The sequence below is a fragment of the Pseudomonas sp. LF-5 genome (assembly GCF_037626295.1).
Classification (GTDB): Bacteria; Pseudomonadota; Gammaproteobacteria; order Pseudomonadales; family Pseudomonadaceae; genus Aquipseudomonas; species Aquipseudomonas monsensis.
The window spans coordinates 55,259-112,929 of record NZ_JARKMT010000015.1 but is presented as its reverse complement, the minus strand read 5'-3'; the positions used below and the strand labels follow the sequence as shown (position 1 = coordinate 112,929).

The following is a 57,671-nucleotide window of genomic DNA, read 5'->3' as shown; positions in this document are numbered from 1 at the left end:
CGTCTTCGACCCGCTCCAGCAGATTGCGGTGCGTGGCGCTGATGATCCGCACGTTGACCGCTTCCGGTTCACCACCGATCGGCACCACTTGCCGGTCTTCCAGCACCCGCAACAAACGCGTCTGCAAGGCCAGCGGCATGTCGCCGATCTCATCGAGAAACAGCGTGCCGCCGTCGGCCTGCTGCAACTTGCCGCGCATGCCATCCTTGCGCGCGCCGGTGAAACTGCCGCCGCGATAGCCGAACAGTTCGCTCTCGATCAGGCTCTCGGGAATCGCCGCGCAGTTGAGGGCGACGAAGGCTTTGCCGGCGCGCTGACTGGCCTGATGCACAGCCTTGGCGAAGGCTTCCTTGCCGGAGCCGGTTTCACCATTGATCAGCAGCGGCACGTCGCGCTCGAACACCCGCAGCGCCTTGCGGAAATCGGCTTGCAGCGCCGCGTCACCGAGGCAAATACCCGCCAGGGGTTGAGCCTTGGCCACGACCGGGGTCGGGGTGATCGGCAGCGGTTTGCGCGATTCGCCACGCAGCAAGGCAAACAGATACCGCCCATCGCGAGTGCGCAGCGGCCAACTGGCGCTGGCATTGGCGCTGGCACGACCCAGCAGTTCATCCAGCGAACAATCGAAAAACGCTTCCACCGGTTTGCCCAGCAGACCACCGCGAATATGCCCCAGCAGGTTCAGCGCACTCTGGTTGACTGCACTGATCCGCCCTTCCCCGTCAAACGCCAGCAGACCTTCGCTGAACAATCCTACGGATTCGGCCTGCAAGTGAAAGCGCAGCAACCATTGGTTATCGAAACAGCGCAGGAAATAGCAGCTCTCGATCATCTTCGCTGACAGGTTGACCAGTGCCATGGTGTGGAACTGGCTCTGCCGCGAGACATCGTGGCGCGCCGAGGACACGTCGAGCACCGCCAGCAATTCGCCGTGTGGGTCGAATACCGGGCTCGCCGAGCAGGTCAGGCCGGTGTGGCGGCCGCGAAAGTGTTCGTCCTGGTGAATGGTCAGCGCCTGGCGCTCGACCAGGCAGGTGCCGATGCCGTTGGTGCCTTCGCAGGCTTCGCTCCAGTCGGCGCCAAGCCAGAGGCCGGCGCGTTCGAAAATCTTGCGTTCGGCAGGCGCAGTGACGCAGTTGAGGATCACCCCGCGCGCGTCGGTCAGCAGCACCGCGTGGCCGGCGCCGGACAGTTGTTGATGCAGGCTGCTCATTTCATTGCCGGCAATCTGCAACACCTGCTGCAGACGCTCGCGACTTTCGAGGACCCGGCCGTGTTCAAGCACGGTGGGCGCCATGGCCAGGGCCGGGTCGAGGTGATAGTCCTCAAGACAACGCAACCACGAGCGGGCAATCGACGGATCAGCACCGGGCCCGTGCAGGTGCGGTTTGCCCTGGGTCACGGTGAGCACCTGTTGGGCATGGCGACTCAAATGGTTGTCGTGCATTTCTTATTATTCTCCCCGAGATCAGTGCCGCCTGTTTATTGGCTGGCATCTGGGCGATTTGCAGTCAGCATCCTCCAGCCATCGGCGCATTGCAATGCTGGCGAGACTGCTCGGTCACCGGCTGTGCCAAAAGCGGTACACACTGTCACCCCCTCTGTACCGAAACCATCACAGGCACCGCCCGCCCGTCCGACATAAAACACGCAAGGCCTTGATTTGCCTGACCTGCACGGCAGTGGCCCGGCCTTTGCTCTACGCTTATAGCAAGCGCACTTGCGCGTTTCTCTAATAAGTACAAAGCCAAGGAGAACATCATCATGCGTTACGCTCACCCCGGTACTGAAGGCGCCAAAGTCTCGTTCAAGAGCAAGTACGGTAACTACATCGGCGGCGAGTTCGTCGCGCCCGTCAAAGGTCAGTACTTCACCAATACCTCGCCAGTGAATGGCCAACCGATTGCCGAATTCCCCCGCTCCACTGCCGAAGACATCGACAAGGCACTGGACGCCGCCCACGCCGCTGCCGATGCGTGGGGCGCGACCTCCGTGCAGGCGCGCTCGCTGATCCTGCTGAAAATCGCCGACCGCATCGAAGAAAACCTCGAGCTGCTGGCGATCACCGAAACCTGGGACAACGGCAAAGCCATCCGCGAAACCCTCAACGCCGATATCCCGCTGGCCGCCGACCATTTCCGCTACTTCGCCGGGTGCCTGCGCGCTCAGGAAGGCAGCGCTGCCGAAATCGACGGCAACACCGTGGCCTATCACATCCATGAACCGCTAGGCGTAGTCGGCCAGATCATCCCGTGGAACTTCCCGCTGCTGATGGCCGCGTGGAAACTCGCCCCGGCACTCGCCGCCGGCAACTGCGTGGTGCTCAAGCCTGCCGAGCAAACCCCGCTGGGCATCTGCGTGCTGATGGAGCTGATCGGTGATCTGCTGCCACCGGGCGTGCTCAACGTGGTGCAGGGTTTCGGCAAAGAAGCCGGCGAAGCCCTGGCCACCAGCAAACGCATCGCCAAGATCGCCTTCACCGGCTCGACCCCGGTCGGCTCACACATCATGAAGTGCGCAGCCGAGAACATCATTCCGTCCACCGTGGAACTGGGTGGCAAGTCGCCGAACATCTTCTTCGAAGACATCATGCAGGCCGAGCCGAGCTTCATCGAGAAGGCTGCCGAAGGTCTGGTGCTGGCGTTCTTCAACCAGGGCGAGGTGTGCACCTGCCCGTCGCGCGCACTGGTGCAGGAGTCGATCTACGACGAATTCATGCAGGCGGTGATGAAGAAAGTCAGCCAGATCAAGCGTGGCGACCCGCTGGACACCGACACCATGGTCGGCGCCCAGGCGTCCGAGCAGCAGTTCGACAAGATCCTGTCGTATCTGGAAATCGCCAAGGGTGAAGGCGCCGAGCTGCTGACCGGCGGCAAGGTGGAAAAACTCGAGGGCAGTCTGGCGACCGGCTATTACATCCAGCCGACCCTGCTCAAGGGCACCAACAAGATGCGCGTGTTCCAGGAAGAAATCTTCGGCCCGGTGGTGAGCATCACCACCTTCAAGGACGAAGCCGAAGCCCTGGCGATTGCCAACGACACCGAGTTCGGCCTCGGCGCCGGCCTGTGGACCCGCGACATCAACCGCGCCTACCGCATGGGCCGGGCGATCAAGGCCGGTCGCGTGTGGACCAACTGCTACCACCTGTACCCGGCGCACGCCGCGTTCGGCGGGTACAAGAAGTCCGGCGTCGGCCGTGAAACCCACAAGATGATGCTCGATCACTATCAGCAGACCAAAAACCTGCTGGTGAGCTACGACATCAATCCGCTGGGCTTCTTCTAAAAACCCGGGGCAACACTGATGTTTCAGTGTTGCCCTCCAAATAGCTATCGCTGGCAAGCCAGCTCCCACAGGGATCTCTGCAGATCTCGATAATGGGTACACCACAGAAACCTGTGGGAGCTGGCTTGCCAGCGATGGCGTCCTCAATGACACAACACAAGGCCTGGCCGCTCTGGCACGGCCCTTGCGTACCCGTCATTCAGGTTTTTCACGAAAACGGCCGCTGCGTGAACAGCATCCATCCACCCAACCACCGCACCCGAAAGTCCAACAGATCAAACAATAAAAAACAGAGAGGACTTATGACTTCCACCACACAGCTCAAACCCACACTCGGCACCCTGCATCTGTGGGGCATTGCCGTCGGCCTGGTGATTTCCGGCGAATACTTCGGCTGGAGTTACGGCTGGGGCACCGCCGGCACCCTCGGATTTCTGGTCACGGCGCTGATGGTCGCGACCATGTACACCTGCTTCATCTTCAGTTTCACCGAACTGACCACCGCGATTCCCCACGCCGGTGGGCCGTTTGCCTACAGCCGTCGGGCATTCGGCGAGAAAGGCGGGTTGATCGCCGGCATCGCCACGCTGATCGAGTTCGTCTTTGCACCACCGGCCATTGCCATGGCCATTGGCGCCTACCTCAATGTGCAGTACCCGGAGCTTGACCCGAAGATCGCCGCCGTCGGCGCGTACTTTGTGTTCATGACCCTGAACATCCTCGGCGTCAGCATCGCTGCGACCTTTGAACTGGTGGTCACCGTGCTGGCCGTCGCCGAGTTGCTGGTGTTCATGGGCGTGGTCGCGCCGGGCTTCAGCTTCAGCAACTTCGTACTCAACGGCTGGTCGGGTTCCAACGAGTTCACCCTGGGCTCGATCCCCGGGATCTTCGCGGCGATCCCGTTCGCGATCTGGTTTTTCCTCGCCATCGAAGGCGCAGCCATGGCGGCCGAGGAAGCCAAGGACCCGAAACGCACGATTCCCAGGGCTTACGTCAGCGGCATTCTGACCCTGGTGTTCCTCGCCATCGGTGTGATGGTGATGGCCGGCGGCGTTGGCGACTGGCGCCAGCTGTCGAACATCAACGATCCGCTGCCACAGGCGATGAAAGCCGTGGTCGGCAACAACTCGACGTGGATGCACATGCTGGTGTGGATCGGCCTGTTCGGCCTGGTGGCGAGTTTCCACGGGATCATCCTTGGCTACTCGCGACAGTTCTTCGCCCTCGCCCGCGCCGGTTACCTGCCGAAAAGCCTGGCCAAGCTGTCGCGCTTTCAGACCCCGCACCGGGCAATTCTGGCCGGCGGCGTGATCGGCATTGCGGCGATCTACAGCGATGGCCTGGTCAATCTGCAGGGCATGACCCTGACCGCCGCGATGATCACCATGTCGGTGTTCGGCGCGATCGTGATGTACATCATCAGCATGCTCAGCCTGTTCAAACTGCGCAAAACCGAACCGAACCTGGAGCGCACCTTCCGCGCCCCGGGCTATCCGGTAGTGCCGGCGATTGCGCTGTTCCTGGCCGTGGTGTGCCTGGTGGCGATGGCGTGGTTCAACACGCTGATCGGCTGTGTGTTCCTGGGCTTCATGGCCGCTGGCTATCTGTACTTCCAACTGACCGCCAAGCAACGCGCCGAAGCTCCGGCAGACGCTATGCTCGAAGGTATCTAGTTGCACCGGCACCGGGCTCATCGCCCGGTGCCCGCTTTATAGAAGTGCACACAATACCTGCAGGCCTTCGCCTGCTCGCAATGGCATCAGCGCGGTATGACTGTTGCACCGAGTTGCCAGCATCGCGAACAGGCGAAGGCCTACACAAAAGCAGATTGCAGTAATTACTGGAGGACACCGCACCATGGCCGCATTTGCCCATTCCGTCGGCGCCCAGACCTATCGCTTCGACAGCCTCAAGGACGTCATGGCCAAGGCCAGCCCGGCGCGTTCCGGAGACTTCCTGGCCGGCGTCGCCGCGCTCAATGACGGCGAACGCGTGGCCGCGCAAATGGCGCTGGCCGACATCCCGCTCACGCATTTCCTGCAGGAAGCACTGATCCCCTACGAGTCCGATGAAGTCACTCGGCTGATCATCGACACCCACGACAAACAAGCCTTCGCGGTGGTCAGCCACCTCACCGTCGGCGCTTTTCGCGACTGGCTGCTCAGCGATGCCGCCGACGAAACCAGCCTGCGCACTCTTGCCCCCGGCCTGACCCCGGAAATGGTCGCCGCCGTGTCGAAGATCATGCGCGTGCAGGATCTGGTGCTGGTGGCGCAGAAGATCCGCGTGGTCACCCGATTTCGCGGCACCCTTGGCCTGCGCGGGCGCCTGTCGACCCGCCTGCAACCCAACCATCCGACCGACGAGCCATCCGGCATCGCCGCGAGCATTCTCGACGGCCTGCTGTACGGCAACGGCGACGCGATGATCGGCATCAACCCGGCCACCGACAGCATCGCCTCGATCTGCGCGATGCTGGAAATGCTCGACGCGATCATCCAGCGCTACGACATCCCGACCCAGGCCTGCGTGCTGACCCACGTCACCACCTCGATCGAGGCGATCAACCGTGGCGTGCCGCTGGATCTGGTGTTCCAGTCAATCGCCGGCACCGAAGCGGCCAATGCCAGTTTCGGCATCAACCTCAACGTCTTGCAGGAAGGTTATGACGCGGGGCTGAGCCTCAATCGCGGCACTCTCGGGCAAAACCTGATGTATTTCGAGACCGGTCAGGGCAGCGCGCTGTCGGCCAACGCCCATCACGGTGTCGATCAGCAGACCTGCGAAACCCGGGCCTACGCCGTGGCGCGGCATTTCAAGCCATTTCTGGTGAACACCGTGGTCGGCTTCATCGGCCCGGAATACCTCTACAACGGCAAACAAATCATCCGCGCCGGCCTCGAAGACCACTTCTGCGGCAAGTTGCTCGGCGTGCCGATGGGCTGCGACATCTGCTACACCAACCATGCCGAAGCCGACCAGGATGACATGGACACCCTGCTGACGTTGCTCGGTGTAGCCGGGATCAACTTCATCATGGGCATCCCCGGCTCCGACGACATCATGCTCAACTACCAGACCACCTCGTTCCACGACGCGCTCTACGCGCGCCAGACCCTGGGCCTGAAACCGGCGCCGGAGTTCGAGCAATGGCTGGCGAACATGGGCATCTTCACCCAGGCGGACGGCAAGGTCCGCTTTGGCAACAACCTGCCGCCGGCCTTCCGCCAGGCGCTGGCGCAACTGGGATGAGTGTTATGGAAAAACCGCCTGTCGACCCGCAAAACCCCTGGCTGGAACTGCGCCGCCTGACCCCGGCGCGTATCGCCCTCGGCCGCACCGGCACCAGCCTGCCGACCAGCGCCCAACTGGATTTCCAGTTCGCCCACGCCCAGGCGCGGGATGCGGTGCATCTGCCGTTCGATCATGCCGGGCTGAGCGCGCAACTGAGCGAACGCGGGCGCGAGAGCCTGTTGCTGCACAGCGCGGCAACGGATCGCAACAGCTACCTGCAACGCCCGGATCTGGGGCGCAAGCTCAGCGAAGACTCGGCGCAACGCCTGCGTGACCATGCGCAAGCGCATCCGGGCGGCGTCGATCTGGTGATTGTGGTGGCGGACGGTCTGTCGGCGCTGGCGGTACATCGGCATACCCTGCCGTTTCTGACCCGACTGGAGGAGCAGATGAGCGCCGACGGCTGGTCGGCAGCCCCCGTGGTGCTGGTGGAACAGGGTCGGGTTGCCGTTGGTGATGAAATCGGCCAGTTGCTCGGGGCAAAAATGGTCGTGATGCTGATCGGAGAGCGTCCCGGCCTCAGTTCACCGGACAGCCTGGGGTTATATTTCACCTACAATCCAAAGGTCGGGCTGACCGATGCCTACCGTAACTGCATTTCCAACGTACGGCTGGAAGGCTTGAGTTACGGCATGGCGGCGCATCGCTTGCTGTATCTGATGCGCGAGGCCTGTCGGCGACAACTGTCGGGCGTGAACCTGAAGGACGAAGCACAGGTGCAGACGCTGGAGTCGGACACAGGTGCGGACATGAAGGGAAATTTCCTACTGAGCCCGCCCATAACCTGAACCGTTTCCGCATTGCCTTTCTGCGCTGCTTTCAGGCAGGATCGCTGCACGGCCGCAGGGTTTCCCATCGCCGTCAGAGCAGTTGAAGACAGCCACTTGAAGACGAGACCTATCATGCGGATTATTCAAGCGACCCTCGAACATCTGGATTTGTTGACCCCGTTGTTCGTCAAATATCGCGAGTTCTACGGTTCCCTGCCTTACCCGGATTCCTCCCGGGCGTTCCTCGAAAAGCGTCTGCGCCGCAAGGAGTCGGTGATTTACCTGGCCCTGGCCGACGATGATGACAAGAAGCTGATGGGCTTCTGCCAGCTCTATCCGAGTTTCTCTTCGCTGTCGCTCAAGCGCGTGTGGATCCTTAACGACATCTATGTCGCCGAAGATGCCCGCCGCCAGCTAGTGGCCGACAACCTGATCCGCACCGCAAAGAAAATGGCCAAGGAAACCCAGGCCGTGCGCATGCGTGTCTCCACCAGCAGCAACAACGAAGTGGCGCAGAAAACCTACGAATCCATCGGGTTCAAGGAAGACACCGAGTTCAAGAACTACGTGTTGCCGATCAGCGACGAACTCTAGGGCTCAGACGCTCACGTTGATCGAAGGCATGTTGTGGCGAGGGAGCCTGCTCCCTCCGGGCTGCCAAGCAGCCCTGTCTCAGTCACCTCAACGTGTCAGGCAAATCAAAGCCTGGGAGTGCTGCTCCCCCAGCGGGCGCAAGCTCCCTCGCCACAATCAATGCCTGCCTGACAATTGTTCACACCCCGACATCCCCCGCTACAAAACCAACGCGCTTTTCACCTCTCAGACCGTATAATCCCGAGCTTTCCGGCTTGTAAGAAAAACTACACCCGGCTGTAGGCTTACACCTAAATCATCCGCACAGGCCTGCAGAGTCGGGCCATCACCACAGGTGCCCCATGGATTTCAACCCGCTCGACCTTATCCTGCATCTCGACGTCTACCTCGATTTGCTGGTGACCAACTACGGGCCGTGGATCTACGCGATTCTGTTTGCCGTGATCTTCTGTGAAACCGGTCTGGTGGTCACGCCGTTCCTGCCGGGCGACTCGCTGTTGTTCATCGCCGGTGCCGTGGCGGCGGGCGGTGGCATGGATCCGGTCCTGCTGGGCGGCCTGCTGATGCTGGCGGCAATTCTGGGCGACAGCACCAACTACGTGATTGGACGAACGGCCGGCGAGAAGCTGTTCAGCAACCCGAACTCGAAAATCTTCCGCCGCGACTACTTGAAGCAAACCCACGACTTCTATGACAAGCACGGCGGCAAGACCGTGACCCTGGCGCGGTTCCTGCCGATTATCCGCACGTTCGCGCCGTTCGTCGCCGGCGTGGGGAAAATGCCCTACCCGCGTTTCTTCGGCTTCAGTGTATTCGGCACCATCCTCTGGGTGGGCGGTCTGGTGACCCTGGGCTACTTCTTCGGCAACGTACCGTTCATCAAGAAGAACCTGTCGCTGCTGGTCGTGGGCATCATCCTGCTGTCGCTGATACCGATGATCATCGGTGTCGTACGCAGCCGTTTCGGCGGTGCCAAAGCCGAAATCCGCTGAGCCATGTGGTCACTGAGCGCCTGGCGACGCCGGCGCATTCTGGCCAGACACCCGATTGCCGACGAGCTATGGCAACGGGTGCGCCAGCATCTGAGTTTTCTGGACGGTATCAGCGCCGCCGAAGATCAGTGGCTGCGTGAAGCCTGCGTGTTATTCCTCGAAGACAAACACCTGAGCGCCCTGCCCGGCGTCGAATTGCATCAGGAACAACGTCTGCTGCTCGCCGCCCAGGCACAATTGCCGCTGCTGCATCTCGGTGACTTGAACTGGTATCAGGGATTTCACGAGATCGTTCTGTATCCCGACGACTTCCTCAGCCCGCAACGTCATCGCGATGCCAGCGGCGTCGAGCATGAGTGGGATGGCGAACACAGCGGCGAAGCCTGGCAACAGGGGCCGATCATCCTGGCCTGGCCCGGGGTGATGGCCAGTGGTGGCTGGGAAGGCTACAACCTGGTGATCCATGAACTGGCGCACAAGCTCGACATGCTCAATGGCGACGCCAACGGCCTGCCCCCGCTGCACGCCGACATGCGCGTCAGCGATTGGGCCGAGGTCATGCAACACGCCTACGACGATCTCAACCGCCAGCTCGACCACGATCCTGACACCGAAACCGCCATCGACCCGTACGCCGCCGAGAACCCCGCCGAGTTCTTCGCGGTCACCAGCGAATACTTCTTCAGTGCCCCGGATCTGCTTCATGAGGCTTATCCACAGGTCTACTTGCAACTGAAGCTTTTCTACCGGCAGGATCCGTTGAGCCGGTTGCGGCAACTTCAGGCCACAGACCCGGTCTATCAGGCGCACGACTAAGGTCTGCACGACTTTCGGTACATGGCGTCGCCGGCAGAATATGCCTATAATCGCCGCCACTTTTTGGTCAATCCGGCCAAGTGTTTTTGGTCAACTACGGGGGCAACGCCCAATGAGCTACAGCAAGATTCCGGCTGGCAAAGACCTGCCAAACGACATCTACGTCGCGATCGAGATCCCGGCCAACCACGCGCCGATCAAATACGAAATCGACAAAGACAGCGATTGCCTGTTCGTTGACCGTTTCATGGCCACCCCAATGTTCTACCCGGCCAACTACGGTTTCATCCCGAACACCCTGGCTGACGACGGTGACCCCCTCGACGTGCTGGTTGTGACCCCTTACCCGGTTGCACCAGGCTCGGTGATCCGCGCGCGTCCAGTCGGCGTCCTGAACATGACCGACGACGGCGGCGGCGATGCCAAAGTCATCGCAGTCCCACACGACAAGCTGTCCCAGCTGTACGTCGATGTGAAGGAATACACCGACCTGCCGCCACTGCTGATCCAGCAGATCGAGCACTTCTTCGCGAACTACAAAGATCTCGAAAAAGGCAAATGGGTCAAGATCGAAGGCTGGGCTGGCGCTGACGCCGCTCGCGACGCGATCACCAAGTCGGTTGCTGCCTACAAAGGCTAAGCACCTGCACCCTGCGTGATGCTTGACGAAAACCCCGGTTGATCCGGGGTTTTTTGTAAGCGAAAAGTATCCACTTAAACGTTTCGTTTAAATCCCGAGCAGCACGGTTTTAACTTGTTTAATTTCCCACATTAACGTCTTACATCCCGTCGCAAAATTCAGCCCGTTTTTGAACGACCGGTTTATTCAAACCGCTCTGGCACGGCCGTAGACTCCGTGTTTATGAGAAAGAACACTAGCGGTCCACGATTCAAGGCACTCCTGGAAGCAGCGAACATCACCACCACGGGATTCGCAAAGTTCTGGGGCACGGAAGCCCAAAATGTCCACAACTGGTACACCCGGGGCGTCCCGGCGTATCGCATGGAAGAAGTCTCACGCCTGCTGTCCGTCAACAGCGAATGGCTCAAAACCGGCGAAGGCCCCAAGGAGTCGCCTGGCCTGACGCCGCCCGCCAGCAACGGCGACACCTTCGATGCCCACGCCATCCGCGGCGTCTACACGGTCGTCGACCCCAATGACATCGACCTGACCTTCTTCAAGGAAACCCCGCTCACCAACGGTTCCGGCAAAACCCACGTAATCCAGGACCCGGACCAGACCATCCGCCTGCTGCGTGCGCACCTCGACAACCTGGACATCCGTCACGCGGACGCCATCTGCGCGCACATGATCGGCAACAGCATGGCCGACCGCATCGAAGACGGCTCCGTCGTCGCCATCGACCGCGGTCTGACCCAAGTGGTTGACGGCGAGATCTACGCCATCGAACACGACGGCATGCTGCGCATCAAATACCTGCACCGCATGCCCGGCAACGGCCTGCGCCTGCGCAGCCACAACAGCGCCGAATACCCGGACGAAGTCTTCCACCCCGCACAGATCGAAGAGCAACGGATTCACATACTGGGCTGGGTGTTCTGGTGGTCGACCCTGAGCAAACGCCGGCCGGTGGTGCCGTTTCTCTGATCTCACGGCCTGCAAAGCCCACTGTAGGAGTGAGCCTGCTCGCGATGAGGCCCTGATAATCGGTACAAATCTCGAATTTGTTCGACTGCGGTCGCTCTAACCCGCACTTCAGGCTGGGAATCCCAAGCAAAACTCAGTATCCTGCGCCCCACATTTGCGCATCGACCCGCTCCCGCGGCCCAGATGACGCCTGACGCGGCAGACCAACGTCTGACCAAGTCCCACAGCCGGACGCAGATCCGGGTGTACGTTTTGAAGGCTGGCGCGGTTTACCAAAAATAAGCCAAGCCAGTCCCCGAGAAGCCGGCCACAAGCCGGCTTTTTAATGCCCGCAGAAAAACCAGGTCAGAGGCTTCTGACGATCAGAATCTGCTGGTGTGCTCCCCGATCTGGCGCATGGATAAATTAACGCGAAGTACAACCAGCACAGGTTTGGTACCTGGCTGACCGCGCTGAAACGAATCAGGCAACTTTCCATCGCGGGCAACTTTTAAAAAGTCACCGCCCATCCAGATTGCCCGACAACAAAAATAAGACTTATGAATAACTGAAACTAAAAAATCTAATTTATAAAGCCTCTTGGCTATTAGTCGAATACTGGCCCACTGACAACAGCGATTATAGTACCCACCACAAAATCCAATCCGACCACCAGTTAGTTTTGGAACCAGAATGTCTTTGAGCCAATACCCGTTGGGTACGATACCGATAGATGAGAAGCTACTGCAATTACTCCACGCGATAGAGAGTGCGCGCATCGCTTGGAAAACTACAACCAATCAAGTAAATGCAGCATGTGATGATGTGTGGCTAGCTCGAATGTGGGAAGTGGAAAAGCTCGAAAGCCAGTACAGAGCCTGTCAGGACCAACTGTTTTTTTACCTGAAGCAGCTGGTTCACATCTAAGCTTAGCAGTCCATACAGCAACTGATTCCGCAGGAAAGTCCGTGGATACGGGCTACCCAGATCACGACAACCCTGCCTATTCGACTAAAGAATGAGTCATGTTGTTTTATCTGCATTTGATGCCTTTGGCCAACCGCCAAAGAGCGCTCACAACTCAGGCGGGCTTTAAGCTGTAACCTTTCAGTTACCCGGCATTATATAGCAGCGACGCCGAATACTTTTCTGAGCAACAGACTGAAAATTACTCGCCCACCCCAATCAATAGCAGCCGCAAGGTTAAAGATTAACGACTCATGGTCGACATCAGAGCACCAAGATCAATCTAAACCCATTACTACCTGGAGTCCTTATGTTCGGCTGGATCAGCGATATCCGTGTCAGCGCTAAACTTAGTCTGGGGTTTGGACTGGTATTAGGACTTACTTTGTTAATCGCAGCCTCTGGCTGGTATGCGGTTAACGCACTGACCGAGCGCGGTATCAAGATTGAGAAGATTGCTCAAGTCAGTAATTACACGAAAGACTTGCGAATCATTCGTTTACGCATAGGTAGCAATCCTCAACCGGATGCCTATCAACCCTTGCAGCAAACGCTGGATAGCCTGTTGGCCCACCTGACCAGTGTCAAAGGAGAATTCATCATTGCGGTAGATCAAGAGCTGATTCAGCAACAGATCAGTGCAGCGACGGAATATGGACAACTGCTGCATGAACTGCTCAGGCCCAACATTGATCAGGCACCGATGTTCAAACGAATGGCGCAGTTGGGCGATCAGTTGCTCGACACCACGCAAAAACTCATTGATTCGCAAAACGCCAAGCGCGCTACCGATGCCGAATCCGCCAAAACCCTGCTGAGCCTTGTAGCCGCCCTGGCTTTGCTGCTCGGCACACTGGCGGCATGGGTTATTACTCGACAGATCGTCACCCCGCTACGAGGCACACTTGAGGCGGTCAATCGTATTGCCGAAGGTGATTTAAGCCAGCAGGTTCAGGTTGATCGGCGTGATGAGTTGGGCCTGTTGCAATCGGGTCTACACCGGATGACGCTGAACCTGCACGAACTGATCGATGGTATTCGCAGCGGTGTCATCCAGGTAGCAAGCGCTGCCGAACAGCTATCGGCCATTACCGAGCAAACGAATACAGGCGTGAACAATCAGAAAGTCGAGACTGATCATGTTGCCACTGCAATGAACGAAATGACCGCCACTGTGCAAAACGTCGCACGCAATGCCGAAGAAGCGTCGGCTGCCGCAACTGTCGCAGATCAGCAAGCCTGCGAGGGGGAGCAGATCGTCGGTGACGCCATCGCTCAGATCAAGCGTCTGGCGGAGGAACTCAACCGCTCGGCAGAGGCTGTACGCCACCTACAGGAACAAAGCGACAAAATTGGCGGTGTGCTGGATGTGATCAAGGCCGTAGCCCAGCAAACCAACTTGCTGGCGCTGAATGCCGCAATTGAAGCGGCTCGCGCAGGAGAGGCAGGTCGCGGTTTTGCAGTGGTTGCCGATGAGGTGCGTAATCTGGCCTTGCGCACCCAGCGCTCCACTGAAGAAATTGAAAGTCTGGTCGCCGGTGTGCAAAGCGGCACTCATGCCGTCGCGTCAGGCATGGACAGCAGCCTGCTCCTGAGCGAAAGCAGCGTGGACTTTACCCATCGCGCCGTCCACGCCTTGGAAAACATCACCGCCAAGGTATCCATTATCCAGTCCATGAATCAGCAGATCGCCACCGCAGCGGATCAGCAAAGTGCCGTAGCCGAGGAAATCAATCGCAGCGTGATCAACGTTCGCGACATTTCAGATCAGACGGCAAGTACCTGTGAAGAAACCGCGTCGTCGAGTATTGAACTGGCGCGGCTGGGGCATGAACTGGAAGGTCTGGTTGGTCGTTTCAAAGTGTGAACCCGAGGTAGGCGCTGCCCGCCCCTGGCGGCGCCTGGCCTCACACCGTCGAGAGTGAATTCACGGATAACTGAACGACTTCACCAACGTCAACTCCCCCACCGCCCGCATCGGCACCACAAACGTCTCCATCTTCTCGCTCGGCGTGCCTTCCTCGGTAATCACCGTCACCTGCGCCGTGGTCAACGCCTGCGCCGCCTCTTCTCCACCCTCATCATCCCCGCGATAGCCACCGCCGAAATAATTCACATACACCAGATACTGCCCCTTGATCGGCGCCGGCATGGCGAAGATTTCCGGGCCATAGCCGGTGGTGACGTCGACGTCGAGCGCTGCGCCGTTGGCGGCGCTGCGGTCGCCGTACCAGATGTGCGCGCCATCCGGGGTGACGAGGTGCAGGTCGAGGTCGGTGCCGTCGCTGTCCCACGACAGCAGTACGCGCAGTTTCGCCGGGGTGGCGCCGCCGCTGGTGTTGAGGAACTGGGTGCGGTGGCGTTGCTGGCCGTCGGGGCTGCGCACTTCGACGCTGTTGCTGCCGTTGGGGAAGGAAAACGGGCGGTCGAAGCGGCCGCTGTCGCCGATTTTCAGCGGCATGCTGACGCCGTTGACGATCAGGCGACCGGGTTCGTTGTTCTTCGGCGTGGCCTTGATCTGGCCGCTGATGCGGGCGGTGTTGGCCTGGCCGAGCGGGGTGTTGACCGACGAGGCCGGGTAGTTGACGGTTTGGCGGAAGCTTTCGCCCTCGCCTTCGGGGGCGCCACTGCGCCAGCCACCGATCGGGGTGTCGAGTTTGACGCCGTCGGCAGCCATCACCGGCGATAACGCGGTCAACGTGCAGAGCAACAGCAAGACCTGTGGATAACGGAGTGTCATGGTCTATTCCAGCAAGAGGTGACGGGCGAGCCCTTCGATGTAGGTTTCATCCTGGCCATTGGGATGTGCTTCAAAGGCCAGGTGCAGGTATTCGTGCGTCAGGTCGAGGCGATCCTGCAACGTCAGCACGCCACGCACGTAAATGCGCTGGCGCTCGCGATCGACAAACGGGCGGCCAAACGCCAGTTTGCACACCGCGAAGGTGCTGACTTCGTTGTAGCCGGTTTCGCTTTCCAGCGTCGGACGCCAGCCGCGTCGCTGTTTCTGCAGCCAGTCCTGCGCGGCGGGCAGTGCTTCACAGGAAGCGACCGGGTTGTCCCACCGGCTGAGGCTGGCGCGTGGATAGGCGTGCAGCAAAATGGCGTCGTAGCGCTGACCGGCGTTGGCTTGTTCGACGGCTTGTTGCCAGGCGAGCTTGTCCGGGCCGGGTTGATCGGAGTGATAGGTGACGGTGCTGCCGGCCAGTACCAGATCCGCCGTCCACGCCGCGATGTTGCGTGACTCGGCCGAAGCTGGACGCGGGGCGACGCGCTGGCGGTTACTGCTGTCGTCGATGCTCAGGCAATCGCCGTTGCGCGTGGCGTTTTGCAGCAGATAGGTACGGATCGCCACGGCCAGCGCCTTGGCCGCTTCTGCAGGTTCCGGTTTGGCTTCGCGCTCAAGGACGCGGGCGACGTATTCTTCGCGATCGAGCCGGGCGACCAGTTTGTCGTTGAGCAGAAACAGTTCACCGGCGCTGTGGATATCCAGCGCATTGCCATTGGCGAATTCGACGCGGTAGTCGCCTTGCAACGGGCCGGACGTCACCAACCGCTCGCCCGCCAGGACCCGCGCCAGCGGATAACGCGAGAACAGACCGACTTCGACACAACGCCCCGCCTCCGCCGGCCATGCCGCTGGCAACACCGTCGCCAATGCCTGCCCGTAATGCCGCAGAACCATCTGACTGGTGCCGCGCCCGCCAGCCCAGACCGGCGCACCGTCCGCCGTCCAACCGGCGAAACCACCCTGGCGCGATTGCGGATCCTGATCACCGAGCCAGCTCCAGGTCTTCACCCGCAAGCGCCCGCCCAGCTCACCGACGACATTGCCGTCCGCCGCGTTCAGTACCACGTCGAGTAATACGCGGCGCATCTGATCCTGCGCCGGCAGCACCGCCAACACCTTCAGCAACTCAGCCACGGAAACCCGCGTAGCCGGTTGCACCGACGGTAAGTCGAGCAACCACGACGGCGCCTGCCGCGCCTGCCAATACGTGCGCCAATCGGCAGAAGCGATGCCCAGCCGCGCCGGCTCAAAGTACAACCCGCAGGATTTCACCAACGCCTGATCACGTTCGATCTTGCCGCCCGCCGAGCAGCAATAAACCTCTTCCTTCGACTGCCCGCGACATTCATATGCGGGCTCGCGCGCACCGGTATCCACCAGCCACGCATAGACGAACAATTTCCACAGACTGCCCAGCGGCGTATCCAGCGTCGCCGGCAAGGGCTCGCGGGCGATCAGTTGCGTGTGATTCAACGACAACAACTCGCCCTTGTACGCCAGCCGCAGCGGTTCCTCCTGCGCCGTCGCCAGCGCAGGCATCACACACATCAGCAGCCACAGCAGCGGCCGGTTCATGTCAGTTGACCGTGACCTGACCGAGGGCGGCTTTCGCTTCCTGGGCCTGATGCTGCGGCGCGTAGACCTGAGTGAAACGCACCGGCGGCAGGTTGAACTGGCCCTTCTGTGAGAAGCGCACGAGATGACGCAGGCGCAATTCGCCGCTCAGCGCATCCACCGGCACCGCGTAGGCCAGTTGCCCCGGTTCGAAGCGCGCCTTTTCCAGCGCGGTCGGCTCGGTGCCATCCTTACCCTGCAACTTGATGCCCCACGTCGTGCGCTCGACATCGGCGCCGGGTGGCAGCGGCACTTCGAGCATGCCGTAACGCAGCGGTTTCGCAGCCTTGCTGGTGAGGATCACTTCGTCCAGGTACAGGCTGTCGCTGGACAGCGGTTTGCTGCCGACCGGCTCCAGCTTGAAGGTGAACGCCTCGTCGCCCGGCACCAGTCGCGACAGGCGCCGGGTGATGGACACGGCCATTGGATCGACCGCCGGTTGCCGGGTCTGGAAACTCAGCGCCGCGCGCAGTGGGCGCTCCTGCGTGCCGGACACCGTCAACACGCTCGGCACCGGTGTCGCACCCTGCCACGTCCAGAACATCTCACCGGTTGCGCCATAGTTTTTCTTCCAGCCGTCACCCGGCGTCAGTGCGATGGTCGGCGAGGCCTGGGTGATGCTGCGTTGCAACCAGCTCAGCGCCAGGGCGCGTTCGAGGGTCGATTGTTGTGGTAGCAGACGTTGCAGCAACGTCGTCGCTCGCGCCTGATCGAACGGCTGCAGCGACAGGTTCAGCGCTTCGGCAAACGGCTGCGAACTGACCGCCAGACGCTGTTGCGCCGCGCCGACCTGACGATTGAACGCCTCCGGCAGCGCCACTTTCGCCTGGGTCGCCAGCGACGCGGTCAACACCCGCGCCGCCGCCAGACCGAGCGCCGAATCCGGGTCGTTCATCACCAGGCTGTTTTCGCCGTCGTCCATCAGGGTTTCGGCGTTACCTTCACCGGCCTTGGCCAGATCCTCCATCAACCCGCTGAGCAAGGTCTTCACCGGCAAATGCATCTGCTTGGCAAACGACAGAATCAGCGCCCGTTGCAGCAATGGCGTGTTCGGCGCGTGCTTGGCGTACACCTCCAGCACGCGCTGCCAGTGCTCCGGCGGCAGGGTCAGCTCCAGCACCTGACTGGCGTTCCAGTCGGCGTAGTAGGCATAGGCAGTAAGGAACGCATCCGGCTCGCCGTCATAACCCCACCAGGTGAAGCTCGCGGACGGCCCGGCCATTTGCACCAGACGCAGCCGGCTGTTCTGCATGATCAGACGCAGGCGATCACGGATCTGCGGGCTCGACGCCAGCGATGGATAAGCGATGCTCAGCGGCAGCAAACGGCTGGCGGTCTGCTCAACGCCGCCGTACGGATAGCTCAGCAGATCATCGAGGGCCGAGCGGAACAACGCTTGCGGACTGTCATCCAGACGCAGGCGAATATCGGTGGCGTCCGCCGGCAGGCTCAACGGGGTATCGCCGCTGGCGACGTCGAGGCTTTGGGTTTGCGTGACTTGCCAGCCATCACCGGTGGCGCTCAGGCGCACGGCCAAAGCGTCAGCGGTTTTGCCGTCCTGCACCAGTTCGGCAGTCCACTCCCCCGCGGCCAGGGCGAACGCTGGCAGCGGCAGGTAGTTGATGCCGTTGTTCAGAGTTACCGGCAGGCGTTGTTCGGCGCCCGCGTAGTGCGTGACCAGTTCAGCCTTGACCGGTTTCTCGGCTTGGCTGAAGGCGAACACGCCGAGTTGCGGCTGATCGCCCTTACGGAATGTGCTCGGCCCGCTCCACTTCAGGTACAGCGGTTTTTCCGAACGGACGAACTGCTTCTTCTGCCCGACCTGACCGTCATCGGCAATGGCCCGCGCGGTGATGCGCCAACGAGTCAGTGAGTCCGGCATCTTGAAGGTGAAACGGGTTTTGCCGTCGGCACCGGTGAGCAACTCTGGCTGCCAGGCGGCGGTGTCGACGTCTTCACGACGCGGACGCTCCAACACTTTCACTCCGCGTTCACTGCGGTTGGCCTTGCCCGGCGCGCCAGGGCTGCCCGGCAACGCGACGTCGTAACTGATGAACGACAGGCTGGCGCTGGTGCGTACGTTGTTGCGACGCGGGTGATAGAAGAACTGGTCAATGGTCGGCGCGACTTCCGGTTGCAGCGCATAGACCATTTCATCGACCACGCTGACGGTCAGGTGCGCCGGCACCGCTTTGCCGGCGAACTGGGTGGTCAGGTCAACCGTGACGGTTTCGCCCGGCTGATACACCGCTTTGTCGGTGCTGATTGCCACGTCGATTTGCGGCGCGACCACCTTGATCCCGGCGTTCTGGAAGCTGTACTGACCGCCCTTGGTGTACAGCACCGAGAAGGTCAGGTTCGGCGCGAAGTTGTCCTTCACCGGAATGCGTGCGCGGTATTGGGTGTCACTGAGCTTTTCCAGTTTCAGCCAGTCGCCGCCCTTGGCCAGCAGCGCGGTGGCTTCGACCTTGTCGCGTTCCAGCGACAGCAGGGCATCGCTGACCGGCTCCGGGAAGGTGATCAGCGCCAGCGCTTCATCGCCGGCCTTGTACTCGGGCTTGTCGAGGACGATTTCCACAGTGCCCGGCACTGCTTTGACGCCCTCACCCGTGACCGAATGGCCGGTGGCGCCGAGGACGCGACCGTGCTGATCTTTCAGCGTCAGGTTGTAAGTGCCCGGACGTTCGAAGGTGATGCTGAAACCCTTGTCAGTCGCTGCGAGTTTGCCTTCACCGGTGCTCTGGTCTTCCAGACGCACCCAGCCGTAACTGCTCGGGGTCACTGCTTTGCTCTGCTCGCTGCCGCCCTCGTTGGCGTAGCTGAACGCGACTTTGTCGTTGACCGCGCTGAAACGTTGCGGCGCGTTCAAACGGAAGCTCGCGGCGCCACGATCAATGAGGATTTCCTTGGTGGTCTTGACCCGATACGCCGCACCATCGCTGGCGAACACGGTCAGCATGTAGCGGCTCGGTTTGTCGGCGGCCGGCAAGTCGAGGGTCGCATTGCCCTTGCTGTCGGTGGTCAGTTCAGTGCTGGTCAGTTCCACCGGGAATTGCCCGAGGTATTGCAGCTCGTTGTCGACCATCGACAATTGCTGGGCACGCAGGCTCAGGGTCAGTTTGGCGTTGGCCACCGGTTTGCCGTCCGGGTAGAGCAGCACCAGGCTGCCTTTGACCGGCTCGCCGGTGCGGTAATCCTGTTTGGCCAGGTTCAGCGAGATCTCGAAGTGCGGCTTGATGTACTCGGCGACACGGAAAGCACTGCTGTAAGCCTGATCCTTATAGTTGAAACGGATCTCGTAACCACCGGCCACGGCGTTGTCCGGCAGCTGGAAACGGCCCTGGGTGCCGGCCTTCGAATCGAGTTTCAGGTCAAGGTGTTGCAGCTCGGTGCCAGTAGCGTCGAGCACGCTGACGGTGACATCCGCCGCGCCAGGCAACACCGAATCCCGCGCATTCTTGAACTCGCGACCAACGATTTTCAGCGACACCCAGTCTCCCGGGCGATACAGCGGCCGGTCGGTGAAGGCATAGAGTTTGGTGTCGTAGATTTCGCTGTCGTAATAGAAGTTCTCGGAGACGAACACCCCGCCCTCTTCGTCTTCGCCGATGACGAACGAACGCTCGGGGCTGACGTGTTTCAGGCGCAGCAAACCATCGGCATCGGTGGCGCCGCTGCTCATCACACCGAGGCCGTCGGTCCACAGCACGTTGACCTTCGGCACCGAACTGCCTTCGTGTTTGCGCGCCGCCCAGACCAGCAATTCATCGCCGGCAATCTTGCTCACCGCCACGGTGTTGGAGACGAAGACCATGGTGGTCGCGCGGTACTTGCCGATCAGCGCTTCAACCAGATACAGGCCCGGCTTCAACTGGCCCAACGGGATGTAGACGTTACCCGGTGCGACGCTGACGAAGTCGCTGGAAGAACCGGCCAGATTGACCCCGGCCGGCGGCTGGATCGGTTTGGCCTGCCACAGCGGATAGCGGAACTGGCTGACCACCGGCAGACCTGGAATCAAGGCGAATTGCGGCTGCGCGTCGTACGGCGTCGGCGCGACCATGGCGTTGCCCATCTTCAGTTCCGGCACTTCCTCGGTGACTTGCTTGCGCGACTCGTAGGAGAACGCGCGCTGCATCACCCGGCGGGATTTGCGGTACCAGTTGTCCCACAGGTACGCGAGGGTGTTGGACAGGCCTTCGCCCTTGAACTGGCCGTCGCTGACCACACGGTGCAGGTTCTTCTGGCGCTTGAGGAAATCCAGCGGCTTGTCGATGCGGTACACGCGAATGTCGGCGCCGCCATAAGGTTCCATGCGGAAGCGGCGATAGTCGCGGCCCGGTGCTTCGAGGCGCACCATCGCCTGTTCGTCCGCCGCGAAACTGCTGTCGGCGAGCAGGAAGAAGCTTTCACCGGAGACCGGCGTGTAGCCGCTCGGCTCCACCGAATCTTCAGCGTTGACAGTCGCCAGTGGCAGCAACAGCGCCAGCAGCAGAGGAATTCGAGCGCAGAGTCGCAACATGCGGGCACCGGTCATTGGGAGAGAAAGTTCAGTCGATAGACGCCGATGAAGTTGGGGTTGGCTGCGTCGGGTATCCATCGGGTGTCCTTCCATGTCATGAGTTGCTGCAGGCTTGCCGAACGCATGCCGTTGTCAGTCGGGGTGGTCGTGCCGGTGTGATAGGCGATGTAGCGGCCCATCCAGATCATCAGGTGCTGGTCGTCGCCCTGATCGAAAAACATCAGGTCGCCGGGGCGCGCCTGAGACACGTCGCGGCTGACCAGATGGCTGTTGAACTGAATCAGTTTGATCGCGTTGACGTACGGCCCGACCTTGCCGCCGCCCTGCTGCCATTGCTGGGCGAGCTTGCGCTGCTCATCGCTCAGCGACAGCTCCGGCGGCAGATAGCGATTGGACAGGCCGTTGCTGCGCAGCCACTTGTCGTCATGGACTTTCAGCGCTTCGTTGGCGGCGAAACGCACCAGTCCGGCGCAGTCCTGCTGATACCAGCGCGGGCTCGGGCCCTGACTCAGTTGCTCCTGAGCGATGCGCACGAACCAGGCGCGGAACACCTGGGATTGCGCCGGATCGAGCGCCGGCGGTTCGATGGCACGAGCGCCCGCACTGAGCAACAGCGCGAGCAGGCCGAGGCTGCGGATCAATGCCGTCACAGCGCTTTCCATTCCAGCGGCAGCCATTGCCAGTGGCCGTCAGGCTCGCTGCCTTGCGGCAGGGTCAGGGCGTATTTGCCGTAGCCGCCGAGGGTGCGCAGTTTCGGGATCAGGTAGGTTTGCGCGGCGTTGTAGAACACCGGCTCCATGTCCTGCGGCAGGCTGTCGAGGGTTTCCTGTTGCATCAGCTGCGCCATCGCGTCCGGGCCGAAGTAGATCGGCATCAGCACGTCTTTGGGCAGCACGTCGGCCATCGGCGGGAAGCGCTTGTCGAGGGTGCCGAGGGCCTTGTCGACCAGTTTGTCGTCGAGGGAAAACAGCAGCGTCGAACCATGACGGGCGAGGCTGACTTTCATGAAGGCGCGGCCGCTGATCGCGTCCGGGTTTTCGGCAGTTTTTGCCGCGTAAGGGCCGAAGTTCGAGCTGACCTGACGCTGCCAGACGTGGTTCTGGCCTTGCTGTTTCTCGACCACCGGGAACACGCTTTCTGCAACGTTGGGTTCGAAAGCGCCGACCATCGAGCCGAACAACTTGCCGAGATCGCCATCGAGCTTGCTGCTGTCTTCGTCCTTCAGGCTCGCCACCAGCAAAGGTGTGTACAGCCGCGAATCGGCGTACCAGCACAGGCCCGCCGCGCCGGCCACGTGCTCGGTAAGGGTCTGCGCCACGGCCTCTTCGGCGCCCAGTTTCACCAGCAATGGTTTCTGCGGTTCGGCGGCCACCGGCAGGGTCACGCAGGCACTGGCACCGAGCGGCATGGCTTGCCACACCGGTTTGAAATCGAAGTCCGGCTGGTTATCCAGCTCATCCATGGCGAGGTAGCTGTGCCAGCCCTTGTCGTCCATGTCGAAACGCAGGCCGGCGAAGTTCGGAATAAAGCGCTGATAGCCCATGGCAAGGACGCTGGCGTTGACCGACAGACGCTGTTTGGTTTCCGGGGTTTTCGCCGGCAGACCGAACGCTTCAGGGAACAGTTTTTCGCCATTGAGCAGCGCCGCCAGCGCTTGTGGCGAGACGTGGCCCGACTCTTCAGACGCACCGCTTTGCGGGTCGTAGTACTTGGCCGGGTTGGACACCACCACCAGTTTGTCGCCGTGGGAAGCGAACAGCAGGGCTTTGCTGGCGTTGTAGGTCAGTTGGTACAGCGGCACCGTATCGCCACCGACCTTGAGTTCGCCCATCTGACTGAGCTGCGTGTCATCCAGCGCAACTTTCGCCAGCGGCTCCAGCAGTTTTGCCAGCCCGCCACGATCCATTACCAGCAGGAAATCCTTGAGCCGGCCATCAGCACCACGCCACAGCGCCACATCGGCCGGTTGATCGAAAAGCTGTTCGATCAGGCTGTCCTGCAGTTTCAGATCATGCTCGTAGATGATCCGGCGCAGACTGCCGATCAGGCCGAGGCGGTCAGCGTGAGTTTCGTAATAGAAGACGAAATCCTCGGTGAGCGTGGCCTTGAGGAACGGCACCGTCAGCAGGTCCTTGGGCAACTGGCTCAGGGAGCGGGTTTCCAGCAGCGCATCGGGGCGGCTCAGGCCAAGTTTGTCGCTGGCCAGTGCAGCGGGCGGCAACTTGGGTTTGTGCAGCAGCCAGCCGAGCCCACCGGCCACGCCGGCCACCAGGGCCAGGCCGATCAGCAGCGCCGGCCAGCGCCGGGAAGGTTGGCCGGCAGGTGTCGGGACGGCCGGAGAAGCAGCGTTATCACTCATGTTCACAAAACCCGAAGTTCATCCGTGGTGCGGGATGCTTAATAGTTGAAAGTCTTGACCAGCAGCAGATCACCGATCGCCCGCAGGGGCACGATGAATGTTTCGCGTTTTTCGTCGACCGTGTTTTCGTTGAGCACCAGCGTGATCTGCGAGGTGATGACCTCGTTCTGATTGCTCGCCTCCTCGAAGTTATAGCCGCCGTCGCCGAAGTTGCCCCAATAGTTGACGTAAACCAGATAAGTGCCATGCAGCGGCGCGGTCATGGTGAACATTTCCGGGCCGGGGCCATCGACGCCGTCCGGATCGAGCCCGCCGCCGTTGGTCAGCGCCGTGTGGGCGAAGAACGCATGCTGGCCGTCCGGCGTGATGATGTGCAGATCGAGTTCGGCCTTGGGATCGTCCCAGCCCAGCACCACGCGGATCTTCGCCGGGGTGCGCAGGTTGTTCGCTTCATAGAACTGCACGCGCTTGAGCGACTGGCCCTCGGCGCTGCGCACTTCGACACTGTTGGAGCCGGCGCCGAACGCATACGGCCGGGCGAAACGCCCGTCATCGTCGGTGTACAGATTCAATGGATTGCCGTTCACCGCCAGCGTGTGCGGCCCGCGCTGATTGCCGATGGCCTTGAGCTGGCCCTGAATCATCGTGCGATTGCGCTGAATGCCACGGTCGATCGGCGGCGTGGGGTAAGCGACTTGCGGGTTTTCACTGCGATCGAGCAGGCCGTGGTAACGCCAGCCACCGGACGGTTCCGACAGTTCAGCATTCGGCGCCGCGAGCAGCGCAGGCGCGCAGGCCAGGCCAATCAGCAGCCAAAGAAATGAACGCATGTAATGCCTCCTGCCATGCCTGAACGAAACCTTGCACCCGATCCTCGGTACTTCACAGCGGTGGAAACTGCGTTTCGTCTGAAAGACCCGTGACTGCCGGGTCGTAGAAGGCGCGAAGATTAGCGATTCGGCAGTTTTTTAACAATCGGATACATCTGCATTTGCGGTGGGAATCACGCAGTTTTGTTGAGCGTGAGCCGAATAGCGCGGTTATTCGGCTCACAAAATGAGCCGAATACGCCTCAGCCCCGACATTTCACATTAACTTTGTGGCGAGGGGATTTATCCCCGCTCGGCTGCGCAGCAGTCGTAAAACCGGCGACTTCGATTTTCCTGAGAGTATCGGTTGTCTGATTCCAGGGTTGCTGCGCAACCCAACGGGGATAAATCCCCTCGCCACAGGGTTATGTGCGCGGCTTTGGACGGGGCACCTCATTTGCCCATAAACCCCCTATCTGCTAGTGTCGCGCCGGTTTAACGTCAACCGGAAACTGCCGCCATGGCCCGCAAAAAAGCTGCACTGGATTTCGAACAGTCCCTCGCCGACCTGCAAACACTGGTCGAGCGTCTGGAGAACGGTGAATTGTCGCTGGAAGACTCGCTGACCGCTTTCGAGCAGGGCATCGGCCTGACCCGTGACTGCCAGGCAGCGCTGGCCCAGGCCGAGCAGAAAGTGCAGGTGCTGCTGGAGCGCGATGGCGAACTCGCCGAGGAACCCTTCGACGCGGAACAGCCAGAATGATTGCGGCGTATTCGGCGACCAGCCAGGCCAGGGTCAATGCGGCACTGGAAACCCTGTTCAACGCCCCGTTGCCGCAATTGGCACGCCTCTACGAAGCCATGCGCTACAGCGTGATGAACGGCGGCAAACGCGTGCGGCCGCTGCTGGCCTATGCGGCGTGCGAAGCGCTCGGCGGCAAGGCTGAGCAGGCCAATGGCGCAGCCTGCGCGGTTGAGTTGATTCACGCCTATTCGCTGGTGCACGACGACTTGCCGGCGATGGACGACGACGATCTGCGTCGCGGCCAGCCCACCACCCACAAGAAATTCGACGAAGCCTGCGCGATTCTCGCCGGTGACGGCTTGCAGAGCCTGGCCTTCAGCGCCCTGCTCGACCCGCGCCTGAGCGACCTCGACGCCGACATCCGTCTGCAACAGGTCACGGCGCTGGCGCACGCGGCAGGCCCGGCGGGCATGGTCGGCGGTCAGGCCATCGACCTCGGTTCGGTCGGTCTGAAACTCGACCAGCAAGCCCTTGAACAGATGCATCGGCACAAAACCGGGGCGCTGATCGAAGTCAGCGTCAAGCTCGGCGCCCTCGCCAGCGGCCGTGCCGAACCGGATGAACTCAAGGCCCTGCAGACTTATGCACAGGCCATCGGTCTGGCCTTCCAGGTGCAGGACGACATCCTCGACGTCGAAAGCGATACCGAAACCCTCGGCAAACGCCAGGGCGCCGACATCGCGCGCGACAAGCCGACCTACCCGGCCCTGCTCGGTCTCGACGCGGCCAAGGCCTACGCCCTGGAACTGCGCGACCAGGCCCTGCACGCCCTGCGACCGTTTGACGCGGCAGCCGAGCCCTTGCGCGAGCTGGCCCGGTATATCGTCGAGCGGCGCAACTGACGGCGAATCAGCCAAAAAAGACCAACGCGTGGGCAGGGGGCGATGCATCAGGTAAACTGCCGCATCTTTTATACCTATAACGATTCGCCTGATGCCCACGACGTTTCATGAGATTCCCCGCAAGCGCCCGACCACGCCCCTGCTCGACCGCGCGAACACGCCGGACGGCCTGCGCCGGTTAGGCGAAGCCGAGCTGGAAACCCTGGCCGATGAGTTGCGCCTGGAATTGCTCTACACGGTCGGCCAGACCGGTGGGCATTTCGGTGCCGGCCTGGGCGTCATCGAGCTGACCATCGCGTTGCATTACGTGTTCGACACCCCGGATGACCGGCTGGTGTGGGACGTGGGTCATCAGGCGTATCCGCACAAGATCCTCACCGGTCGTCGCCAGCGCATGGAAACCTTGCGCCAGAAGGACGGCATCGCTGCCTTCCCGCGTCGCGCCGAGAGCGAGTACGACACCTTTGGCGTCGGCCACTCCAGCACCTCGATCAGTGCCGCGCTGGGCATGGCGATTGCCGCCCGCCTGCAAAACAGCGATCGCAAGGCGATCGCGGTGATCGGCGACGGCGCGTTGACCGCCGGCATGGCCTTCGAGGCGCTGAACCACGCGCCGGAAGTGAACGCCAACATGCTGGTGATCCTCAACGACAACGACATGTCGATCTCGCGCAACGTTGGCGGGCTGTCGAATTATCTGGCGAAGATTCTTTCCAGCCGCACCTACGCGAGCATGCGTGAGGGCAGCAAGAAAGTCCTGTCGCGCCTGCCCGGTGCCTGGGAAATCGCCCGTCGCACCGAAGAATACGCCAAGGGCATGCTGGTTCCCGGCACCCTGTTCGAAGAGCTGGGCTGGAACTACATCGGCCCGATCGACGGCCACGACCTGCCGACCCTGATCGCCACCCTGCGCAACATGCGCGATCTGAAAGGCCCGCAGTTCCTGCACATCGTCACCAAGAAAGGCAAAGGCTTCGCCCCGGCGGAAGTCGATCCGATCGGTTACCACGCGATCACCAAACTCGAACCTCTGGATGCTCCGGCCGCTGCGCCGAAAAAGGCCAGCGGGCCGAAGTATTCGGCGGTGTTCGGCGAATGGCTGTGTGACATGGCGGCGGCTGACCCGCGCCTGGTCGGGATCACCCCGGCGATGAAGGAAGGCTCGGACCTGGTGGCGTTCAGCGAACGCTTCCCGCTGCGCTACTTCGACGTGGCCATTGCCGAACAGCACGCCGTGACGTTCGCCGCCGGTATGGCCTGCGAAGGCGCCAAACCGGTGGTGGCGATCTACTCGACGTTCCTGCAACGCGGCTACGACCAGTTGGTGCATGACGTCGCGGTGCAGAACCTCGACGTGCTGTTCGCCATCGACCGCGCCGGTCTGGTGGGCGAAGACGGCCCGACTCACGCCGGCAGCTTTGACCTGTCGTACCTGCGCTGCATCCCGGGTATGGTCATCATGACCCCGAGCGATGAAAACGAACTGCGCAAGATGCTCACCACCGGCCACCTGTACAACGGCCCGGCGGCAGTGCGTTACCCGCGCGGCACCGGCCCGAATGCGGCCATCGACAAGGATCTCGAGCCGATCGAAATCGGCAAGGGCATCGTCCGTCGTCAGGGCAGTAAAGTCGCTCTGCTGGTGTTCGGCGTGCAACTGACCGAAGCCCTGAAAGTCGCCGAGAAGCTGGATGCGACCGTGGTCGACATGCGCTTCGTCAAGCCGCTGGATGAGGCACTGGTGCGCGAGATCGCCGCTGGCCACGAGCTGCTGGTGACGATCGAAGAGAACGCGATCATGGGCGGCGCCGGTGGCGCGGTCAGCGAGTTCCTGGCGCGGGAAAACATCCTCAAGTCGATCCTGCACCTGGGCTTGCCGGACATCTACGTCGAGCACGCGAAGCCTGCGCAAATGCTGGCAGAGTGCGGGCTGGACGAGGCCGGCATCGAGGCCGCGATCCGCGAGCGTCTGCAACTGCTTAACCGCTAATCCGCTAATCCGCTAACACACCGTCCCTGTGGGAGCGGGCTTGCCCGCGAAGAGGTTGGCACATCCAGCATCCATGTTGATTGTGCCGACGCTTTCGCGGGCAAGCCCGCTCCCACAGTGTTTTGTGCCGCTACGAAATCTGTGTACACCTGAAAGACCTACGGATCACCGATGAACCGCTCGTGCCTCGCCCTGCCCCTCCTCTTGCTGACGACCGCCAGCGCTTTCGCCGAGACCTTCGAACGCGACGAAGCCCTGAAACTGCCGGACACACTGATCTCCGCCAACCGCCAGGTCGAAGCGCGCAACGACAGCAGCGCGGCCAATACCGTGTTCACTCGCGAAGACATCGACCGCCTGCAACCGGGCAGCGTCACCGACCTGCTGCAACGGGTGCCGGGCGTGCAAGTGGCGCAGGCGGGAGGGCGCGGCAGTCTGCCGGGGATCTACATTCGTGGTACGCAGTCGGCGCAGAGTCTGGTGCTGGTCGACGGCCAGCGCATCGGCAGTTCGACTTCCGGCGACAGTAACCTGCAGCACCTGAACATCGACCAGATCGAGCGTGTTGAAGTGCTGCGTGGTTCGCGCTCAGTGATTTACGGCAGCGATGCGATTGGCGGGGTGATCCAGATCTTCACCCGACGCGGCACCGAGCAAAGTCTGCAACCGCGTCTGCACCTGGGCTTCGGCAGCCATCAGACCAGGGAACGCAGTCTGGGGCTTGCCGGCGGTGACGAGAAAACCCGTTTCAATCTTGGCGCCAGTCTCGATGAGACCGCAGGCCTCGACCGCACTCACGAGTCCTATCCCAGCGATAGCGATCACGACGCCTACCGCAACAAGGCCATCAGCCTGAGTCTCAGCCATGCGCTGACCGATGACATTGAAGTCGGCGTCAATCTGCTGGATAACCGTGGAAAGAGCGAGTTCGACAATCCATTCGGCCGCTTCGACACAAGCACCTTCGCGTCGGTGCAGCAGCAGCCCTACAGCGACTTCAATGTCAGCAGTGTCAGCAGCTACGTCGATGCGCGAGTCAACGAAGCCTGGAAAACCCGCGTCGAGTTCGGCCACACCGAGAACCGCGAGAAAACCCTCGACAAGCTCAGCGACGAGCGCACGGTGTTCAACACCTACCGCGATTCGGTGAACTGGCAGAACGACCTGACCCTGGATGCACGCAACAGCCTGATCCTCGGCGGCGACTGGTACGAAGACCGGATCAACAGCAGCACCGCGTTCGAGGAGAACAGCCGCTGGAACCGCGCCGCGTTCATCCAGCATCGGTACCAAGCCGACAGTTTTTCCACGGAACTCGGCCTGCGCCACGATGACAACCAGCAGTTCGGCGGCCAGAACACCTGGAGCGGCACCTTTACCCTGCCGCTGAACCCGGACAACGACCTGCTGTTGAGCTACAGCGAAGGCTTCCGCGCGCCGACCTTCAATGACCTGTATTACCCGGACTTCAGCAACCCGGCCCTGAAACCGGAAACCTCGAAAAGCTATGAGCTGCAATGGCGCAGCCAGTTGAGCGATAGCAGCCGCCTCGAAGCGTCGATTTACCGCACGGACCTGGAAGACGCGATTATCTTCGGCAGCAACTCACGCCCGGAAAACGTCGCTTCGGCCCGGATAAACGGCTTTGAAGCCGCGCTCAAGCAGGAGCTGTTCGGCTGGCAGAGCAACCTTGGCGTGGCGATCATCGACCCGCGTGATCGCGACACCGGGCACACCCTGGCTCGTCGCGCGCGGCGCACGATGAGTTGGGATCTGGATCGCCAGTTCGATCGACTGAGTCTGGGTGCCAGTTGGCAGACGGTGAGCAGCAGCTACGACGACAAGGACAACACCCAGTCATTGGGCGGCTACGGCTTGATCGGCTTGCGGAGCAGTTGGGCGCTGAACCGCGAGATCACACTGGATTTGAAGGTCGATAACCTGCTGGACAAGGGTTACAGCCGTGCACTGTACAGCTATGACGGCAGCCAGTATGGCTATCGCGAGGAAGGTCGGGCCTGGGTGTTTGGGGTGACCTGGACGCCGGGGCTCTAAACCTCGCCACAAAAATCAGCGTTGTGGCTGAAGGAGATGGCAAAGCTTGGCGGTCGCCTCGATCATCTGCCCGCTCGGGCGCTCCAGCCCCTTATCCGTGACCAACAGCAACTGCCCACGCGCCACCGCATCCACCTGCGACCAGGCTTTCCAGGCATCAAGCTGGGCCTGATCGCCGGCCAGAATCACCTCGGGATTGCGCTGCAACACCGCCTCGATACTGATCTGCGGCGCCGGCAGGCTCAGGTCGGCGAACACGTTGCGCGCGCCACACACCTCAAACGCATCGCTGATGATCTGCCCGCCACCGACGGTGTATAGCGGCTTGTCCCAGACTTGGTAGAACACCTTCAGCGGCGCGTCCCGGCGATAGTGTTGGCGCAGACCTTCGAGTTTGGCGCGCAACTGCGCCGCCAGTTTCACCCCTCGCTCAGGTCGCCCCAGTTGAGCGGCAATCGCTTCAATTTGCGCGGACAGCTGTTCAAGAGTGTGCGGTTCGGCGACATAAGTCGGAATATTCAGGCGTTTGAGCTGATCGCGTTGCGCCGGGCCGACACTGCCGGGCCACAACAGCAGCAAATCGGGCTTCAAACTGAGCAGGCGCTCCATGTCGAGCTGACCGTAGCGGCCCACTGACGGGACATCCTTGAGCGCCGCAGGACGCTCGCCGGCATCGAGCACGCCGACCAGCAGATCAGCCGAATCCAGCTCAACGACGATTTCAGACAGGGAAGGCGCGAGGCTGACCACCCGCAGGCTCGCCAGCACCGGGCCGGCGCAGGCCAGCAGCAGAACCGCCAGCCACAGACGGCGCATCAGCCGAGTTGACGCGGGATGCGATAGAGGTAGAACAGTACGGCGGTGGACAATGCCAGCAGCATCAACGGCACCGCTTCGAGGCCGACGAACACCGCCAGTGCACCGATCCACGCCGGCAGTGCGGCCACAAGAAACGCCGCACGACGGCGGGCCGCGAGGGCAATCCATGCAGCAGGCTCTTCGGCAGTGTCGAGGGCTTTTTGCGTGGCGATCAGCGCATGTTTGTAGCGGCCAAAAAACTTCAGGCTGACAAACATCGAAGCGACGCCTGCGATAAAGAACGGCATCGCCAACACCGGCAGAAGGCCCTCACCCTGACCGAACAGCAGGTTGAGTACGAACAGCGGCAGCAACGCCAGCGCCAGGTATTTCCACCAGTCGACCGCCAATCGGCGTCGTACCTGCCCCCTCGTCACGCGCGATCGACCTCGCCCTGATGCTCGTTGCCCATCATGTGGTCGAGTTTGCTGGCCTTGGTTGCCAGGTACAGCTTGTTGTGCGGGTTGTGCCCAGTGTGCAGCGGCACGCGCTCGGCAACGGTGATGCCCATGTCGGTCAAGGCTTTGACCTTGCGCGGGTTGTTGGTCATCAGGCGCAGCGACTTCACGCCCAGATGCTCGAGCATCGGCAGGCACATGGCGTAGTCGCGCTGGTCGGCAGCAAAGCCCAGGCGCTCGTTGGCTTCAACGGTGTCGGCGCCGCCGTCCTGCAATTCATAGGCGCGAATCTTGTTTAGCAGCCCGATGCCACGGCCTTCCTGACGCAGGTACAACAACACGCCACGACCTTCACGGGCGATGGCCTTGAGCGCGCCTTCCAGTTGCGAGCCGCAGTCGCAACGCTGGCTGAACAAGGCGTCGCCGGTCAGGCATTCGGAGTGCAAACGGCCGAGTACCGGGGCACCGTCGGCAATGTCACCCAGGCTCAGCACAACGTGCTCGCGCCCGGTGCTTTCATCGAGAAAACCGTGCATGGTGAATTGCGCAAAAGGCGTGGGCAGCTTGGAAGCGGCGACAAAGACGACAGGCACCGGTGTGCTCCTGATCTAAAGAGTCTGAAAATTCGCAGGCGGGCATTGTAACAGCAGGTTCCTGCAGACGCTTAGGCTGAATTATCGGGCATAACGATCAAAAAGGTTGATAACACCGCCCCCAACATTTCTTTACCTGTGGGAGCTGGCTTGCCAGCGATGGCGTAATATCTGCCGCCATTGTGGTTACTGACCCAACGCTATCGCTGGCAAGCCAGCTCCGACAAAACTCTTTAGCAGCCGGTCAATCGCGTTCAATTTGCCTCGAACGGATACGGCTGCTTCCACTTCTCGAAAATCGGTTTCAGCTCACCACTGTTCACCAACTGCTCCATGCGCCTGTCGAACAGTGCCAGCAACGTGCGCGCCTGCGGCGTGTCGGCGAAACACAGGTACAGCGGCAACTCGGCGATGTGGGTCTTGCGAAACTGCGCCGGATCCCTGGCCCGGCCGAGCACGTAATCAATTTCGGTCAGTGCGTCGATGTAGTAGTCGGCGCGGTTGTGGGTGAGCATCGACAGGATGCCGGTACGCCGGATGACTTCATTGTAGTTGCGCACATTGGGCAGGTATTTCTGATAGTCATAACCACGCACCCAGGCCAGTCGATAGCTGCCGAGTGTCTCGGGGGTCGGCGGCGGGTTGCTCGCAAGCCCCAGGGCATAGATGTGGTCGGTATCAAAATTCCAGCGCGGGTACAGCAGGTCGCTGGCCTCGTCATGATAGGAGCCGACGCACGCGTCGACTTCACCGCGCTCTGCCAGACCGACCGAGCGGGTGTAGGGCTCGCTGCGAATGTCGAGTTTCACCCCGGCGGGTTCGAACACCTTGCGCAGCACGTCCCAGCCCAGGCCATGACCGTCGGCGGCGGTGTAGTCTTCCCAGTCTTCGCTGGCCAGGTGGATGACCGACGGCGCGTGCGCAGCTTCCTGAGCACTGGCGACAGTGCCCAGCAAGATCAGAAAAACCAGCGCCAGCCAGCGTCGCGCCATCCTTAGTCTCCTCACTGAACCCGGACTCTCCGGATCAGGCGAAAATCCATACCAGTCCTTGCATCGCAAGCCAGGCAAACACGCCGGCCAGCACGTCGTCGAGCATGATCCCGACGCCACCGTGGACATGCCGGTCGATCCAGCGAATCGGCCACGGCTTGAGAATGTCGAAGAAACGGAACATCAGGAAACCGGCCAGCAACCAGTACCAGCCTTCCGGCACCAGCCACAGGGTGATCCACATCCCGACCATCTCGTCCCAGACGATACCTTCGTGATCGTGTACCCGCAGATCGTCGGCGACCTTGCCGCACAGCCAGAAGCCGAACAGCATGGTGATCCCGAGCATCAGCCAGTAACCCCAGTCGGGCAACATCTGCCACAACGGGATAAAGGGTAGCGCAACTAACGAGCCCCACGTGCCCGGTGCTTTCGGCAAAGTGCCCGAACCGAAGCCGAACGCGAGGAAATGCCAGGGATTGCGCCAGACCGATGGCGGCACGAATTCGGCCGGAACCTGCTTCGGGTGATCTGTCACGGTGTCTCCTGAAAATGTTGATAGCCCCGGATTTGCGGGGTGATGTCGTGTCCTTCGCGATCCAGCAACGCCACGCCCTGCCCTTCACTGACACGGCCGATCACATGGATCGGCCAGCCGTCGGCCAGCAACGCCGGCAACTCGACGGACGGCAGGGTGAAGGCCAGCACATAATCATCGCCACCACTCAACGCCGCACGCTCGGCGCCGCGCTGGCCGAGAAATGCCACTAGAGCATCCGACAACGGTACGCGCTCGCGTTCAATCTCGAGCCGCACCTTCGAGGCCAGGGCAATGTGGCCACAGTCGGCGAGCAAGCCATCGGAGATGTCCAGCGCTGAACGGGCCTTGCCGCGCAGGGCCTGTCCGAGGGCGAGTTGCGGCTGCGGCGACCAGTAGTGATCGAGCAGCGGCTGGGCGATGTGCGGTTCGGCTTCACGCTGGCCCAGCACCAACGGCAAGGCGCCGGCGGCATTGCCCAGCTCACCGCCGACACACAACAGGTCTCCCGGCTGCGCACCGCTGCGGGTCAACGCCTGACCGGCCGGAACACGCCCGAACACAGTGACCGTCAGACTCAACGGCCCGCGCGTGGTATCGCCGCCCACCAGCGCGACGCCGCAGCTTTGCGCCATGCGGTTCAAACCGCCGGCATAGGCTTGCAGCCAATCGGCGGTCACCGTCGGTACAGTCAGGGCAAGGGTAAAGGCAACGGGCGTGGCGCCCATGGCGGCCAGATCGCTGACCGCAACGGCCAGCGAGCGCTGACCGAGCAGAAACGGATCGCAGGGGTCGGCGAAATGCACACCGGCCACCAGCGTATCGGTGGAAATCGCCAGCTGCTCCCCGGAAGGAACAGCGAGCAAGGCGCAGTCATCGCCGATCCCCAGCGCAACGCCTTCGCCGCCCTGCGCACAAGGCGCGGCGGCGAAGAAATTGCGGATCAGCTCAAACTCGCCCATGGCTGAGACAAAGTGTTCAAGCGCGGGTTAGCGCTTGAACGCCTTCACTTCAGCTTCACGCAGGCGCGGGGCCAGCTTGTCGAGCACGCCGTTGACGAACTTGTGGCCGTCGGTCGAACCGAAGACTTTCGCCAGCTCGATACCTTCGTTGATCACCACGCGATACGGCACGTCGACGCGCTTGAGCAGTTCCCAGGTCGACAGGCGCAACACGGCCAGTTCAACCGGGTCCAGCTCTTCGATCGCCAGATCCAGGCACGGCGTCAGGGCGTTGTCGATTTCGGTCTTGAACTGCGGAACCCCGTGGAGGATTTCGCGGAAGTAAGCACCGTCGACATCGGTGAAATCGTTATCAACGCGAAACTGCGCTTCGATCTCGTTCAGCGATTGCTTGGCCATGTGCCACTGGTACAGCGCCTGGGTCGCGAGCTGACGGGCTTCGCGACGCTTGACGCTTTTCGAGGGCTTGCCGGCATCCGCAGGTTTCGGATCGCGCGGGTTGAAACGATCGCTTTCGTCGCTAATCACTTGGCCTCCAACTGCGCCAGCAGGCTGACCATTTCCAGAGCGGACAGGGCAGCTTCGGCACCTTTGTTACCGGCCTTGGTGCCGGAACGTTCGATGGCTTGCTCGATGGAATCCACGGTCAGGACGCCGAACGCAACCGGAACGCCGAACTCCATGGACACCTGGGCCAGGCCCTTGGTGCACTCGCCTGCCACGTATTCGAAGTGCGGGGTGCCGCCACGAATGACCGCGCCGAGGGCGATGATGGCTGCGAACTCACCTTTCTGGGCGACTTTCTGCGCAACCAGCGGGATTTCGAAGGCGCCAGGTGCGCGGATGATGGTGATGTCGCTTTCGCTCACGCCATGGCGAACCAGGGCATCAACTGCACCGCTGACCAGGCTTTCAACGACGAAGCTGTTGAAACGGCCCACTACCAGAGCGTAGCGGCCTTTAGGGGCGATGAAGGTACCTTCGATGGTCTTCAGGGTCATTCGTCAGTTCTCTTAAAGAGCCGGGACGCGTCTGCTACGCGTCCCTCAGTGATTTATTTGCCGCGAATCGGAGACCGGAAACAACCGGTCATTATTCGGAGGGCACGTATTCTACAACTTCCAGATCGAAACCGGATATCGCATTAAATTTCATTGGCGCAGACATCAGGCGCATTTTGCGCACACCGAGGTCACGCAGGATCTGCGAACCGGCACCGACGATGCTGTAAGTGGTCGGTTTTTTCGGCGCTGCCTGCTCACCGGTTTCACGGATATGTGCCAGCAGCACGTCGCCATCGAGCGGGTGACCAAGCAACAACACTACACCGCTGCCCGCCTCGGCAACCGCAGCCATCGCGGCGCGCAGGCTCCAGCGGCCCGGTTGCTTGACCATCAGCAGGTCACGCAGCGGATCCATGTTGTGCACGCGAACCAGGGTCGGCTCTTCGGCGCAGACATTGCCCAGGGTGAGGGCCATGTGCACGTCGCCTTCCACCGAATCACGATAGGTCACCAGGTTGAATTGGCCCAGTTCGCTGTCCAGTGGCTGCTCGGCAATCCGCTGAACGGTACGTTCGTGGATCATCCGGTAGTGAATCAGGTCGGCGATGGTGCCGATCTTGATGTTGTGTTCGGCGGCGAACGCTTCCAGCTCGGCACGACGGGACATGGTGCCATCGTCATTCATCACTTCACAGATCACGCCGCTCGGCTCGAAACCGGCCATGCGGGCCAGGTCGCACGCTGCTTCGGTGTGGCCGGCGCGGGCCAGGGTGCCACCGGCCTGAGCCATCAGCGGGAAGATGTGGCCCGGGCTGACGATGTCTTCGGCCTTGGCGTCCTTGGCGGCAGCCGCTTGCACGGTGCGTGCACGGTCAGCGGCGGAGATACCGGTGGTGACGCCTTCGGCGGCTTCGATCGACACGGTGAACTTGGTGCCGAACCCGGAACCGTTGCGCGGCGCCATCAGCGGCAGCTTCAACAGTTCGCAGCGCTCGCGGCTCATCGGCATGCAGATCAGGCCACGGGCGTGCTTGGCCATGAAGTTGATGTGCTCGGCCTTGCAGCACTCGGCGGCCATGATCAGGTCGCCTTCGTTCTCGCGGTCTTCGTCATCCATGAGAATGACCATCTTGCCTTGGCGGATGTCTTCAACCAGTTCTTCGATGCTATTGAGCGCCACAAGGCACCCCCTTCAGTCAGGATTTGAGATAGCCGTTGGCGGCCAGAAAGCTTTCAGTGATCGTGCCACCCGATGCAGGCTCAGCGGCCTTGTCACCCAGCAACAGGCGCTCCAGATAACGCGCCAGCAAGTCGACTTCCAGGTTCACCCGGCGACCTGGCTTGTAGGACGCCATGATGGTTTCGCTCAGGGTGTGCGGAATGATCGTCAGCAGAAATTCGGCGCCATCGACCGCGTTCACGGTCAGGCTGGTGCCGTCGACGGTGATCGAGCCTTTATGGGCGATGTACTTGGCCAGTTCTTTCGGCGCACGGATACGAAATTCCACGGCGCGGGCATTGTCGCTGCGCGAGACCACTTCGCCGACACCGTCGACGTGACCGCTGACCAGATGCCCACCGAGACGGGTGGTCGGGGTCAGGGCTTTCTCCAGATTGACCGGGCTGCCGCTTTTCAGGTCGTTCATGGCGGTGCAGTCCAGCGTTTCACGGCTGACGTCGGCGGCAAAGCCGTTGCCCGGCAGTTCAACCGCCGTCAGGCACACGCCGTTGACCGCGATGCTGTCGCCGAGTTTGACGTCGCTCAGGTCGAGCTTGCCGGTTTCGACGTGCACCCGTACATCACCGCCCTTGGGGGTCAGTGCACGGATACTGCCGATGGATTCGATGATGCCGGTAAACATGGGGTTCTCCTTGAGAACGAAGCCAGCGCTAAGGCGATGGCCGGGAATTATACGCTCGCCGAACGGACCGGCGTCGCAGTGACTCGCCAGTCATCGCCAACCGCGCGAATCTCGGTGATTTTCAGTTCGGGAGCGTCCTTCATATAGGCCAGCGGCCAGTCCAGTAGCGGACGCGCCGTGGAGCCGAGGAACTTGCCGGCGATGAAGATCACGAATTCGTCGACCAGACCGAGCTGGGCAAACGCCCCCGCCAGACGCGGGCCGGCCTCGACCAGCACCTCGTTGACGCCACGATTGGCCAGTTCGATGAGCAGTTGATGCAGATCGACCTGACCGTCATCACCCGGCACGATCAGGCATTCCGGGCCGTTGGCGTGCTGCTCTTCCACCGCCATACACGTGGCGACCAGCGCCGGACCGGCCTTGAAGAACGGCGCATCGAGCGGCACCCGCAGGCGCCCGTCGATCAGCACCCGCAGTGGCGGACGGCTCATGGCCAACGCGGTTTGCCCGGCATCCAGGCCCAACTCGTCGGCGCGCACGGTCAGGCGAGCGCCGTCAGCCAGTACGGTGTCGGCGCCGGTCAGCACCACGCTGGCCTGAGCGCGCAGACGCTGCACCGCCGAACGGGCGGCCGGGCCGGTGATCCATTGGCTCTCGCCGCTGTCCATCGCCGTGCGACCGTCCAGACTCATCGCCAGCTTGACCCGCACGAACGGCAAGCCGTGCTCCATGCGTTTCAGGAAACCTTGATTGAGCAGGCGCGCCTCGGCTTCCAGCACACCGCTTTCGGTGGCAATGCCGGCATCGGCCAGACGCTGCAAGCCACGCCCGGCAACTTGCGGGTTCGGATCACGCATCGCTGCGACCACCCGGCCCACCCCGGCATTCACCAGTGCGTCGGCGCACGGCGGCGTGCGGCCGTGATGGCTGCACGGTTCAAGGGTGACGTAAGCCGTCGCGCCGCGGGCCAGTTCACCGGCGGCGCGCAGGGCGTGGACTTCGGCATGGGGTTCGCCGGCGCGCTCGTGGAAGCCTTCGCCGACAATTTGCCCGTCACGCACGATCACGCAGCCAACCCGTGGATTGGGATGGGTGGTGTAGTGGCCCTTGCGCGCCAGTTCCAGCGCGCGAGCCATGAAGTGCGCGTCGAGGATGGCCTGCTCGGCGGCGTGGGTCATTCTTTCACCGGTTCGCGGGCGAGGCGGTCGATTTCTTCGCGGAACTCGTTGAGGTCCTGAAAGCGCCGGTACACCGAAGCGAAACGGATGTAGGCGACTTCATCGAGTTTTTGCAGTTCGGCCATCACCAGTTCGCCGACCACGAGGGATTTGACCTCGCGCTCACCGGTGGCGCGCAGCTTGTGCTTGATGTGGACCAGAGAAGATTCGAGGCGCTCGACGCTCACCGGACGTTTCTCCAGGGCGCGTTGCATGCCGGCGCGCAGCTTTTCTTCGTCGAACGGTTGGCGGCTGCCGTCGGTTTTGATCAGGCGCGGCAACACCAGTTCGGCCGTCTCGAACGTTGTGAAACGTTCGCCGCAGGCCAGGCATTCACGCCGGCGGCGCACCTGTTCGCCCTCGGCGACCAGACGGGAGTCAATGACCTTGGTGTCGTTGGCACCGCAGAAGGGACAGTGCATGGTGGCTGGCAACAAAAAAAGGGAGGGCCATGGTAGCGCATCCCGGTGGCAAGACAAGCCATAGGCTTTGCGGTATACAGAACGGCATGATCGTTTGATCCATGGATTTCATTTTGCTGGAGCATCCAATGCCGTTACGTCCGCTCGTTTTGCTCAGTCTTTTCAGCCTGCTGGTGGCCTGTGGCAGCGATGCACCCAAGCCTCAGCCGCCAACGCCAGGCCCGGCGCCGCAGCAAGCGCAGAAAAAAGCCAAAGAGGCTGCCGAACTTGGCCCGCTGCCGGCCTATCAACGGGAACTGAGCGGCACCCTTCAGGGTGTTCCGGCCGGTGCCGAAGTCGAGCTGGCGCTGCTGGTGATCGATGCAAAGGATCGCCCGCAACAACTGCTCGCCAGTTCCAGCCTGATCGGCAACAACCAGATCCTGCCGTTCCGCCTGCGCTTCAACCCGGACGCCTTCCCTGCCGGTGCGCGGGTTGAACTGCGTGGCCGCGCCAGCCAGTCCGGCCAATTGATCCTGCATCTGCCGTCGCAGACCATTACCCAGCCGACCACCCAAGCGTTGGGCCAGCTGCAATTTGTCAAAGCACCATGAATCCACCGCTTGACCTGCAACAGGCGTTAGGTGGATTGCTCGGCGACGCCAGACTCAAGGTCTGTGCGTTGCCGGGCACCGATTTGCAGTTGTGGCTGATTGACGGCGACAACATGGATCGCGAATTCAGTCAGGAAGAAATCCAGCGAATTCTGCACGAGCCACCCTATTGGGGGTTCTGCTGGGCCAGCGGTCTGGCAGTGGCGCGTTATCTGGCGGAGTTTCCACAGTGGGTGCGCGGCAAGCGCGTGCTGGATTTCGGCGCCGGTTCCGGGATTGCCGGGATCGCGGCGGTCAAGGCCGGAGCGCTGGAAGTGGTGGCCTGCGATCTCGATCCGCTGGCGATTTCTGCGTGCCGGGCGAATGCCGCGCTGAATAATGTCGAGATGAGTTATTCGACAGATTTCTTTGCCGAGGCCGATCGGTTTGATCTGATTCTGGTGGCGGACGTGTTGTACGACCGGGCGAATCTGCCGCTGCTCGATGCGTTTTTAAGTCGTGGTCGGGAAGCGTTGGTGGCGGATTCGCGGGTTCGGGATTTTCGGCATCCGTTGTATGAGCGGATTGAAATGCTAGAGGCGATGACGTTGCCGGACCTGGCGGAGCCGGAAGAATTCAGACATGTCAGCCTCTACCATGCGCGACGCTAGCTAAAAGCTTCGCGAGCAGGCTCGCTCCCACAGTTCATAAATCCCCTGCTCGCGAAAGCGTCCTGTCAGGCAACACACCTCTCAAAGGCTGACCGCTTCCGGCCACACCCCGCCAAGCCGTATAGTTGCCCCATTCACGTTTTTACGAGATCCCCCATGAGTCAGCAAACGCCGTACATCTTCGACGCCACGACTGCCGATTTCGACCAGTCGGTGATCGAAGCTTCCTTCAATAAACCGGTGCTGGTGGATTTCTGGGCCGAGTGGTGTGCGCCGTGCAAGGCATTGATGCCGATGCTGCAAGGCATCGCCGAGAGCTATCAGGGCGAACTGCTGCTGGCCAAGGTCAACTGCGACATCGAACAGGACATCGTTGCCCGTTTCGGTATTCGCAGCCTGCCGACCGTGGTGCTGTTCAAGGACGGTCAACCGGTGGACGGCTTTGCCGGCGCGCAGCCGGAATCCGCCGTGCGCGCCCTGCTCGAACCGCACGTGCAGATGCCGCCGCCGGCCGCCGCCGATCCGTTCGAACAGGCTCAGGCGTTGTTCGATGACGGTCGTTATGCCGATGCCGAAGCGGCGCTGGTGGTCCTGCTCACTGAAGACAACACTAACGCCAAGGCGCTGATTCTCTACGCGCGCTGCCTGACCGAACGCGGCGAGCTGGACGAAGCGCAAACCGTGCTCGACGCCGTCAAGAGTGACGAGCACAAGGCGGCGCTGGCCGGGGCCAAGGCGCAGATCAAGTTTCTTGGGCTGGCTCGCGATCTACCGGACGCTGCCGACCTCAAGGCGCGCCTTGCACAGAACCCGCAAGACGACGAAGCGGTGTATCAACTGGCGATCCAGCAACTGGCGCGCCAGCAATATGAGGCAGCGCTGGAGGCCTTGCTGAAGTTGTTTATCCGCAACCGCAGCTATGGCGAAGGGTTGCCGCACAAGACGTTGCTGCAGGTGTTCGAGTTGCTGGGCAACGATCACCCGCTGGTGACTGCGTACCGTCGCAAGGTGTTTGCGGCGCTTTATTGAGATCAAAAGACCGCAGCCTGCGGCAGCTCCTGCATGGGATTGGCATTCACCCTGCAGGAGCTGCCACAGGCTGCGATCCTTTGCGGTCTACTCTGTCCAGCTGTAGAGCGGCGTATCCCCGCCACTGACCACTTTCACCTGCGAACTATGGCGCAGGCGCACCAGCAAGCGCTTGCCCGCCGCTGCGCTACCGGTCAGCCCTTCCAGTTGATCAAGCAAATCCGGACCGCTGAGTTGCCCGGCCTTGCGCAACAAATCTTTCGCCACCTGCCACAGCGCCTCGTCCTGGTTCAGCGGTTTCGCTGCTGGCGCTGCCGCCATTTCCGGCTGAGCCGGCGCCGGCACATTCAGGGCTGAACCGAGCCGCGCCCAATCGCTGTCATCCAGTTCCACCGTCAAGTCCACCGGCACCTCGCCGACAGTTCCGCGTATCCGCACCATTGAGTTCTCTCCCGCACATTTCTGAGCTGCATGCTCCCACGGGACTTGTGCAACGCCAAGCGCACGGGCAAACTCTGCGGACTTTCGTTATAAGATTACATAACAAACTCTTCACTTTACTTCCTGGAGACCGCCATGCGTCGTCTGCTGCTCGCTTTGCCGTTTGCCCTGTTGCCGCTGGCCATTGCCCACGCGGCTGATGAGCATGACCACGATCATGAACACGGCAGCCTCGGTGCGCATGAACATGGCGTCGGCCGTCTGAATGCCGCACTCGACGGCCAGACCCTGGAGCTGGAACTGGAAAGCCCGGCGATGAACCTGGTCGGTTTCGAACACGCCGCCACCAGCGACGCCGACAAGGCCAAAGTCGCTGCCGCTCGCACGAAACTGGAAAACCCGCTGGCTCTGTTCAACCTGCCCGCCGCTGCCGGTTGCAAAGTCGTCAGTCAGGAACTGGAAAGCCCGCTGTTCGGCGACAAGCCGGATGCCGACGATCACGACGACGATGAAGCGGACAAGGACGGGCATGAACATCACCACGACCACAGCGAAATCCACGCGCACTATCAGTTCAGTTGCGCCACGCCGGGGGCACTGAAGACCCTGGACCTGGCGAACATTTTCAATACCTTCCCGGCCACCCAGAAAATTCAGGTACAACTGATCAGCGCCAGCGGCCAGCAAGGTACTGAAGTGACCGCCAAGGCTGCCGCGCTGAAATTCTAAGCCTCACCGAAACACCCTTGTGGGAGCGAGCTTGCTCGCGAATGCGATTCGTCAGGCGCCTCTGGATTGACTGATCTACCGCTTTCGCGAGCAAGCTCGCTCCCACAGGGGTTATGCGTTCACCTCATGAAACTGGTGCCATGACCCAAGCACTTATCGAACTGTCCGACCTGGGCTTCAACTGGCCCGGTCACCCGCCATTGCTGGACATTCCGGCGTTTCGTCTGGAAGCCGGTGAAACCCTGTTCCTCAAAGGCCCCAGCGGCAGCGGCAAGACCACCCTGCTCGGCCTGCTCGGTGGCGTGCAAAAGCCCGGTCGCGGCAGCATTCGTCTGCTCGGCCAGGAGCTGACCGAGCTCTCCGCCGGCGCCCGCGATACGTTTCGCGTCGACCACACCGGCTACATCTTCCAGCAGTTCAACCTGCTGCCGTTTCTCTCGGTGCGCGAGAACGTCGAGTTGCCCTGCCACTTCTCCAAGCTGCGTGCGCAGCGGGCGAAGCAACGTCACGGCAGCGTCGATCAAGCCGCTGCCACGTTGCTCGCGCACCTGGGTCTGAAAGACGAAAGCATCCTCGGCCGCCGCGCCGACTCGCTGTCGATCGGCCAACAGCAACGGGTCGCTGCGGCCCGCGCCTTGATCGGTCAACCGGAACTGGTGATCGCCGATGAACCGACCTCGGCACTGGATTACGACGCCCGGGAAAACTTCATTCGTCTGTTGTTCGCCGAATGCCGCGAGGCCGGCTCGAGCCTGTTGTTCGTCAGCCACGACCAGAGCCTGGCGCCGCTGTTCGACCGTCACCTGTCCCTGGCCGAACTCAATCGCGCCGCCACGTCTGCCGAGGTCTGAGATGTATCTGTTTCGTCTGGCCATGGCCAGCCTGGCCAACCGCCGCTTCACCGCCCTGCTCACCGCGTTCGCCATTGCCCTGTCGGTGTGCCTGTTGCTCGCCGTCGAGCGCGTGCGCACCGAAGCGAAAGCCAGTTTCGCCAGCACCATCAGCGGCACCGATCTGATCGTCGGCGCCCGCTCCGGCTCGGTGAACCTGTTGCTGTACTCGGTATTCCGCATCGGCAACGCGACCAACAATATCCGCTGGGACAGCTTCGAACACTTCGCCAGCAACCCGAAAGTGAAATGGGCGATCCCGATGTCCCTCGGCGACTCGCATCGCGGTTATCGGGTGATGGGCACCACCGAAGCGTATTTCGAGCATTACCAGTACGGCCGCCAGCAACACCTGGCCCTGGCCGACGGTCGTGCATTTGCGACCGATCCTTTTGAAGTGGTGCTCGGTGCCGAAGTCGCCGAAGCGTTGCATTACAAGCTCGGCGACAAACTGGTGCTGGCCCACGGCGTGGCGGCAATCAGCCTGGTCAAGCACGACGATAAACCATTCACCGTGGTCGGCATTCTCAAGCGCACCGGCACCCCGGTCGATCGCACACTGCACATCAGCCTCGGCGGTATGGAGGCGATTCACATCGACTGGCACAACGGTGTGCCGGCGCGCGGCGACGGGCGCATCACGGCAGATCAGGCGCGCAACATGGACCTGACGCCACAGGCGATCACTGCGTTCATGCTCGGCCTCAACAGCAAGATTTCCACCTTCGCCCTGCAACGCGAGATCAACGAATACCGTGGCGAGCCGATGCTGGCGATCCTCCCGGGCGTGGCCTTGCAGGAGTTGTGGAGCCTGATGAGCACCGCTGAAAAAGCGCTGTTCGTGGTCTCGTTGTTCGTCGTGCTGACCGGGTTGATCGGCATGCTCACGGCGATTCTCACCAGCCTCAACGAACGTCGCCGGGAGATGGCGATTCTGCGCTCGGTCGGTGCACGACCGTGGCACATCGCAAGCCTGCTGGTGCTGGAAGCCTTCGCCCTGGCGCTGACCGGGGTAATCGCCGGACTCGCGCTGCTATACATCGGCATCGCTGCGGCACAGGGTTATGTGCAGGCCAATTACGGACTGTATCTGCCGCTGGCGTGGCCGAGCGAGTATGAATGGACCCTGCTCGGTGGCATTCTGGCGGCTGCGCTGCTGATGGGCAGCGTGCCGGCCTGGCGCGCCTATCGCCAATCCCTGGCTGATGGCCTGTCGATCCGTTTATGAGGATGTTCACCATGCCCCGCGCCGTGCTTGCGCTGCTGTTGCTGGTTGCCCTGCCCGTGTGGGCAGCGGCGCCGAAAGACCTGACCTGGTCGGAGATGATTCCGCCGGACGCCGCGCCGGAAGTGCCGAACATGACGCCTCTGCACGACCTGTCGAAGATGAGTGATGCGCTGTCCGCCGAGTCGGCGCCAGCAGCGAAGCAGGACATGCCGAATGCGCCGGTGGTGCAGGCACTCGACGGGCAGAACATTCGTTTGCCGGGTTATATCGTGCCACTGGAAGTCAATGAAGAAGGACGCACCACGGACTTTTTGCTGGTGCCGTATTTCGGCGCGTGCATCCATGTGCCGCCACCGCCGTCGAACCAGATTGTGCATGTGAAAAGCGAGTTGGGCGTGAAGCTCGATGAGCTGTATCAGCCGTATTGGGTCGAGGGACCGTTGCAAGTCAAGGCCTCGAGCAGTGAACTGGCGGATGCCGGGTATCAGATGGATGCCGACAAGATTTATGTGTATGAGCTGCCGGAGTAATTCCCGGTAGTTTTGTGCTGTTGCAATGACCCCTTCGCGAGCAAGCTCGCTCCCACAGGTTTCGGTGGTGACCATAAATTTTGTGGTCGACTCGATCAGTGTGGGAGCGAGCTTGCTCGCGAATGAGCCTTCAAAGGTTCCGCAAAAACCCGCCCCTTCACTGTTTCATTGAGCTGAGTCAAAAGACCGTATCAGTTGGCTTCATACCATAGGACATCAGACATTTTTAACGTCCTTCTGGAGCTCCCATGAACAAGTCCTTGCTCAGCGCCTCGCTGTTTGCCCTCGCGCTCGCAGCCCCGCTCGCCCACGCCCACGAAGCCGGCGACATCCTCATCCGCGCCGGTGCGATCACCGTCAACCCGAAGGCCGACAGCTCCAACGTCAAGGTCGATCAGGGTCCGTTGAGCGGCACCAATCTGGGCGGCAAGGCGACCATGAGCAGCGACACCCAACTGGGCCTGAACTTCGCCTACATGCTCACCGACCACGTCGGTCTCGAGTTGCTGGCGGCCACTCCGTTTGAACATGACGTGAAGCTCAAAGGCACTGCATTGCCTGCGGCCAACGGCAAACTCGGCACCCTGAAACACTTGCCGCCGACCCTCAGCGTTGTCTACTACCCGCTGGATTCGAAGTCGCCGTTCCAGCCCTATGTCGGCGGCGGCATCAACTACACCTGGATCTATGACGAGCACGTCGGCAGCGAAGCCAGCGCCAATGGCTTCAGCAACTTCAAGGCGAAAAACTCTTGGGGTCTGGCCTGGCAGGTCGGCGCCGACTACATGCTGACCGACAACATCATGCTCAACGCCCAAGTGCGTTACATCGACATCGACACCCGTGCCACCGTCGAGAACAACGCGGTGGCGCCGGGCACACGCGCACGGGTGAACGTGGATGTCGATCCATTCATCTACATGGTGGGTTTGGGCTATAAGTTCTAAGTCGAGTTATCGAACGTTCACGTGGTGGTGAATGAGGCTTGGTGGTGAGCAGGCATTGAACTGACGGCGACCGCACGCAGTTGATCGGGGGATAACATCCCCTTGCCACAGGGATAGCGAGATTGTTCCGGCCGTGAAAAAGGCGCCTGTCAAAGGGCGCCTTTTTCATGTCCGCTGGAAACCTCTGGCGTGAGCTGGACCTCCCCCTCACCCCAGCCCTCTCCCGAGGGAGAGGGAGCCGATTGGTATGTTCTTCAAACCTGCGTTCGACTCGGTATCCCACGTCGGCGTGACTCGAAAGACCGCATCGGTCAGTCCCCTCTCCCGAGGGAGAGGGTTAGGGTGAGGGACTCTTTTCAGGAGCGACCGAGCAACCGTGCCAACCCCACGCTCATCGGCGTCTGCTGCGGCATCTTGAAGCGCTCCAGCAAGCGAGCATTATTCGCTCGCGAGTGGCGGATATCACCGGAGCGCGCCGGGCCGTAGCTGATCGGCGGCAGCTCCCCAACCACCGCCTGCAGGGCGTCAAGCATCTGCTTGAGGCTCATCGACTGATTCCAGCCGACGTTGACCGCACCGACTGCCACTTCAGGCTTTTCGATCGCCTGTACCAGCAGCTCGACCAGGTCTTCGACATAAAGAAAATCGCGCGTCTGCTCGCCATCGCCAAACACGGTGATGGGCAGGCCTTTCTGCGCACGTTCGCTGAAAATGCTGATGACCCCGGAGTACGGTGAGGACGGGTCCTGACGCGGGCCGAAGATGTTGAAGAAGCGGAACACCACCGGCTCCAGACCATGCTGGCGACGATAGAAATCGAAATAGTGTTCGCCCGCCAGTTTGTCGGAGGCGTACGGCGTCAGCGGGGCTTTGGGTGTGTCTTCATTGATCGACTCGCCCTCGCCGTTGTTGCCGTATACCGCCGCACTGGAGGCGTACAGCACGCGTTTGACCCCGGCCAGGCGCATGGCTTCGCAAACGTTCAGGGTGCCGATGAAGTTGCTCTGATGCGTCTTCACCGGATCATCCACCGACGCCTGCACCGAGGCCACGGCCGCCAGGTGGGCAACGGCACTGCAACCTTGCATCGCCCGGGCGACCAGCGCCGCATCGGCCACGTCGCCGACAATCAGTTCAACCTTGGGGTTATCCAGCGGCAAATTGCTGCGCTTGCCGGTCGACAGGTCGTCGAGCACTCGTACCGAATACCCGTGGGCGAGCAAGGCGTCGGTCAGGTGCGAGCCGATGAACCCGGCTCCACCCGTGATTAAAACAGTCCCTTCAGCCATGACGGTAAAACCTATCCAGTAAGGCCGGGAGCGCGGCGCGCCAGGCGCGCGGCTTGATCCCGAAGGTGTGCAGAATTTTTTTGCAGGCGAGCACCGCGTGTTGCGGCTCCTCGGCGGCATCCGGACGCGCGGCGTGGGCCTGGGCGGTCGGCGCTTCGATGGCCAGGGCATGCAGGCTGCGTGCTTCGGTCAGAATCGCCTGGCCCAGCGCCAGCGGTGTGGTCGCTTCATGACCGGCGTAGTGATAAGTACCCCACAGCGGCGCCGCGCAATCGAGTTGCTTGAGCACGGAAATGATCACCCGCGCAGCGTCATCCACCGGTGTCGGATTACCCCGACGATCGTCGGCCAGCAACAGTTCTTCCGGCTGTTCGGCGCGAGCAAGGAAGCGCCCGAGAGTGCCGTCGGGGCTGTCATCGAGCAACCAGCCAAATCGTAGCAAAACGTGTTGCGGGCACGTGGCGCGCACACTTTGTTCGATCCGCCACAAGGCCTGACCGCGCAGCCCCAGCGGCACCGGTTCATCCTTTTCGCTGTATGCGGTGGCGCGCGAACCGTCGAACACCCGATAACTGGACGGCTGCACAAGGATGATGTTGTGGTGCTGGCACAGTTCGGCCAGCCGCTCGATGGCGCGCTCCTGCCCGGCCATACGGCTTTCGCTGACGGTTTCGGCCTGGAACCAGTCGAAATAGTAGGCGAGGTTGATCAATGCATCGGGACGTGTGTCGTCGAGCAGTTGTGTCAGGCTCGCGGCATCCCAGCCGTCTTCTGGCGGGCGGGGGGCGAGGAAACCGATGTCTTCCTCCGCACCGAGGCGAATCAGCGCCTGCCCAAGGGCATTTCCGCCGCCCAGTAACATAAGGCGCATTCGCATAGAGTCAGCAGGCCCAGTCTGATTGGAACGATGGCTTTAGCGACGGGACTTGTGGAACCGTCGTCGATAATTGCCGGAATCGTTGCATTTTGCGGGTTTAGTGCGCAACCGTCATCCGTAAAGTGCAGATCACCGGGATTTGTGCCATGGCCACTGGCCTCATCGCCGGCCAGCCAGCTCCCACAGTCTGGGTGTGCGCCGCGATCCCTGTGGCCCTGAAGATCCGCGCAGATCCCGGCGGTACTTGCATCTTGCAGTCGCCGCCCGCATAACTTAAGCATGAATCTGCCCATCCCCAAGGACGTGGCCCTGGCAGGCTTTCACCCCGCCGTCAGCGCCTGGTTCAGCAAGACTTTCCCGACGGTCACCGCCGCCCAGGCCCGCGCTTGGCCGTTGATCCGTCAGCGCCGGTCGACCCTGATCGCCGCGCCCACCGGCTCCGGCAAGACCCTCACCGCGTTCCTCGCCGTGCTCGACGACCTCGTCCACCGTGGCCTGGAAAGCCCCGACGGCCTGCCCGACGAAACCCTGGTGGTGTATGTCTCGCCATTAAAAGCGCTGTCCAACGACATCCGCATCAACCTGCAAAATCCATTGGCCGGGATTACCGGGCAATTGCGCCAACTGGGCCTGCCGGAGCTGGAAATCACCACCGCCGTGCGCACCGGTGACACCCCGCAAAAAGAACGCGCCGCCATGCGCAAACACGCGCCGCACATTCTGGTGACCACCCCGGAATCGCTGTACGTGCTGCTCGGCTCCGAGTCCGGGCGCAAAATGCTCGGCACCACACGCACGGTGATTGTCGATGAGATCCACGCCATGGCCGCCGGCAAGCGCGGCAGCCATCTGTCCCTGAGCCTTGAACGCCTGCAGGCGCTGTGCGCCGAACCATTGACCCGCATCGGCCTGTCCGCCACGCAGAAACCGGTCGAGGCCGTGGCGCAATTTCTGGTCGGCCATGAGCGCTCCTGCGAGATTATCGACATCGGCCACGCCCGTCCGCGGGACCTGGACATCGAAGTGCCGCCGGTGCCGTTGTCGGCGGTGATGGCCAACGATGTCTGGGAACTGGTCTACGATCGCCTCGCCGAACTCGCCCGCGAACACCGCACCACACTGATTTTCGTCAACACCCGGCGCCTGGCCGAACGCTTGAGCCGGCATCTCAGCGAACGCCTCGGCAAACAGGCCGTGGCGGCGCACCACGGCAGCCTGGCCAAGGAGTTCCGCCTCGACGCCGAACAGCGGCTCAAGCGCGGCGAACTGCAAGTGCTGATTGCTACCGCGTCGCTGGAACTGGGCATTGATATCGGCGAGGTCGATCTGGTCTGTCAGATCGCCTCGCCGCGTTCGATTGCCGGTTTTTTGCAACGGGTCGGTCGTTCCGGGCACCAGGTCGGCGGCACGCCCAAAGGCCGCTTGTTCGCCACCACCCGCGACGACCTGATCGAATGCGCCGCCCTGCTCGACTGCGTACGGCGCGGTGAACTCGACACGCTGCACATCCCCGAAGCGCCGCTGGACGTGCTGGCCCAGCAGATCATCGCCGAAGTCAGTTGCCAGGAATGGCCGGAGGACGCCTTGCTGGCGATGTTCCGCAAGGCCTCGCCGTATCGCCAGGTTGACGAAAAACACTATCAGGCCCTGCTGGCGATGCTCGCCGAAGGCTACAACGGTCGTCAGGGCATCCGCAGCGCTTACCTGCACCGCGACGCCGTCAGCCGCACTTTGCGCGGACGACGCGGGGCGCGCCTGACCGCCGTGACCAGCGGCGGCACCATCCCCGACAACGCCGATTACAGCGTACTGCTGGAGCCGCAAGGCCTGAGTATCGGCAGCGTCAATGAAGACTTCGCCGTGGAAAGCATCGCCGGTGATGTGTTCCAGCTCGGCAACACCTCGTACCGCATCTTGCGTGTGGAAACCGGCAAGGTGCGCGTCGAAGATGCTCATGGTCAGCCGCCGAGCATTCCGTTCTGGCTTGGCGAAGCGCCGGGGCGCAGCGATGAGTTGTCCGCGGCGGTGGCGCGCCTGCAAGCGACCCTCGACGACTTGCTCGGCGCCCGCCCCGGCGATCTGCAACCGGCCCTCGACTGGCTGACACAAACGTTAGGACTGAACGCCGCCAGCGCCGAACAACTGGTGGACTATCTGGCCCGCGCCCGCCACACCCTCGGCGCCCTGCCCTCGCAGGACACGCTGCTGATGGAACGGTTTTTCGACGAGTCCGGCGGCACCCAACTGATTATCCATTCGCCGTTCGGCAGCCGCATCAACCGCGCCTGGGGCCTGGCCCTGCGCAAGCGTTTCTGCCGCACCTTCAACTTCGAACTGCAGGCGGCGGCCAGTGAAGACGCGATCGTGTTGTCGCTGTCCACCAGCCACAGCTTTGAGCTCGATGACGTCTGGCGCTACCTGCACAGCAACAGTGCCGAGCACCTGCTGATTCAAGCGGTGCTGGATGCGCCGCTGTTCGGCGTGCGCTGGCGCTGGAATGCCGGGGTGGCGCTGGCGTTGCCGCGTTTTACCGGCGGACGCAAGGTCGCGCCGCAATTGCAGCGAATGAAGAGTGAAGACCTGATCGCCAGTGTATTTCCCGACCAGATTGCCTGCCTTGAGAACCTCGCGGGTGAGCGGGAGATTCCCGAGCATCCGCTGGTCGAGCAGACCCTCGACGACTGCCTGCACGAGGCGATGGACAGCGAGGGCTGGCTGACCCTGTTGCGACGCATGGAGCAGGGCGACGTGCGTCTGATCAGTCGCGATCTGCCCGCACCTTCGCCATTGGCGGCGGAAATTCTCAGCGCCCGTCCCTATACCTTTCTCGACGATGCGCCGCTGGAAGAACGCCGCACCCAAGCGGTGATCAACCGACGCTGGAGCGATCCGCAATCGACCGATGATCTTGGTGCACTGGATGCCGACGCCATCGTCGCGGTGCGCGAAGAAGCCTGGCCGACGCCGAATTCTGTGGATGAAATGCACGAAGCGTTGATGAGTCTGGCGTGCCTCAGCGATGCAGAGGCGCAGGCCAATCCGGGCTGGCGGGAATGGCTCAATGCACTGGCCGCGAGCGGTCGTGCCTGCCACTTGCAGATCGTTCAAGAGCATTCACTGTGGCTGGCACGCGAACGCCTGACGTGCCTGCAAGCGCTTTATCCACAGGCCACGCTACTGACCCGCGTGGTGGACTTGCCCGGCTTCGATAACGCCTGGACCTTCGACGAAGCACTGGTCGAAGTGATCCGCGCACGGCTCGGCGCGTTCGGCCCGCTGCCGTTGCCCGTCATCGCCGAACCGCTTGCGCTGCCCGCCCCTCAGGTCCAGCAAGCCCTCGCTCGACTGGAACGCGAAGGGTACGTGCTGCGCGGCCAGTTCACCCCGGGACTGACGCTCGATGAATGGTGCGAGCGGCATCTGCTGGCGCGGATCCATCGCTATACGGTCAAGCGCCTGCGCCGGGAAATCGAGCCCGTGGCGTTGCAGGATTTCATGCGTTTCCTGTTCGACTGGCAGCACCTCTCGCCCGCCACGCGCGGTCAGGGCAGCGCAGTGTTGCCGGCAATTGTCGGCCAGCTCGAGGGGTATCCGGCGGCGGCTTCGGCCTGGGACAGCGACATCCTCCCGGCGCGCCTCAAGGATTACTCGCCGACCTGGCTGGATGATCTGTGTCGCAACGGCAAGCTGGTGTGGACGCGCCTCAGCGCCCGACAAAAAACCAGTGGCACGGCATTGCGCAGCACGCCGATCGTATTGCTGCCACGCAGTCAGGCCGGGCTGTGGAGCGCACTGGCCGAGCAGACGCCGGCCAGCGAACTGTCAGCGAAAACCCAAAAGGTTTTTGAAGCCCTGAGTCAGCACGGCGCGCTGTTTTTCGATGAGCTGATTCATGAAGCGCACCTGCTGCGCACCGAACTGGAAACGGCCCTGCAGGAACTGGTTGGCGCTGGCCTGGTGAACGCCGACAGCTTCGCCGGCCTGCGTGCCCTGATCACCCCGGCGAGCAAGCGCCAGCAGCGCAGCAGTCGACGTGGACGCGGCGCGTTCGTCGGCGGCATGGATGATGCCGGGCGCTGGGCATTGCTGCGGCGCGGGCAGGCTGTGGATAACAACGAGACCCTGGAACACGTCGCCATGACCCTGCTGCGCCGCTACGGCGTGGTGTTCTGGCGGTTGCTGGAGCGCGAAGCGGACTGGTTGCCGAACTGGCGGGAATTACTGCGCACCTTCCATCGCCTGGAAGCCCGTGGCGAGATTCGTGGTGGACGGTTTGTCAGCGGTCTGGCGGGGGAGCAGTTTGCCCTGCCCGAGGCGATTGCCTTGCTGCGCGAAGTACGACGGCGGCCGCATGACGGCAGTTTGATTGCGGTGTGCGGGGTGGATCCGCTGAATCTCGCCGGGACGTTGTTGCCGGGGGTGAAAGTGCCGGCGCTGGCGAGTAATCGGTTGGTCTATCGGGATGGTTTGCCGGTGGCGGCGGAGATTGCCGGTAAGCAGCAATTTTGGCTGGAGCTGGATCAGATCGCCATGGAACAGGTGCGCGGCAAATTGATCCGGCACTGAGGGTGTTTGGGCTCGCGAAAGGGCCGGCACAGCCCCACAAAATATTGCATCAAGTCCGCGATTCCTGCGGCAACTCAGTCGCCACCAGCGCCCCCTCCTCCTGCCTTTTGGGCAACAAAACCTGCTGTGGATAAGTCTGCGCGAAATGCACCGACTCGGTGTTATCCACAAGCTTCTTCAAACGCTGGTTGAATGCGCGGCTCACTGCATATTGCCCACCCGACACGGTACGGAACTGCGCTGTCAGCACCACGCCGTTCAAATCCATCTTGTCCACGCCAAACACATCCAGCGGGCCTTGCAGGTTGTACTTGAGGAATGGGTCTTCGCGGATCGAATCGCCGGTCTCGCGGATCAGCTCGATCGCCTTGTCCACGTCCGTGTCGTAAGTGAACTGCACCGAGAAAAACGCAAAGGCAAACTGCCGCGACTGGTTGGTCACAGCCTTGATCTGGCCGAACGGCACCGAGTGCACAAAGCCTTTGCCGTCACGCAGGCGCAGGGTGCGGATGGTCAGGCCTTCGACCGTGCCGGCATGCCCGGAATCGAGCACCACCCAGTCACCGATCGACAGGGTGTCTTCGATGATGATGAACAGCCCGGTGATCACGTCCTGCACCAGTTGCTGCGAACCGAAACCGATGGCCAGACCGACCACCCCGGCACCGGCCAGCAATGGCGCCACATTGATCCCCAGATTGGCCATCGTGGTGATCGCGCAGATCACCACCAGGATGATTTTGATCGCGTTGCGCAGCAGCGGCAGGATGGTTTTTACCCGGGTGCTGGGCTGGCGCGCCCCGCGCTTGTTAAGCGGGGGTTTCAGGGCTTCCTGAATCGCCGTGTCGAGCACCACCCACAACAGCCATGTCACCAGGAAAATCAAACCGATGCTGCTCAAGGCGTTGCTGATGGCCCGGCCGACCGCGCTGCTCTGGGCGAAATCGAGCAGTGACACGCCCCAGATCCGCCCGAGAATATCAATGAACGCGATGGCGATGACGATCCGCAGCAACGCGTGCAGCAGGCTGAGAAAACGCTCCTTGTAGGCGCTGCGGCGCTGGATGGCTTCAGCCTTTGGTGACTTGAACAGGTGCTGCAGAATCGTGCTGAGGAACACCGTGCCGATCAGCAACACGGTGGTGAGCAACGCGCAGCGCAGGGCTTTCTGGTTGTCCTCACCGATGCCGATCAGATTAATCGCCGACACCAGCACCATCAGCACAATCGGCCAATACCACAACCCCGAGAAAATCCGCAGCGACTCCTGCAACGACGGTTGTTTCAGGCGTTGCGCCAGCGGTCGGTTGCGGATCAGGTGCGCCACTGGCCGGCGCAGACGAATCACTAGCAGGCCAAAGATGATCGAAGCGATCAGCCCGGTGAACACCGCGACGCTGCTGGTGATGTTGCCACCCAGTTGCCGGGCGATTTGCGGGCTGGTCAAGGCGTCGCTGAGGGCCGCGAGGAAACCGATCAGGAACAGCGGGGGCGGACAGTAATTGCGGATGATCCGCGCCGCCGGGCGCTTATGGCCGACGTTGAACATCACCACGACGCACAACAGCATCGAGGTGGAAAAAATACCGCTGCTGGTGGCGTAGGCCAGACACAACGCCAGTGCACGCCCGACCGAGGCTTGCAGAAAATGGCTGACGTACAGGGTCAAAGGCAGGCAGATCAGCGCCGGCAGCGTGTACGGCAGCAGATAACCGAGCAGATCCTGACTGCGCTGGCGCGTGCGTAACCAGCGGCCTTCGCGCAGGCGTTTGGCCAAGAGACTGCCAAGCACGGTCAGCAGGGCAAACGCGCCGAGCCAGACACCGGACAACATCAGGAAATCGCCGGCGACACTCCAGCCCGAGCGATTCGAGGGGTGGTTGACCAGTCTGTCGACTTCATCCGCTGCCCGATCGGCACGCAGGCGCCAGGCATCGACCAGATGTTCATTGAGATCGAGTTTGTCCTGCACATCGTCGATGCTGGAACTGATCGCCCCGAGCAGACCGCCCTGCACAATCGGTTCGGCTTTGGCCGGTTCCTCAGCGGTGGCCGGAACGCCCGGCAGCGCGGCGGCTTCGAGTTCGCTGGCGCCAAGAAACAGCAGTGCTCCCAGCAAAATGGCGATCCTGAACTTGATCAAAACTCCGCTCTCCCGATGGCTGAACCTGTAAGGAACTGATCGGTGAATGGCGGACAAGTTCGGTTTTTGCCTGAATCCTCATTTTCAAATCCCGCATTCCCCTGTGGCGAGGGGATTTATCCCCGTTGGACGGCGAAGCGGCGCCAAAACCTGAATCTTCAATCTCCTGCCAGAGCGAGTCGTGAGGTTTTACGACTGCTGCGCAGTCGAACGGGGATAAATCCCCTATCCACAGCGTTCACACCCATCCAGGGATATTTGCGCTGTCGGCAAATATCAAATGCCCGCACCCGTATTTTTCCGCACAAGCCAAACCCCGACACTGCGCTCCATCCAATCAAATCACCCTGGAGTGCCGTGATGCCCATTGCCTTGCTCGCGCTGACCCTCAGCGCTTTCGCCATCGGGACGACCGAGTTCGTCATCGTTGGCCTGCTGCCTACCATTGGCGCCGATCTCGGCGTCAGTCTTCCCTCCGCCGGTTTGCTGGTGAGCCTGTACGCGCTGGGCGTGGCCATCGGTGCGCCCGTGTTGACCGCGCTCACCGGCAAGGTCCCGCGCAAACTGTTGCTGCTGTCGCTGATGGTGCTGTTCACCCTCGGCAACCTGCTGGCGTGGATGGCGCCAAGTTATGAATCGCTGGTGCTGGCGCGGATCGTCACCGGTCTGGCCCACGGCGTGTTCTTCTCCATCGGCTCGACCATCGCCACCAGCCTGGTGTCCAAGGAAAAAGCCGCCAGCGCAATTGCGATCATGTTCACCGGCCTCACCGTGGCATTGGTCACCGGCGTGCCGCTGGGTACGTTCATCGGCCAGCATTTCGGCTGGCGTGAAACCTTCCTCGCCGTGTCGGCGCTGGGCGTGATTGCCTTTATCGGCAGCCTGATCTACGTGCCGAGCAACATCGCCCACAGCAAACCGGCGTCGCTGCTGCAACAACTGCAAGTGCTCAAACAACCGCGTCTGTTGCTGGTGTACGCCATGACCGCGATCGGCTACGGCGGCTCGTTCATCGCCTTCACTTTCCTCGCGCCGATCCTTCAGGACATCTCGGGCTTCAGCGCCAGCACGGTGAGCCTGGTGCTGCTGGTGTATGGCGTGTCGGTAGCGGTCGGGAATATCTGGGGCGGCAAGCTGGCGGACAGACGCGGGCCGATCAGCGCCCTGAAAATCATCTTCGCCCTGCTCGCGGCCGTGTTGTTCGTGCTGACCTTCACCGCCGCCAATCCCTGGCTGGCGCTGGCCACGGTATTGGTCTGGGGCGCAGTAGCGTTCGGCAATGTGCCGGGGCTGCAAGTGTATGTGGTGCGTCAGGCTGAACATCACACGCCGCAAGCCGTGGATGTGGCGTCGGGGCTGAACATTGCTGCGTTCAACCTCGGGATTGCCGGCGGGGCGTGGGGCGGTGGCTTGATCGTTGAACACATCGGCCTGATCCACACGGCGTGGATCGGTGGTCTGGTGGTGTTGGTGGCGTTGGCTCTGACTGCCTGGAGCGGTCGACTGGATCGCCTCGGCCCGACCTTTGCCGAAAGCACTTCGCGCATCGTCACCGGCCACTGATTCAACACCTGTGCCCTTGTCGAGGGGGCACTTGTGGGAGGGGGCTTGCTCGCGAAAGCGGGGTATCAGTCGCGATCAACGCTGACTGACCCATCGCCTTCGGCAGCAAGCCCCCTCGCACATTGTTTTTCGTGGAGCGCGCAAAAATGTACCGTCCGTAACGCCACCGAAACTTTCCCGAACCGCCCACAGTCATCAACACACACAGGCTGTACGAGGACTGACTACGGGAGGGCGACATGGCAACGATTCACATCGGTATTTCCGGCTGGCGCTACGCTCCGTGGCGCGGGGATTTCTACCCCAAGGGACTGGCGCAGAAACGTGAATTGCAGTTCGCATCGCGGGCGGTCAACAGCATCGAAATCAATGGATCGTTCTACGCCCTGCAACGGCCCGAACGCTACGCGCAGTGGTACGCCGAAACGCCTGACGACTTCGTGTTCAGCGTCAAGGCGCCGCGCTTCATCACCCACATTCGCCGCTTGCGCGACATCGAAAAACCGCTGGCGAACTTCTTCGCGTCCGGGGTGCTTGAACTCAAGGAAAAACTCGGCCCGATCCTCTGGCAGTTTCCGCCCAACTTCAAATACGAGCCGCAGCGCTTCGAACACTTTCTCGCTCAACTGCCCCACACCCCTGAAGCTGCCGCCGCCCTCGCCCATCAACACGATGCTCACCTGCACGGCCACGCCAGCCTCAAGGCCTACGGCAAAAAAGCGCTGCGCCATGCCGTGGAAATCCGTAACGACAGCTTCATCGACCCGGACTTCGTGCGCCTGCTCAAACGCCACAATATCGCGCTGGTGATCGCCGACACCGCCGGTAAGTGGCCGTACCGCGAAGACCTTACCAGCGACTTCGTCTACCTGCGCCTGCACGGTGCCGAAGAACTCTACGCCAGCGGCTACACCGCGCCGGCCCTCAAGCGCTGGGCCGAGCGTATCGAAGCCTGGCACCACGGCCGGCAACCGCAAGATGCGCAACTGATCGCCCCGCAACTCAAGCCGCGCGCACGTAAATCCCGGGAAGTGTTTTGCTACTTCGACAACGACATCAAAGTCCGTGCGCCCTACGACGCGCGTAATCTGCTGCAGCGTTTCGGGCTCGATAACGACCTCGCCACCGCCCCCGGTGAAAGCGCCGCAGAAGGAGTGTTGCCATGAGCATTCCTGAACCGGTGGGCTTCACCGATGAAGGTTCGGTGGTCGCGCCGACGGTGCGCACTTTCACTGTCCTGACGGTCAATACCCACAAG

The 57,671-nt window shown here is 61.8% G+C and carries 50 protein-coding genes (2 of these 50 running past the window's edge); 27 read left to right on the top strand and 23 right to left on the bottom strand.

Annotated elements, in window-relative coordinates; all coding sequences use genetic code 11:
- Positions 1–1,447, bottom strand: partial view of a sigma-54-dependent Fis family transcriptional regulator gene (locus PseuLF5_RS27300; RefSeq protein ID WP_340135058.1) — the 5' portion only. 467 nt of this gene lie to the left of the window's left edge; the window shows 1,447 of its 1,914 coding nt (coding positions 1–1,447); its start codon is at positions 1,445–1,447; its stop codon lies beyond the left edge, outside the window.
- A gap of 317 nt (positions 1,448–1,764) precedes the next feature.
- Here PseuLF5_RS27300 and exaC point away from each other — a divergent pair, with 317 nt between their 5' ends.
- From exaC to PseuLF5_RS27250, 10 genes are all read left to right on the top strand, one after another.
- Positions 1,765–3,285, top strand: a complete 1,521-nt coding sequence (gene exaC, locus PseuLF5_RS27295) for an acetaldehyde dehydrogenase ExaC (protein WP_123448265.1) — start codon at positions 1,765–1,767, stop codon at positions 3,283–3,285.
- Between the two features lie 302 nt (positions 3,286–3,587).
- The gene (gene eat, locus PseuLF5_RS27290) at positions 3,588–4,958 is read left to right on the top strand and encodes an ethanolamine permease (protein ID WP_123463795.1); all 1,371 of its coding nucleotides are present in this window, start codon (positions 3,588–3,590) and stop codon (positions 4,956–4,958) included.
- Between the two features lie 184 nt (positions 4,959–5,142).
- Positions 5,143–6,537, top strand: a complete 1,395-nt coding sequence (locus PseuLF5_RS27285; RefSeq protein ID WP_340135057.1) for an ethanolamine ammonia-lyase subunit EutB — start codon at positions 5,143–5,145, stop codon at positions 6,535–6,537.
- Between the two features lie 5 nt (positions 6,538–6,542).
- Positions 6,543–7,367 carry an ethanolamine ammonia-lyase subunit EutC gene (eutC, locus tag PseuLF5_RS27280; RefSeq protein ID WP_123463791.1) on the top strand — a complete coding sequence of 275 codons (825 nt, stop codon included), beginning with the start codon at positions 6,543–6,545 and terminating at the stop codon, positions 7,365–7,367.
- A gap of 114 nt (positions 7,368–7,481) precedes the next feature.
- Positions 7,482–7,943, top strand: coding sequence for a GNAT family N-acetyltransferase (locus tag PseuLF5_RS27275; RefSeq protein ID WP_003228592.1), 462 nt, complete (start codon positions 7,482–7,484; stop codon positions 7,941–7,943).
- Positions 7,944–8,284: 341 nt separating this feature from the next.
- On the top strand, positions 8,285–8,935 hold the full coding sequence (locus tag PseuLF5_RS27270) for a DedA family protein (RefSeq protein WP_123463789.1): 651 nt from the start codon (positions 8,285–8,287) through the stop codon (positions 8,933–8,935).
- A 3-nt stretch (positions 8,936–8,938) separates the two neighbouring features.
- On the top strand, positions 8,939–9,751 hold the full coding sequence (locus tag PseuLF5_RS27265; protein WP_128614174.1) for a M90 family metallopeptidase: 813 nt from the start codon (positions 8,939–8,941) through the stop codon (positions 9,749–9,751).
- A 112-nt stretch (positions 9,752–9,863) separates the two neighbouring features.
- Positions 9,864–10,391 carry an inorganic diphosphatase gene (ppa, locus tag PseuLF5_RS27260; RefSeq protein ID WP_095188472.1) on the top strand — a complete coding sequence of 176 codons (528 nt, stop codon included), beginning with the start codon at positions 9,864–9,866 and terminating at the stop codon, positions 10,389–10,391.
- A 222-nt stretch (positions 10,392–10,613) separates the two neighbouring features.
- Positions 10,614–11,360 carry a S24 family peptidase gene (locus PseuLF5_RS27255; RefSeq protein WP_123463785.1) on the top strand — a complete coding sequence of 249 codons (747 nt, stop codon included), beginning with the start codon at positions 10,614–10,616 and terminating at the stop codon, positions 11,358–11,360.
- Positions 11,361–12,615: 1,255 nt separating this feature from the next.
- Positions 12,616–14,172, top strand: coding sequence for a methyl-accepting chemotaxis protein (locus PseuLF5_RS27250; protein ID WP_123463783.1), 1,557 nt, complete (start codon positions 12,616–12,618; stop codon positions 14,170–14,172).
- Positions 14,173–14,232: 60 nt separating this feature from the next.
- On the opposite strand, the gene PseuLF5_RS27245 is transcribed toward PseuLF5_RS27250, so the two are convergent.
- On the bottom strand, positions 14,233–15,045 hold the full coding sequence (locus tag PseuLF5_RS27245) for a YfaP family protein (RefSeq protein ID WP_336347934.1): 813 nt from the start codon (positions 15,043–15,045) through the stop codon (positions 14,233–14,235).
- Positions 15,046–15,048: 3 nt separating this feature from the next.
- Positions 15,049–16,470, bottom strand: coding sequence for a DUF2300 domain-containing protein (locus tag PseuLF5_RS27240; RefSeq protein WP_445262427.1), 1,422 nt, complete (start codon positions 16,468–16,470; stop codon positions 15,049–15,051).
- Between PseuLF5_RS27240 and PseuLF5_RS28395 the strand changes: the two genes are divergently transcribed.
- Complete coding sequence (locus PseuLF5_RS28395; RefSeq protein ID WP_411353431.1) at positions 16,372–16,677, top strand: hypothetical protein; 306 nt, start codon at positions 16,372–16,374, stop codon at positions 16,675–16,677. The genes PseuLF5_RS27240 and PseuLF5_RS28395 overlap by 99 nt on opposite strands.
- Here PseuLF5_RS28395 and PseuLF5_RS27235 read toward each other — a convergent pair.
- Genes PseuLF5_RS27235 through PseuLF5_RS27220 form a run of 4 tightly spaced genes read right to left on the bottom strand, consistent with a single transcriptional unit; the run spans position 16,670 to position 24,418 of the window.
- Positions 16,670–21,244 carry an alpha-2-macroglobulin family protein gene (locus PseuLF5_RS27235; RefSeq protein ID WP_340135055.1) on the bottom strand — a complete coding sequence of 1,525 codons (4,575 nt, stop codon included), beginning with the start codon at positions 21,242–21,244 and terminating at the stop codon, positions 16,670–16,672. The two genes, PseuLF5_RS28395 and PseuLF5_RS27235, sit on opposite strands and share 8 nt — an antisense overlap.
- Complete coding sequence (locus PseuLF5_RS27230) at positions 21,241–21,891, bottom strand: DUF1175 domain-containing protein (protein WP_340135059.1); 651 nt, start codon at positions 21,889–21,891, stop codon at positions 21,241–21,243. Before PseuLF5_RS27230 ends, PseuLF5_RS27235 begins: the two co-directional genes overlap by 4 nt.
- The gene (locus PseuLF5_RS27225) at positions 21,876–23,588 is read right to left on the bottom strand and encodes a DUF2138 domain-containing protein (RefSeq protein ID WP_340135054.1); all 1,713 of its coding nucleotides are present in this window, start codon (positions 23,586–23,588) and stop codon (positions 21,876–21,878) included. The genes PseuLF5_RS27230 and PseuLF5_RS27225 overlap by 16 nt, the downstream gene beginning before the upstream one ends.
- A gap of 38 nt (positions 23,589–23,626) precedes the next feature.
- Positions 23,627–24,418: a YfaP family protein gene (locus PseuLF5_RS27220; RefSeq protein WP_186746114.1), complete on the bottom strand. Its 792-nt coding sequence runs from the start codon at positions 24,416–24,418 to the stop codon at positions 23,627–23,629.
- Positions 24,419–24,917: 499 nt separating this feature from the next.
- Here PseuLF5_RS27220 and PseuLF5_RS27215 point away from each other — a divergent pair, with 499 nt between their 5' ends.
- From PseuLF5_RS27215 to PseuLF5_RS27200, 4 genes are all read left to right on the top strand, one after another.
- A complete protein-coding gene (locus tag PseuLF5_RS27215) occupies positions 24,918–25,160 on the top strand; it encodes an exodeoxyribonuclease VII small subunit (protein WP_003228627.1) in 243 nt (80 codons plus the stop codon).
- Positions 25,157–26,044: a (2E,6E)-farnesyl diphosphate synthase gene (gene ispA, locus PseuLF5_RS27210; protein ID WP_123463771.1), complete on the top strand. Its 888-nt coding sequence runs from the start codon at positions 25,157–25,159 to the stop codon at positions 26,042–26,044. Before PseuLF5_RS27215 ends, ispA begins: the two co-directional genes overlap by 4 nt.
- A 91-nt stretch (positions 26,045–26,135) precedes the next feature.
- Positions 26,136–28,034 carry a 1-deoxy-D-xylulose-5-phosphate synthase gene (gene dxs / locus PseuLF5_RS27205; RefSeq protein WP_340135053.1) on the top strand — a complete coding sequence of 633 codons (1,899 nt, stop codon included), beginning with the start codon at positions 26,136–26,138 and terminating at the stop codon, positions 28,032–28,034.
- Between the two features lie 171 nt (positions 28,035–28,205).
- Entirely contained in the window at positions 28,206–30,089 is a 1,884-nt protein-coding gene (locus tag PseuLF5_RS27200; RefSeq protein ID WP_340135052.1) for a TonB-dependent receptor domain-containing protein, read from the top strand.
- A 15-nt stretch (positions 30,090–30,104) separates the two neighbouring features.
- On the opposite strand, the gene PseuLF5_RS27195 is transcribed toward PseuLF5_RS27200, so the two are convergent.
- From PseuLF5_RS27195 to nrdR, 12 genes are all read right to left on the bottom strand, one after another.
- The gene (locus tag PseuLF5_RS27195; RefSeq protein ID WP_340135051.1) at positions 30,105–30,905 is read right to left on the bottom strand and encodes a cobalamin-binding protein; all 801 of its coding nucleotides are present in this window, start codon (positions 30,903–30,905) and stop codon (positions 30,105–30,107) included.
- Positions 30,905–31,324 carry an MFS transporter gene (locus tag PseuLF5_RS27190; RefSeq protein ID WP_123463764.1) on the bottom strand — a complete coding sequence of 140 codons (420 nt, stop codon included), beginning with the start codon at positions 31,322–31,324 and terminating at the stop codon, positions 30,905–30,907. The genes PseuLF5_RS27195 and PseuLF5_RS27190 overlap by 1 nt, the downstream gene beginning before the upstream one ends.
- On the bottom strand, positions 31,321–31,938 hold the full coding sequence (gene ribA / locus PseuLF5_RS27185; RefSeq protein WP_123463762.1) for a GTP cyclohydrolase II: 618 nt from the start codon (positions 31,936–31,938) through the stop codon (positions 31,321–31,323). The genes PseuLF5_RS27190 and ribA overlap by 4 nt, the downstream gene beginning before the upstream one ends.
- 254 nt (positions 31,939–32,192) lie before the next feature.
- The gene (locus PseuLF5_RS27180) at positions 32,193–32,930 is read right to left on the bottom strand and encodes a substrate-binding periplasmic protein (protein ID WP_123463760.1); all 738 of its coding nucleotides are present in this window, start codon (positions 32,928–32,930) and stop codon (positions 32,193–32,195) included.
- A gap of 34 nt (positions 32,931–32,964) precedes the next feature.
- Positions 32,965–33,468, bottom strand: a complete 504-nt coding sequence (locus PseuLF5_RS27175; protein ID WP_003228639.1) for a phosphatidylglycerophosphatase A family protein — start codon at positions 33,466–33,468, stop codon at positions 32,965–32,967.
- Complete coding sequence (gene thiL, locus PseuLF5_RS27170; protein WP_340135050.1) at positions 33,465–34,430, bottom strand: thiamine-phosphate kinase; 966 nt, start codon at positions 34,428–34,430, stop codon at positions 33,465–33,467. The genes PseuLF5_RS27175 and thiL overlap by 4 nt, the downstream gene beginning before the upstream one ends.
- A gap of 27 nt (positions 34,431–34,457) precedes the next feature.
- Entirely contained in the window at positions 34,458–34,958 is a 501-nt protein-coding gene (gene nusB / locus PseuLF5_RS27165; RefSeq protein WP_123448286.1) for a transcription antitermination factor NusB, read from the bottom strand.
- The gene (ribH, locus tag PseuLF5_RS27160; RefSeq protein WP_003228649.1) at positions 34,955–35,431 is read right to left on the bottom strand and encodes a 6,7-dimethyl-8-ribityllumazine synthase; all 477 of its coding nucleotides are present in this window, start codon (positions 35,429–35,431) and stop codon (positions 34,955–34,957) included. The genes nusB and ribH overlap by 4 nt, the downstream gene beginning before the upstream one ends.
- Positions 35,432–35,522: 91 nt before the next feature.
- Complete coding sequence (gene ribBA / locus PseuLF5_RS27155; RefSeq protein ID WP_123463756.1) at positions 35,523–36,614, bottom strand: bifunctional 3,4-dihydroxy-2-butanone-4-phosphate synthase/GTP cyclohydrolase II; 1,092 nt, start codon at positions 36,612–36,614, stop codon at positions 35,523–35,525.
- 16 nt (positions 36,615–36,630) lie between these two features.
- On the bottom strand, positions 36,631–37,296 hold the full coding sequence (locus tag PseuLF5_RS27150; protein WP_123463754.1) for a riboflavin synthase: 666 nt from the start codon (positions 37,294–37,296) through the stop codon (positions 36,631–36,633).
- A gap of 47 nt (positions 37,297–37,343) precedes the next feature.
- Positions 37,344–38,477 (bottom strand): bifunctional diaminohydroxyphosphoribosylaminopyrimidine deaminase/5-amino-6-(5-phosphoribosylamino)uracil reductase RibD, encoded by a 1,134-nt coding sequence (gene ribD / locus PseuLF5_RS27145; protein WP_340135049.1) that lies wholly within the window; start codon positions 38,475–38,477, stop codon positions 37,344–37,346.
- Entirely contained in the window at positions 38,474–38,938 is a 465-nt protein-coding gene (gene nrdR, locus PseuLF5_RS27140) for a transcriptional regulator NrdR (protein WP_003228656.1), read from the bottom strand. Before nrdR ends, ribD begins: the two co-directional genes overlap by 4 nt.
- Positions 38,939–39,066: 128 nt before the next feature.
- Here nrdR and PseuLF5_RS27135 point away from each other — a divergent pair, with 128 nt between their 5' ends.
- The 3 genes from PseuLF5_RS27135 to trxA all read left to right on the top strand — a co-directional run bounded on the left by PseuLF5_RS27135 (position 39,067) and on the right by trxA (position 41,210).
- A complete protein-coding gene (locus tag PseuLF5_RS27135; protein ID WP_158956861.1) occupies positions 39,067–39,531 on the top strand; it encodes a YbaY family lipoprotein in 465 nt (154 codons plus the stop codon).
- Positions 39,528–40,181, top strand: a complete 654-nt coding sequence (locus PseuLF5_RS27130) for a class I SAM-dependent methyltransferase (RefSeq protein WP_340135048.1) — start codon at positions 39,528–39,530, stop codon at positions 40,179–40,181. Before PseuLF5_RS27135 ends, PseuLF5_RS27130 begins: the two co-directional genes overlap by 4 nt.
- Positions 40,182–40,337: 156 nt before the next feature.
- Complete coding sequence (trxA, locus tag PseuLF5_RS27125; RefSeq protein WP_123463748.1) at positions 40,338–41,210, top strand: thioredoxin; 873 nt, start codon at positions 40,338–40,340, stop codon at positions 41,208–41,210.
- Between the two features lie 87 nt (positions 41,211–41,297).
- Here trxA and PseuLF5_RS27120 read toward each other — a convergent pair whose 3' ends face one another.
- Positions 41,298–41,651, bottom strand: coding sequence for a hypothetical protein (locus PseuLF5_RS27120; RefSeq protein WP_340135047.1), 354 nt, complete (start codon positions 41,649–41,651; stop codon positions 41,298–41,300).
- 135 nt (positions 41,652–41,786) lie between these two features.
- On the opposite strand from PseuLF5_RS27120, the gene PseuLF5_RS27115 reads away from it, so the two are divergent.
- The 5 genes from PseuLF5_RS27115 (at position 41,787) to PseuLF5_RS27095 (ending at position 45,975) form a co-directional block, all read left to right on the top strand.
- Complete coding sequence (locus PseuLF5_RS27115) at positions 41,787–42,380, top strand: DUF2796 domain-containing protein (RefSeq protein WP_123463744.1); 594 nt, start codon at positions 41,787–41,789, stop codon at positions 42,378–42,380.
- Positions 42,381–42,520: 140 nt separating this feature from the next.
- Positions 42,521–43,231, top strand: coding sequence for an ABC transporter ATP-binding protein (locus PseuLF5_RS27110; RefSeq protein WP_123463742.1), 711 nt, complete (start codon positions 42,521–42,523; stop codon positions 43,229–43,231).
- Position 43,232: 1 nt separating this feature from the next.
- Positions 43,233–44,498 (top strand): ABC transporter permease, encoded by a 1,266-nt coding sequence (locus PseuLF5_RS27105; protein WP_123463740.1) that lies wholly within the window; start codon positions 43,233–43,235, stop codon positions 44,496–44,498.
- A gap of 11 nt (positions 44,499–44,509) precedes the next feature.
- A complete protein-coding gene (locus PseuLF5_RS27100; RefSeq protein ID WP_123464141.1) occupies positions 44,510–45,028 on the top strand; it encodes a DUF3299 domain-containing protein in 519 nt (172 codons plus the stop codon).
- Between the two features lie 248 nt (positions 45,029–45,276).
- A complete protein-coding gene (locus PseuLF5_RS27095; RefSeq protein WP_123463738.1) occupies positions 45,277–45,975 on the top strand; it encodes an OmpW/AlkL family protein in 699 nt (232 codons plus the stop codon).
- A gap of 356 nt (positions 45,976–46,331) precedes the next feature.
- Here the strand turns inward: PseuLF5_RS27095 and PseuLF5_RS27090 are convergent, their stop codons facing one another.
- Complete coding sequence (locus PseuLF5_RS27090; protein ID WP_340135046.1) at positions 46,332–47,264, bottom strand: NAD-dependent epimerase/dehydratase family protein; 933 nt, start codon at positions 47,262–47,264, stop codon at positions 46,332–46,334.
- Positions 47,257–48,141 (bottom strand): sugar nucleotide-binding protein, encoded by an 885-nt coding sequence (locus PseuLF5_RS27085; RefSeq protein WP_123463735.1) that lies wholly within the window; start codon positions 48,139–48,141, stop codon positions 47,257–47,259. Before PseuLF5_RS27085 ends, PseuLF5_RS27090 begins: the two co-directional genes overlap by 8 nt.
- 279 nt (positions 48,142–48,420) lie before the next feature.
- On the opposite strand from PseuLF5_RS27085, the gene PseuLF5_RS27080 reads away from it, so the two are divergent.
- Positions 48,421–52,707: a DEAD/DEAH box helicase gene (locus PseuLF5_RS27080; protein ID WP_340135045.1), complete on the top strand. Its 4,287-nt coding sequence runs from the start codon at positions 48,421–48,423 to the stop codon at positions 52,705–52,707.
- A 49-nt stretch (positions 52,708–52,756) separates the two neighbouring features.
- Here PseuLF5_RS27080 and PseuLF5_RS27075 read toward each other — a convergent pair whose 3' ends face one another.
- On the bottom strand, positions 52,757–54,850 hold the full coding sequence (locus tag PseuLF5_RS27075; protein ID WP_340135043.1) for a mechanosensitive ion channel family protein: 2,094 nt from the start codon (positions 54,848–54,850) through the stop codon (positions 52,757–52,759).
- Positions 54,851–55,210: 360 nt separating this feature from the next.
- Here PseuLF5_RS27075 and PseuLF5_RS27070 point away from each other — a divergent pair, with 360 nt between their 5' ends.
- From PseuLF5_RS27070 to PseuLF5_RS27060, 3 genes are all read left to right on the top strand, one after another.
- Positions 55,211–56,413 carry an MFS transporter gene (locus PseuLF5_RS27070; RefSeq protein ID WP_123463730.1) on the top strand — a complete coding sequence of 401 codons (1,203 nt, stop codon included), beginning with the start codon at positions 55,211–55,213 and terminating at the stop codon, positions 56,411–56,413.
- Between the two features lie 239 nt (positions 56,414–56,652).
- Complete coding sequence (locus PseuLF5_RS27065) at positions 56,653–57,579, top strand: DUF72 domain-containing protein (protein WP_340135042.1); 927 nt, start codon at positions 56,653–56,655, stop codon at positions 57,577–57,579.
- Positions 57,576–57,671: the beginning of an endonuclease/exonuclease/phosphatase family protein gene (locus tag PseuLF5_RS27060; RefSeq protein ID WP_123463726.1), read on the top strand. 702 nt of this gene lie beyond the right edge of the window; only the first 96 of its 798 coding nucleotides appear in the window; its start codon is at positions 57,576–57,578; the stop codon falls past the right edge of the window. Before PseuLF5_RS27065 ends, PseuLF5_RS27060 begins: the two co-directional genes overlap by 4 nt.

What these genes read in the sequence shown, in the direction of transcription:
- exaC (WP_123448265.1), top strand. Translation starts at nt 1,765, where the DNA reads ATGCGTTACGCTCACCCCGGTACTGAAGGCGCCAAAGTCTCGTTCAAG.
- eat (WP_123463795.1), top strand. Translation starts at nt 3,588, where the DNA reads ATGACTTCCACCACACAGCTCAAACCCACACTCGGCACCCTGCATCTG.
- PseuLF5_RS27285 (WP_340135057.1), top strand. Translation starts at nt 5,143, where the DNA reads ATGGCCGCATTTGCCCATTCCGTCGGCGCCCAGACCTATCGCTTCGAC.
- eutC (WP_123463791.1), top strand. Translation starts at nt 6,543, where the DNA reads ATGGAAAAACCGCCTGTCGACCCGCAAAACCCCTGGCTGGAACTGCGC.
- PseuLF5_RS27275 (WP_003228592.1), top strand. Translation starts at nt 7,482, where the DNA reads ATGCGGATTATTCAAGCGACCCTCGAACATCTGGATTTGTTGACCCCG.
- PseuLF5_RS27270 (WP_123463789.1), top strand. Translation starts at nt 8,285, where the DNA reads ATGGATTTCAACCCGCTCGACCTTATCCTGCATCTCGACGTCTACCTC.
- PseuLF5_RS27265 (WP_128614174.1), top strand. Translation starts at nt 8,939, where the DNA reads ATGTGGTCACTGAGCGCCTGGCGACGCCGGCGCATTCTGGCCAGACAC.
- ppa (WP_095188472.1), top strand. Translation starts at nt 9,864, where the DNA reads ATGAGCTACAGCAAGATTCCGGCTGGCAAAGACCTGCCAAACGACATC.
- PseuLF5_RS27255 (WP_123463785.1), top strand. Translation starts at nt 10,614, where the DNA reads ATGAGAAAGAACACTAGCGGTCCACGATTCAAGGCACTCCTGGAAGCA.
- PseuLF5_RS27250 (WP_123463783.1), top strand. Translation starts at nt 12,616, where the DNA reads ATGTTCGGCTGGATCAGCGATATCCGTGTCAGCGCTAAACTTAGTCTG.
- PseuLF5_RS27245 (WP_336347934.1), bottom strand. Translation starts at nt 15,045, where the DNA reads ATGACACTCCGTTATCCACAGGTCTTGCTGTTGCTCTGCACGTTGACC.
- PseuLF5_RS27235 (WP_340135055.1), bottom strand. Translation starts at nt 21,244, where the DNA reads ATGACCGGTGCCCGCATGTTGCGACTCTGCGCTCGAATTCCTCTGCTG.
- PseuLF5_RS27230 (WP_340135059.1), bottom strand. Translation starts at nt 21,891, where the DNA reads ATGGAAAGCGCTGTGACGGCATTGATCCGCAGCCTCGGCCTGCTCGCG.
- PseuLF5_RS27225 (WP_340135054.1), bottom strand. Translation starts at nt 23,588, where the DNA reads ATGAGTGATAACGCTGCTTCTCCGGCCGTCCCGACACCTGCCGGCCAA.
- PseuLF5_RS27220 (WP_186746114.1), bottom strand. Translation starts at nt 24,418, where the DNA reads ATGCGTTCATTTCTTTGGCTGCTGATTGGCCTGGCCTGCGCGCCTGCG.
- PseuLF5_RS27215 (WP_003228627.1), top strand. Translation starts at nt 24,918, where the DNA reads ATGGCCCGCAAAAAAGCTGCACTGGATTTCGAACAGTCCCTCGCCGAC.
- ispA (WP_123463771.1), top strand. Translation starts at nt 25,157, where the DNA reads ATGATTGCGGCGTATTCGGCGACCAGCCAGGCCAGGGTCAATGCGGCA.
- dxs (WP_340135053.1), top strand. Translation starts at nt 26,136, where the DNA reads ATGCCCACGACGTTTCATGAGATTCCCCGCAAGCGCCCGACCACGCCC.
- PseuLF5_RS27200 (WP_340135052.1), top strand. Translation starts at nt 28,206, where the DNA reads ATGAACCGCTCGTGCCTCGCCCTGCCCCTCCTCTTGCTGACGACCGCC.
- PseuLF5_RS27195 (WP_340135051.1), bottom strand. Translation starts at nt 30,905, where the DNA reads ATGCGCCGTCTGTGGCTGGCGGTTCTGCTGCTGGCCTGCGCCGGCCCG.
- PseuLF5_RS27180 (WP_123463760.1), bottom strand. Translation starts at nt 32,930, where the DNA reads ATGGCGCGACGCTGGCTGGCGCTGGTTTTTCTGATCTTGCTGGGCACT.
- thiL (WP_340135050.1), bottom strand. Translation starts at nt 34,430, where the DNA reads ATGGGCGAGTTTGAGCTGATCCGCAATTTCTTCGCCGCCGCGCCTTGT.
- ribH (WP_003228649.1), bottom strand. Translation starts at nt 35,431, where the DNA reads ATGACCCTGAAGACCATCGAAGGTACCTTCATCGCCCCTAAAGGCCGC.
- PseuLF5_RS27150 (WP_123463754.1), bottom strand. Translation starts at nt 37,296, where the DNA reads ATGTTTACCGGCATCATCGAATCCATCGGCAGTATCCGTGCACTGACC.
- ribD (WP_340135049.1), bottom strand. Translation starts at nt 38,477, where the DNA reads ATGACCCACGCCGCCGAGCAGGCCATCCTCGACGCGCACTTCATGGCT.
- nrdR (WP_003228656.1), bottom strand. Translation starts at nt 38,938, where the DNA reads ATGCACTGTCCCTTCTGCGGTGCCAACGACACCAAGGTCATTGACTCC.
- PseuLF5_RS27135 (WP_158956861.1), top strand. Translation starts at nt 39,067, where the DNA reads ATGCCGTTACGTCCGCTCGTTTTGCTCAGTCTTTTCAGCCTGCTGGTG.
- PseuLF5_RS27130 (WP_340135048.1), top strand. Translation starts at nt 39,528, where the DNA reads ATGAATCCACCGCTTGACCTGCAACAGGCGTTAGGTGGATTGCTCGGC.
- trxA (WP_123463748.1), top strand. Translation starts at nt 40,338, where the DNA reads ATGAGTCAGCAAACGCCGTACATCTTCGACGCCACGACTGCCGATTTC.
- PseuLF5_RS27120 (WP_340135047.1), bottom strand. Translation starts at nt 41,651, where the DNA reads ATGGTGCGGATACGCGGAACTGTCGGCGAGGTGCCGGTGGACTTGACG.
- PseuLF5_RS27115 (WP_123463744.1), top strand. Translation starts at nt 41,787, where the DNA reads ATGCGTCGTCTGCTGCTCGCTTTGCCGTTTGCCCTGTTGCCGCTGGCC.
- PseuLF5_RS27110 (WP_123463742.1), top strand. Translation starts at nt 42,521, where the DNA reads ATGACCCAAGCACTTATCGAACTGTCCGACCTGGGCTTCAACTGGCCC.
- PseuLF5_RS27105 (WP_123463740.1), top strand. Translation starts at nt 43,233, where the DNA reads ATGTATCTGTTTCGTCTGGCCATGGCCAGCCTGGCCAACCGCCGCTTC.
- PseuLF5_RS27100 (WP_123464141.1), top strand. Translation starts at nt 44,510, where the DNA reads ATGCCCCGCGCCGTGCTTGCGCTGCTGTTGCTGGTTGCCCTGCCCGTG.
- PseuLF5_RS27095 (WP_123463738.1), top strand. Translation starts at nt 45,277, where the DNA reads ATGAACAAGTCCTTGCTCAGCGCCTCGCTGTTTGCCCTCGCGCTCGCA.
- PseuLF5_RS27090 (WP_340135046.1), bottom strand. Translation starts at nt 47,264, where the DNA reads ATGGCTGAAGGGACTGTTTTAATCACGGGTGGAGCCGGGTTCATCGGC.
- PseuLF5_RS27085 (WP_123463735.1), bottom strand. Translation starts at nt 48,141, where the DNA reads ATGCGAATGCGCCTTATGTTACTGGGCGGCGGAAATGCCCTTGGGCAG.
- PseuLF5_RS27080 (WP_340135045.1), top strand. Translation starts at nt 48,421, where the DNA reads ATGAATCTGCCCATCCCCAAGGACGTGGCCCTGGCAGGCTTTCACCCC.
- PseuLF5_RS27070 (WP_123463730.1), top strand. Translation starts at nt 55,211, where the DNA reads ATGCCCATTGCCTTGCTCGCGCTGACCCTCAGCGCTTTCGCCATCGGG.
- PseuLF5_RS27065 (WP_340135042.1), top strand. Translation starts at nt 56,653, where the DNA reads ATGGCAACGATTCACATCGGTATTTCCGGCTGGCGCTACGCTCCGTGG.